We start from the raw sequence: 56,384 nt of genomic DNA, 5'->3' as shown, positions 1-56,384 counted from the left end.
TTTTTTGCTTACTTTTTTTGGCGTTTGAAAAAAAGTGAGTCGCCGTCAGGGCGAAACCCTAAGCCGCCGTTACCGCAGCAACGGATATTCACCCAATCAAAAAAAACACACCAAAGTCCGATAACCGCCCACAAAAAATGCCCCGATCTCTCAACCGGGGCATTCAGCACAACATTACAAAACCATCAAACCATCAGTGAGAAACTGCCCCACTCGCCCCCAACCCAGTCTGCGAACGCACAAACTGCGGGAAGAACAGCGCACGTTCTTTGTCCGCCGCCGCCGACTTATCCGTAATCGAGAAGAACCAAATACCCACAAAGGCAATGATCATCGAGAACAGCGCCGGATACTCGTAAGGGAAGATCGCCTTCTCATGATGCAGAATCTGCACCCAGATGGTTGGGCCAAGGATCATCAGGCCAACAGCACTGATCAACCCCAACCAGCCGCCAATCATCGCACCGCGTGTGGTCAGCTTCTTCCAGTACATCGAAAGCAACAGCACCGGGAAGTTACAGCTCGCCGCGATCGAGAACGCCAGGCCCACCATGAACGCAATGTTCTGGCTTTCGAACAAAATACCCAGGCCAATCGCCAACACCGCCAAAGCAATGGTGGTGATCTTCGACACACGAATCTCGTCCTTCTCGTTCGCCTTGCCCTTCTTGATCACACTGGCGTACAGGTCGTGAGACACCGCCGAAGCACCGGCCAGAGTCAGGCCAGCCACAACCGCCAGAATGGTCGCAAACGCTACCGCCGAGATAAAGCCGAGGAAAATACTGCCGCCGACCGCGTTGGCCAAGTGCACCGCCGCCATGTTGTTGCCGCCCAACAGCGCGCCAGCAGCATCTTTGAAGGCCGGATTGGTGCTGACCAGCAGGATCGCGCCGAAGCCGATGATGAAGGTCAGGATGTAGAAGTAGCCGATGAAGCCAGTCGCGTACAACACGCTCTTACGTGCTTCTTTTGCGTCACTCACGGTGAAGAAGCGCATCAGAATGTGTGGCAGGCCAGCGGTACCGAACATCAGCGCCAGACCCAGCGAGAAGGCCGAAATCGGATCCTTGACCAGACCGCCCGGGCTCATGATCGCTTCGCCTTTCGGGTGAACCTTGATCGCTTCCGAGAACAGCATGTTGAAGTCGAAGTTGACGTGCTTCATTACCATCAGCGCCATGAACGAGGCACCGGACAGCAGCAGCACAGCCTTGATGATCTGTACCCAGGTCGTCGCCAGCATGCCGCCGAACAGCACGTACATGCACATCAGGATACCGACCAGAATCACCGCAACGTGGTAATCGAGGCCGAACAACAGCTGGATCAGCTTGCCGGCACCGACCATTTGCGCGATCAGGTAGAACGCCACCACCACCAGCGAACCGCAGGCAGACAGGGTGCGAATCTGGGTTTGCCCGAGGCGGTAGGACGCCACGTCGGCAAAGGTGTATTTACCCAGGTTACGCAGACGCTCGGCGATCAGGAACAGAATGATCGGCCAGCCCACCAGGAAGCCGATCGAGTAGATCAGGCCGTCGTAGCCGGAGGTGAACACCAGCGCGGAAATCCCCAGGAAGGACGCCGCCGACATGTAGTCACCGGCAATCGCCAGACCGTTCTGGAAACCGGTGATCTTGCCGCCCGCCGCATAGTAGTCGGCGGCCGAGTTGTTTTTCTTCGAGGCCCAGTAGGTGATGTACAGCGTGGCACCGACGAACGCCACGAACATCAGGATCGCAGGAATATTCAGCGGCTGTTTGGCCACTTCACCCGTCAGCGCATCCGCCGCCCAGGCACCCGGTGCAAATGCTGCAACACTTAATAAAGCCAGTAGACGCCGGATCATTGCTGAGCCTCCTTGAGAATCGCATTGTTCAGGTCGTCAAACTCGCCATTGGCGCGGCGCACGTAGATACCGGTCAGGATGAAGGCAGACAGAATCAGGCCGACACCGATCGGGATACCCCAGGTAATGGATGATTCAGGACTGATCTTCGCGCCCAGAATATGCGGCCCGTAAGCAATCAGAAGGATGAATGCGGAGTAAAGCCCTAGCATGATTGCCGAGAGAATCCAGGCGAATCGTTCCCTTTTCTGTACCAGCTCCTTGAATCGGGGACTGTTTTGAATCGAGAGGTAAATGCTGTCGTTCATTGTTTTTATCCTCGCAGCACAAATTATTGTTGGAACATAGCTAATGTATGCGGCTGCGGGAGCGGGAACAGACGACCTTAGTAGTAGAACGCCATGACACTTTTGCCAATTTCCGGTACAGCACAAAACAACTGTGGGAGCGGGCTTGCTCGCGAAGGCGTCGGATCAGTCAACACATCAGTCGACTGACAGACCGCTTTCGCGAGCAAGCCCGCTCCCACAGGGTTAGGCGGTGAAGCTTTTATTTAGTCCAGTCAGCCACGCGCTCCGGGTGTTTGGCCACCCAATCTTTCGCTGCGGCTTCAGGCTTGGCGCCGTCTTGAATCGCGAGCATCACTTCGCCGATTTCGTCTTTCGAAGCCCACTGGAAGTTCTTCAGGAACTTGGCCACTTCCGGTGCCTTGGCTTCCAGCCCTTTGCTGCCGATGCTGTTCACGGTTTCAGCCGCGCCGTACACGCCTTTCGGGTCGTCGAGGAAGCGCAGTTTCCACTTGGCGAACATCCAGTGCGGCACCCAACCGGTGACGGCGATGGATTCGTTTTTCTTCTCGGCACGGGTCAGCTCGGCAATCATGCCGGCGCCGGAACTGGCTTTAAGGCTGTATTTGTCGAGGCCGTAATCCTTGATCGCTTGATCGGTCTTGAGCATCACGCCTGAACCGGCGTCGATGCCGACGATGCGGTTTTTGAAGGTGTCGTCGGTTTTCAGGTCTTCGATCGATTTGGCTTTGACGTACTCCGGCACGATCAGGCCGATTTTTGCATCCTTGAAGTTCGGGCCGTAATCGACGACCAGATCCTTGTTTTTCGTCCAGTATTCGCCGTGCGTTACTGGCAGCCAGGCCGAAAGCATGGCGTCGAGTTTGCCGGTGGCAACGCCCTGCCACATGATCCCGGTGGCGACGGCTTGCAGCTTCACGTCGTAGCCGAGTTTCTGTTTGATCACTTCGGCGGCTACGTGGGTGGTCGCCACGCTGTCGGACCAGCCGTCAACGTAACCGATGTTCAGGGTCTGCTTTTCTGCACTGGCGAAAGTGGAGCTCATCGCAAGCACCAGAGCAGCACTTGCGCCTAAAAGTCGTCGCATCTTCATCGTTACTTCCCCGAAATGCTGCGCCCGACGGATGACGGGCGGCGTCAACGTATTGTTATGGTGCACAGCGCCCCCATCACGCCCGACCGCAAACTCGCTGGAACATCAGTGGAGTGCTGATGCTTTGATCATCAACCTCACGCCCCTCGCGACCTGCTCTGTCAGCGACCTCAAGACAATAAGAAACGACATCAGAAGGCCATTAACTGCCTTCGAATAATTGGCGCCAGACAATCCGCCCGAACTTTGCATGTCAAAATCGTGCGGGCCACCAACCCCTCTATAAATGCAGGTAACATGCGTCGCTTTGCAGCCACTCGGCCCGACCATGTCCGCGACGTCCCGCTTCCCCTTCCCTGCTTATTTATTCGCCTGCCTGCTTGGGCTGTTTGCGCTCGGCGGCTTCTGGTATGGCCTCGGCCAACCGGTGATTCTGCCGGACGCCGCAACGCCAACGCACAAGCTGCAATGCGCGTCCTATACGCCGTTCGATAAGGATCAGTCGCCGTTCGACGTGCCGTTCAAATTGCGCCCGGAGCGCATGGATGCTGACCTCGCGCTGCTGGCGACACGTTTTGAATGCATTCGCACCTACTCGATGACAGGTCTGGAAGCGTTGCCGGATCTGGCGCGCAAACACGGTCTGAAATTGATGATCGGCGCGTGGGTCAACAGCAACCCGGTCGACACTGAAAAAGAAGTCGACCTGCTGATCAAATCGGCCAACGCCAACCCGGACGTGGTCAGCGCGGTGATCGTCGGCAACGAAGCGCTGCTGCGCAAAGAAGTCACCGGCGCGCAACTGGCCCGACTGATCAACAAGGTCAAAAGCCAGGTCAAGCAACCGGTCACGTACGCCGATGTCTGGGAGTTCTGGCTCAAACACCCGGAAGTCGCGCCGGCGGTGGATTTCCTGACCATTCATTTGCTGCCGTACTGGGAAGATGATCCGTCGAACATCGATGCCGCCCTGCAACACGTGGCGGATGTGCGCCGCGTGTTCGGCAACAAGTTCGCGCCGAAGGACGTGATGATTGGCGAAACCGGTTGGCCGAGCGAAGGCCGTCAGCGCGAGACTGCCCTGCCGAGCCGGGTCAACGAGGCCAAATTCATTCGTGGTTTTGTCGCGATGGCCGAAAAAGAAGGCTGGCATTACAACCTGATCGAAGCGTTTGACCAGCCGTGGAAACGTGGCAGTGAAGGCGCTGTCGGCGGGTATTGGGGTCTGTTTGATGCGGATCGTCAGGACAAAGGCGTGCTCGCCGGGCCGGTGACCAATGTGCCGTACTGGAAAGAATGGCTGGCGGTCGGTGGTTTGATTTTCCTCGGCACTTTGCTGCTGGGCGGACGCGTTCGCAGTACGCGCGCTGCACTGGTGTTGCCACTGCTGGGCGCCCTCGCCGCGTGTTCGATTGGCGCATGGGGCGATCTGGCGCGCGTGACCACGCGGTTTACCAGTGAATGGCTGTGGGTCGGCTTGCTGACGGTGTTGAATCTGTTGGTGCTGGCGCATGCGGCGCTGACGCTGAGTGCGCGGACGGGATGGCGTGAACGGGCATTCAATCTGCTGGAGCGTCGCGCGGGCTGGCTGGTCGCGGCGGCAGGGTTTGCCGCAGCGGTGATGATGCTGGAGATGGTCTTCGACGCGCGTTATCGCAGCTTTGCGAGCATGGCGTTTGTGCTGCCGGCGCTGGTTTACCTGAGCCGCCCGGTGAGCGTGCCGCGTCGGGAGATTGCCTTGCTGGCGTTTATCGTCGGCGCGGGGATTGCGCCGCAGTTGTATGTGGAAGGTTTGCAGAATCAGCAGGCGTGGGGCTGGGCGTTGGTGAGTGGGTTGATGGTGGCTGCTCTTTGGCGCTGCCTGCGGGTTCGCAAGGGCTGAAGATCAAAAGATCGCAGCCTTCGGCAGCTCCTACAGGGTGTACGTCACCCCAATGTAGGAGCTGCCGCAGGCTGCGATCTTTTTACGCTCTGACCAGGCGCAACCCGGCAATCACCGCCGCAAACACCGCCAACGTCGTGTTGTACAACGCCAGCGCCGGCAATCCGGCCACCAGCGCCAACACCGCCAGCCACCACCCTGCCCGCCCGGGCACGACAAAACCGATCAGCGCCGCACCCAGTGCCGTCCAGCCCAGCACCTTGAAATGAATCATCAGGCCAAGGTTCGAGCGCACCTGGCATTCCCAACGGCTGGCCTCATCCACACAGATGCCCACCCATTTGCCGTCTTCCATAAAGCCATAACGCGCGCCATAGCTGGCGGCCAGCCATAGCGGCAACAAAACAAGCAGCAAAATCCAGGGCAAGCGGCGGGACATGAAGCACTCCAATCTTCGGAAATCGGCGGCCAGCTTAATCTGCCTTCAATACTTCGCAAGCGATAACAACTGTTAACTGTTCATCAAGGGCGTGCAAAGTGTATCGTCCAGCTACTATTACTCCGAATTCTGCCTGTTTGGTGCCGTTGCATGGCACTTTGGCGCAAACCCGGTGGTCATAGCCTGCGAACTTTATTCGGCACCTTCCTCTAAGGGATCTAGTCATGCTCCGTTCCTTGCGCTTCGCCGCGCTGTTCAGCGGCCTTATTTTGAGTGCGTCCGCACTGGCGGTGGATATTGATGCCGCCAGCTATGGCTACCCCCTCACCAACCCGTTTGAGGCGACTATCGCCACCACCCCGCCGGATTTGCGTCCGGAGCTGCCGCTGGATGACGACATCGACCAGTCCGATCGCAGCCTGACGTTGCGCCCGGAGCGCGAATTCATTCTGCCGGACAACTTCTGGGCGGTGAAAAAGCTCACCTACCGCATCGCCACCCAGGACAAACCGGCCCCGCTGATCTTCCTGATCGCCGGCACCGGCGCGCGCTATGACAGCACGCTCAACGAATACCTGAAAAAGCTCTACTACAAGGCCGGCTACCACGTCGTGCAGTTGTCGTCGCCGACCAGTTTCGACTTCATCAGCGCCGCCTCGCGTTTTGCCACCCCCGGCATTACCAAGGACGATGCTGAAGACATGTACCGGGTCATGCAGGCCGTGCGGGCGCAGAATCCGAAATTGCCGGTGACCGAGTATTACCTCACCGGTTACAGCCTCGGTGCGCTGGACGCAGCCTTCGTCGCGCACCTGGACGAAACCCGCCGCAGCTTCAACTTCAAGAAAGTCCTGCTGCTCAACCCGCCGGTCAACCTCTACACCTCGATCAGCAACCTCGACAAGCTGGTACAGACCGAAGTGAAAGGCATCAACAACAGCACCACGTTCTATGAACTGGTGCTGAACAAGTTGACCCGCTACTTCCAGCAGAAAGGTTACATCGACCTCAACGATGCGCTGCTCTATGACTTCCAGCAGTCCAAGCAACATCTGACCAACGAACAGATGGCGATGTTGATCGGCACCTCGTTCCGCTTCTCGGCAGCCGACATCGCGTTCACCTCGGACTTGATCAATCGTCGTGGCCTGATCACCCCGCCGAAAACCGAAATCACCGAAGGCACCAGCCTCACGCCGTACCTCAAGCGTGCGCTGCAGTGCGACTTCGAATGCTATCTGACCGATCAAGTGATTCCGATGTGGCGCGCGCGTACTGACGGCGGCAGCCTGCTGCAACTGGTCGATCAGGCCAGCCTGTATGCGCTGAAGGATTACCTGCATGACAGCCCGAAAATCGCCGTGATGCACAACGCCGACGACGTGATCCTCGGCCCGGGCGACCTCGGTTTCCTGCGCAAGACCTTCGGCGACCGCCTGACCGTTTATCCATTGGGCGGCCATTGCGGCAACATTAACTACCGCGTCAACAGCGACGCCATGCTGGAGTTCTTCCGTGGCTAAATATCTCCTGCTGGCGACAGCGTTACTCTGTGCAGGCGTGGCTCAGGCCGACAACAGCAAAGCCAATGCACCGGTGGTGGTCGACAGTGACGGCTTCAAGGAGCCGCTGTCGAAACTGAAATTCAACCCGGGCCTGGATCAGCGCGAATTCGAGCGTTCGACGCTTAACGCGCTGAACGTCTACGACCCGCTGGAATCGTGGAACCGCCGCGTTTACCACTTCAACTACCGCTTCGACGAATGGGTGTTCCTGCCGGTGGTCGACGGTTATCGCTACGTGACGCCGAGCTTCGTGCGCACCGGCGTGAGCAACTTCTTCAACAACCTGGGTGACGTGCCGAACCTGATCAACAGCTTGCTGCAGTTCAAGGGCCAGCGTTCGATGGAAACCACCGCGCGCCTGCTGTTCAACACCACCATCGGCATCGGCGGTCTGTGGGATCCGGCGACCGCCATGGGCCTGCCGCGCCAGAGCGAAGACTTTGGTCAGACCCTCGGTTTCTACGGCGTACCGGGCGGCGCCTACTTCGTGCTGCCAATCCTCGGTCCGTCGAACATCCGCGACACCGCCGGCCTCGCCGTGGACTACACCGCCGAATCGGCGATCAACTTCCTCAACGTTTCGGAAGTCAGCTCCGACCACCCGGAAGTCTGGGCCCTGCGCGCGGTCGACAAGCGCTACCAGACCAGCTTCCGTTACGGCCAGATGAACTCGCCGTTCGAGTACGAGAAAGTGCGTTACGTATACACCGAAGCACGCAAGCTGCAGATCGCCGAATAGTTTTCGGCGGGTACAAAAAAGGCCATTCAATGAAAATTGAATGGCCTTTTTGCTGACACAACAAAGATCAAACTGTGGGAGCGGGCTTGCTCGCGAATGCGGTGTGTCAGCCAACATATTCTTTGACTGATACACCGCATTCGCGAGCAAGCCCGCTCCCACAGGGGCTATGTGGTTAGCCTTTAATGGCGCGCCAGATCTTGCCGACGACGGAAACCACCGCCAGCACCACTGCCCCGGCAATAATCCCCGCCACGCCATTCAGCAACATCGGCACCGCAAACCCGGCCCCACCCGCCGCCGCGCCCACACCTTCAATCCAGTGGTGCACCACCGGCACGCCGTGAGTAAGGATGCCGCCGCCAACCAAAAACATCGCCGCCGTACCGACCACCGACAAGGTTTTCATCATGTACGGCGCCGCGCTCAGAATGCCGCTGCCGATTTTCTTGGCTGCCTTCCCGGGCTTCTGCGTCAGCCACAAACCGAGGTCGTCGAGTTTGACGATGCCCGCCACCAACCCGTAAACGCCAACAGTCATGACGATGGCGATGCCCGACATCACGACCACCTGCTGAGTCAGCGACGCATCCGCCACGGTGCCGAGGGTGATCGCGATGATTTCTGCCGAGAGGATGAAGTCCGTGCGGATCGCACCTTTGATCTTGTCCTTCTCGTAGGCCACCAGATCAGTTGCCGGATCAGCCACTGCTTCCTTCAGTTGCGCATGCTCGGTGTCGTCTTCAGCCTTGCTGTGCAGAAATTTGTGCGCAAGTTTCTCGAAACCCTCGAAGCACAGGTACGCGCCGCCGACCATCAACAGCGGCGTCACCAGCCACGGCACGAACGCACTGATCGCCAGCGCCGACGGCACCAGGATCAGTTTGTTGACGAACGAACCCTTCGCCACCGCCCAGACCACGGGAATCTCCCGCTCGGCACGCACACCGGAGACTTGCTGGGCATTCAGCGCCAGATCATCGCCGAGCACGCCCGCGGTCTTCTTGGCGGCCATTTTGGTCATCAAGGCAACGTCGTCCAGAACGGTGGCGATGTCATCGATCAGCACCAGCAAACTGCTTCCTGCCATGAATCCTGTTTCCTTTTATGTATGAATGTTGCGAAGCATAACGCGACCATAGACCACGCGGTGCATTCTTGAGCGCTGCGCGAGGCCGGTGCTACCATGCGCAACCGCCAGAACAGGCAAGGAACCACCGGGTTTATGAGCACAATCCGCGAGCGCAACAAAGAACTGATCCTGCGTGCCGCCAGTGAGGAGTTTGCTGACAAGGGCTTCGCTGCGACCAAAACCAGCGACATCGCCGCCAAGGCGGGATTGCCCAAGCCCAACGTCTACTACTACTTCAAGTCCAAGGAAAACCTTTACCGCGAGGTACTGGAAAGCATCATCGTGCCGATTTTGCAGGCCTCGACCCCGTTCAATCCGGACGGCGTTCCGAGCGAAGTGCTGAGCGGCTACATCCGCTCGAAGATCCGCATCTCCCGCGATCTGCCCTTCGCCTCGAAAGTGTTCGCCAGCGAAATCATGCACGGCGCCCCGCACCTGAGCGCCGACCTGGTCGAGCAACTCAACGGCCAAGCCAAGCACAACATCGACTGCATCCAGAGCTGGATCGACCGCGGCCAGATCGCCCCGATCGACCCTAATCACCTGATGTTCAGCATCTGGGCCGCGACCCAGACTTACGCCGACTTCGACTGGCAGATTTCTGCGGTGACGGGGAAGGAGAAGCTGGATGAAGCGGATTACGAAGCGGCGGCGCAGACGATAATCCGGTTGGTGTTGAAGGGGTGTGAGCCGGATCAGTAAGACCGCGGTGATGCTATCGCTGGCAAGCCAGCTCCCACAGGATATGTGTTGTTTGCAAAACTTAAATCCAACACAGGACTGACTTGCCAGCTCCCACAGGGATTTGTGTTGTTTGCAAACTTTGCATCCAACACAGGACTGGCTTGCCAACTCTCACAATCACTCATGCAGAAATGCAAAATCTTTGTCCAGCACAAAAACCTGTGGGAGCTGGCTTGCCAGCGATGAAGGCAACTCGGTTTCAACTCAAACCCAAATGGCATCCCACAACGGATAATCACCCAGCTTTTCCACCAAGCCTGCCCGCAATGGGTTGGCCACTACATACCGCGCCATCTTCACCAAATCCTCCTCCCGCCGCAGTGCACGATCATGAAAGCCTTGCTGCCAAAGCGGCCCGCTTCGACCGCTGCACTCGTTCACGTCCCGAGCAATCAAAGATTTGGTTTCCCTCATCAGCCTTCTGAGCGAACAGTTTTCGAGCTCAATCAACCAATGAAAATGATCCGGCATGACTACCCATGCCAACGACTTTGCCAGTCCAACATTTTGCGCGCGACGAAATTGATGAACGACCAATCTGCCCAGAGAGAAATCGGCGAAGATGGGTTTTCGATCAAGTGTGTTCGTGGTCAGTAGATAGATGCGGTTGGGCTCGGCATAGCGACCGGCTCGCAGACGATGTGAAGCAGGAAGATCAGGCAATCCATTGCCCCTTCATGATGGGTTCATCAGAAGGCTAGACCTCCGTGGTCTATACGGCGGGCTGGTCTTTTTTCTTGATGTGTCAGTCAGGCCGCCATCGCTGGCAAGCCAGCTCCCACAGGTTTTTGTATTGGTTACAAAATCTGAACAAGACAAAAAACCTTGTGGGAGCTGGCTTGCCAGCGATGACAATCGATCAGACGCTAGCGATCAAACCGATACACCCGCATCTCAAACCTCCTCCCCCATCAACCAGCGCAACGCCTGCGGCAGCGAGGTGCTCCAGTCGTCCGGGAAGGTGTGCCCGGCCTCGTGGGTGCGAGATTTGACCTCGTTGCCGTCGCTGAACAATTGGCGGAAATCGGCGCTCATCTGTAGATTGCCCGGCCCTTCTTTTTTGCCATTGATGACAAACACACGCTTGCCGCGCGCCTTGCTTTCGGTGGGCGTCGGTTGATTGCCGCCGGGTGACAGCAGCAGTGCGCCGGCGTAATCGTCCGGGTGTTGCGCCAACAGCGCGCCGGCGTGTTGCGAACCTTGCGAGAAGCCCATCAAAAACACGCGTTTGCGGTCGATGCATTGCTGGGCTTCGAGGGCGTTGAGGCCTTTCTGCACGGTTTCATGGGTGCCTTCGAAACCGGGGCCGATCCAGCGAAAGCTGTCGACCGCGTTGATCATTTGCGTGCCGTTGATCCCCAGAATGATTGCGCCGGTGTCGGCCAGCGGCTGGTAGTCTGCATCCAGCTCGCCATTGACGCCGTAACCGTGCAGCCACACCACCACCGGGCGGCAGGCTTTGGGCGCAGGGATCTTCGCCGACGGATTGAGCACGGAAATCGCGCCAACCTTGCCCTCGGCGATTTTCTTGTAACGCTGCTGCGCGCTGGCCAGTACGGATTTGTAGGTGGCGGTGTCGCGGAGCTCGGAGAAGTCTTCGTCCCCTGCCAGCAGCGGGCCGAACCACAGGCCACGGTCATCGGCCGCCTGCAGATAGCGCAGCGCCAGTCGATCATCGCCACGGCGGGCAAACAGCGCCGCCACCTGATAAGGCGCCAGCAGTTGCTTGGGATCTTCACGGGAGGCTGCCAGGTAAACCGCAATTGCCTGCAACGTGTCGGTTTCTTCGAGCTTCTCGGCCCGCTCCATCAACCCCGGCACATCGTCGGCGTTGAGCAGTGCAGAAACCACCGGGCTCAGCGCGTTAAAGGCGATTTCGTCGGCGTCGGGGGCTTCCGTCGCATGCACGACGGGCGTGCAGAGGGTGATGGCGGCGGCCATCATCATGGCAAATAGCGTCTTCACGCAGATCTTCCTTGATACATAAACGAGAGGGGCGGCAGTCTATAGACCCCGCCCCGCTTCGTCATCAACACGCCATCAGACGTGCTGATTTATTTTCCGGTCAGGCCGCCACCCCCGCATCCGCCCGCAACTCCAGCGCCTCCACCGCTTTAATCGCCACTTGCTCATCAATATCCGACAGATCGCCGCTGATCCCGATCGCTCCCAGCACATTCCCCGCCTGATCACGAATCAACACACCGCCCGGTGCCGGCACGACGCTGCCCTGGCCCATGCTGTTGAGCGCGGCAATAAAGGCCGGGCGTTGTTGGGCGTCGAGGGCGAGCAGGCGCGAGCCTTTGCCGAGGGCGATGGCGCCCCAGGCTTTGCCGATGGCGATTTGTGGGCGCAGAAGGCTGGCGCCGTCTTCGCGTTGCAGGGTCACCAGGTGGCCGCCGGTGTCGAGCACTGCGATGGTCAGGGGTGCGGCATTGATGCCGCGCCCTGCGTTGATGGCCTCGTTGACCAGTTTGACTGCGACTTTCAAGGTTAAAGCGCTCATGGTGCCGTCCTCATTTTGTTATAGGGAAAGTCGTGGGCCTGCGGTTTTGTGCCGCAGTCCGATGCAACAAATAGAACACAATGAATTATTTTTTTGTATACAATAATTCTCGAAAAGCGCCACATGCGACGAAAAGCCACAGTCATAAAGGCTTCCGACGAATGAAACAGGCGCTTGAGAAAATGGATTGACCTGCGCCGTCCGCCGTGAATACACTCTGCGCAAAGCCACTTGTATACAATTACAAAACGTAAAGAGGCACAAAACCATGAGCAAAATGAGAGCAATCGAAGCCGCCGTTCTGGTGATGCGCCGTGAAGGGGTTGATACCGCTTTTGGCATCCCGGGCGCTGCCATCAACCCGCTGTACTCCGCCTTGCAGAAAGTCGGTGGCATCGATCACGTCCTTGCTCGCCACGTCGAAGGCGCCTCGCACATGGCCGAGGGCTACACCCGCACTAAAGCCGGCAACATCGGCGTGTGCATCGGCACTTCCGGCCCAGCCGGTACGGACATGGTCACCGGGCTCTACAGCGCCTCGGCCGACTCGATTCCAATCCTCTGCATTACCGGCCAGGCACCCCGCGCCCGTATGCACAAGGAAGACTTCCAGGCTGTCGACATCACCAGCATCGTCAAGCCAGTCACCAAGTGGGCGACCACTGTTCTGGAACCAGGCCAAGTGCCTTACGCGTTCCAGAAAGCGTTTTTTGAAATGCGCTCCGGCCGTCCAGGCCCAGTGCTGATCGACCTGCCGTTCGACGTGCAGATGGCCGAAATCGAATTCGACATCGACGCTTACCAGCCGCTGCCATTGGCCAAACCGACCGCTACCCGCATTCAGGTCGAGAAGGCTTTGGCGCTGCTCGATCAGGCTGAGCGTCCACTGTTGGTAGCAGGCGGCGGCATCATCAACGCCGACGCCAGCGATCTGCTGGTTGAATTCGCTGAGCTGACCGGCATCCCGGTAATCCCGACCCTGATGGGCTGGGGCACCATCCCGGACGATCACCCGTTGATGGTCGGCATGGTCGGTCTGCAGACTTCGCACCGTTACGGCAACGCGACCATGCTGAAATCCGACGTGGTGTTGGGGATCGGTAACCGTTGGGCTAACCGCCACACCGGTTCGGTTGACGTTTACACCGAAGGCCGCAAGTTCATTCACGTCGACATCGAAGGCACGCAGATCGGTCGTGTGTTCACGCCGGATCTGGGCATCGTTTCCGACGCTGCTGCAGCACTGACCGTGTTCATCGAAGTGGCGCGTGAATGGCAAGCCGCCGGCAAGCTGAAAAACCGCAGTGCCTGGCTGCAAGACTGCCAGCAGCGCAAAGCCAGCCTGCATCGCAAGACCCACTTCGACAACGTGCCGGTAAAACCACAACGCGTTTACGAAGAAATGAACCAGGTGTTCGGCAAGGACACCTGCTACGTCAGCACCATTGGTCTGTCGCAGATTGCCGGCGCGCAGTTCCTGCACGTCTACAAGCCGCGTCACTGGATCAACTGTGGCCAGGCAGGCCCGTTGGGCTGGACCATTCCGGCAGCGCTGGGCGTGGTGAAGGCCGATCCGAGCCGTAAAGTCGTGGCCCTGTCGGGGGACTATGACTTCCAGTTCATGATCGAAGAACTGGCGGTCGGCGCTCAGTTCAAACTGCCGTACATCCACGTCGTGGTGAACAACTCGTACCTGGGTCTGATCCGTCAGGCACAGCGCGGGTTCGAAATGGACTACTGCGTGCAGCTGTCCTTCGATAACCTGAACGCGCCGGAACTCAACGGTTACGGTGTTGACCACGTCGCAGTGGCTGAAGGCCTTGGCTGTAAAGCGCTGCGTGTGTTCGAGCCATCGGAAATCGCCCCTGCCCTGCGCAAGGCCGAACAGATGATCGAAGAGTTCAAGGTGCCGGTCATCGTCGAGATCATTCTGGAGCGTGTGACCAACATCTCCATGGGTACCGAGATCAACGCCGTCAACGAATTCGAAGACCTGGCGCTGGTCGGCAACGATGCGCCAACGGCGATTTCGCTGCTTGATTAACTGCTGACCGCTGATCGTTCCCACGCTCTGCGTGGGAACGCAGCCCGGGACGCTCTGCGTCCCATAGCGGACGCAGAGCGTCCATTGAGGCATTCCCACGCAGAGCGTGGGAACGAGAATCTAGAACGGGAGACCACCATGCCGCGTTTCGCAGCCAACCTGTCCATGCTGTTCACCGAACAGGATTTCCTTGCCCGTTTCGACGCCGCCGCCAAGGCTGGTTTCAGCGGTGTCGAGTACCTGTTCCCGTACGATTTCAGCTCTGCCGAAATCAAGGCCAAGCTCGACGCCAACGGTCTGACCCAAGTGCTGTTCAACCTGCCGGCCGGTGACTGGGCCAAGGGCGAGCGCGGTATCGCGTGCCTGCCGGATCGGGTTGAAGAGTTCCGCGCCGGTGTCGATCTGGCGATCGCTTACGCACAAGTGCTGGGCAACACCCAGATTAACTGCCTGGCCGGTATTCGTCCGCAAGGCGTTGATGACGTCACCGTGGAAAAAACCTTCGTTGCCAACCTGAAATACGCGGCTGACAAGCTGCAAGCGGCGGGCATCAAACTGGTGATGGAAGCAATCAACACCCGCGACATCCCGGGTTTCTACCTGAACAACACGGCGCAAGCCCTGTCGATTCGCGAACAGGTCGGCAGCGCCAATCTGTATCTGCAATACGACATCTATCACATGCAAATCATGGAAGGCGATCTGGCCCGCACCCTGCAATCGCACCTGGGCGAGATCAACCATGTGCAGCTCGCGGACAACCCGGGCCGCAACGAGCCAGGCACCGGTGAGATCAACTATCGGTTTCTGTTCGAACACCTCGACCGCATCGGTTATCAGGGTTGGGTGGGTTGCGAATACAAGCCGCTGACCACCACTGAAGCAGGCCTGGGCTGGCTGAAAACCCACAACGCAATCTGACAAACACATGACCCTGTAGGAGCTGCCGAAGGCTGCGATCTTTTGATCTTGTTATTTTGAAGATCAAGATCAAAAGATCGCAGCCTTCGGCAGCTCCTACAGGGGAAAGACAAAAACAAGAGGATTTTCTCATGGCTAAAATCGGATTTATCGGCACCGGCATCATGGGCCACCCAATGGCTTCGAACCTGCAGAAAGCCGGTCACAGCCTGTTCCTGTCGGCGCACCACGACGCCGCCCCTGCCGACCTGGTTGCCGCTGGCGCCGTCGCCCTGGCCAACCCGCGCGAAGTCGCGCAGGAAGCTGAATTCATCATCGTCATGGTGCCGGATACCCCGCAGGTAGACGACGTACTGTTCCGCGCTGACGGCGTTGCCGCTGGCCTGAGCAAAGGCAAAATCGTGATCGACATGAGCTCGATCTCGCCGACCGCCACCAAGGCCTTCGCGGCGAAGATCAACGAGAAAGGCGCGCAATACCTCGACGCACCGGTATCCGGTGGTGAAGTCGGCGCCAAAGCTGCGACCCTGAGCATCATGATCGGTGGCGACGCCGATGCCTTCGAACGCGCGCTGCCACTGTTCCAGGCCATGGGCAAAAACATCACCCTGGTCGGTGGCAATGGCGACGGTCAAACCGCCAAAGTCGCGAACCAGATCATCGTTGCCCTGAACATTCAGGCCGTCGCTGAAGCCCTGCTGTTCGCTTCGAAAAACGGTGCTGATCCAGCCAAGGTGCGTGAAGCACTGATGGGCGGTTTCGCGTCCTCGAAGATTCTTGAAGTGCACGGCGAGCGCATGATCAAAGGCACTTTCGATCCAGGCTTCCGCATCAGCCTGCACCAGAAAGACTTGAACCTGGCCCTGCAAGGCGCCAAAGAGCTGAACATCAACCTGCCAAACACCGCCAACGCCCAGCAAGTGTTCAGCACCTGCGCAGCGATCGGTGGCAGCAACTGGGATCACTCGGCGCTGATCAAAGGTCTCGAGCACATGGCCAACTTCTCGATTCGCGACAACAAATAAGCCCTGCCCCGTCGCTCGTTCCCACGCTCTGCGTGGGAATGCAGCCCGGGACGCTCCGCGTCCCTGCCGAAGCGGACGCAGAGCGTCCATTGAGGCATTCCCACGCAGAGCGTGGGAACGATCATCAGCATTAACCAAGAACAATAAGATTGGGAGCCCGCCATGTCGGTCGATCCGCAACAACTGCTGCGCGAGCTGTTTGCCACAGCCATCGACGCGGCCCATCCGAACCAAGTCCTTGAAGCCCATCTGCCTGCCGATCGTACCGGTCGGGTGATCGTCATCGGTGCCGGAAAAGCCGCCGCGGCCATGGCGCAAGTGGTCGAAAATTGCTGGGAAGGTGACGTGTCTGGCCTGGTGGTGACCCGTTACGGTCACGGCGCCCCGTGCGAAAAAATCGAAGTGGTCGAAGCCGCGCATCCGGTGCCGGACGCTGCCGGTCTGGCCGTGGCCAAACGCGTACTCGAACTGGTCAGCAACCTGACCGAGGACGACCGCGTAATCTTCCTGCTCTCCGGCGGTGGTTCTGCCCTGCTCGCATTGCCGGCCGAAGGCATCACCCTCGCCGACAAGCAGTCGATCAACAAAGCCCTGCTCAAATCCGGCGCGACCATCGGCGAGATGAACTGCGTGCGCAAGCACCTCTCGGCGATCAAGGGCGGCCGTCTCGGCAAGGCCTGCTGGCCTGCCACTGTTTATACCTACGCGATTTCCGATGTGCCGGGCGACCTCGCCACGGTCATCGCTTCCGGCCCGACCGTGGCCGATCCAAGCACCTCAGCCGAAGCGCTGGCGATCATCAAACGCTACGGCATCGAGATTCCGGTTTCGGTGCGCAACTGGTTGCAAAGCCCTGAGTCGGAAACCGTCAAACCCGGTGATCCGAGTCTTGCGCGCAGCCACTTCCAATTGATCGCCCGTCCTCAACAATCGCTGGACGCGGCGGCAGTGAAATGCCGTCAGGCCGGGTTCAGCACGCTGATCCTCGGCGACCTCGAAGGTGAGTCGCGCGAAGTGGCGAAAGTCCACGCCGGCATCGCCCGCCAGATCATCAACCATGGCCAGCCATTGGCAGCGCCGTGCGTGATTCTCTCCGGCGGCGAGACCACCGTGACCGTGCGCGGCAATGGCCGTGGCGGACGCAACGCCGAATTCCTTCTGAGCCTGACCGAAAATCTCAAAGGCCAGCCCGGCGTCTATGCCCTGGCCGGTGACACCGACGGCATCGACGGCTCGGAAGACAACGCCGGCGCGATCATGACCCCGGACAGCTACGCCCGCGCCGCCGCCCTCGGTTTGAGCGCCAGCGACGAGCTGGATAACAACAATGGCTACGGCTATTTCGAGGCGCTCAATGCGCTGATCGTCACCGAGCCGACCCGCACCAACATCAACGACTTCCGCGCCATTCTGATCCTTGAGAGCTGTAAATCATGACGCCTGATAAAAAGGTAAAAATCCTCGCCACCCTCGGGCCTGCTGTCGACGGCATCGAAGAGATCCGTGAACTGGTTGAGGCCGGGGTCAATATCTTCCGCCTGAACTTCAGCCATGGCGATCACGCCGACCACGCCAAACGCTATCAGTGGATCCGCGAAGTCGAGCGCCAGCTCAACTACCCGCTGGGCATTCTGATGGACTTGCAGGGGCCGAAACTGCGCGTCGGCAAGTTCGCTGACGGCAAAGTGCAACTGCATCGCGGTCAGGCCTTCCGTCTCGATCTGGACGCGACACCGGGCGATGAGCGCCGAGTGAATCTGCCGCATCCGGAAATCATCGAAGCGCTGGAAGCGGGCATGGATCTGCTGCTCGACGACGGCAAGCTGCGTCTGCGCGTAGTCAGCAAATACGCTGATGCGATCGATACCACCGTGCTCAATGGCGGCGAACTGTCGGATCGCAAAGGCGTCAACGTGCCGCAAGCGGTACTCGACCTCAGCCCGCTGACCGCCAAGGATCGCCGCGACCTGAGCTTCGGTCTGGAACTGGGTGTGGACTGGGTCGCGCTGTCGTTTGTGCAGCGTCCGCAAGACATCGTCGAAGCCCGCGCGTTGATCGGCGACAAAGCCTTTTTGATGGCGAAAATCGAGAAGCCTTCCGCCGTTGAACAACTGCGCGAAATCGCGGAATTGAGCGACGCGATCATGGTGGCCCGTGGCGACCTTGGCGTTGAAGTGCCCGCCGAAAGCGTGCCGCAGATTCAGAAAAACATCATCACCACCTGCCGTGAACTCGGCAAACCGGTGGTGGTGGCGACGCAGATGCTGGAGTCGATGCGCTTCTCCCCTGCCCCGACCCGCGCCGAGGTGACTGACGTCGCCAACGCCGTGGCCGAAGGTGCCGATGCGGTGATGCTGTCGGCGGAAACTGCGTCCGGCGAGTACCCGCTGGAAGCCGTGCAGATGATGAGCAAGATCATCCGCCAGGTGGAGAACGGCCCGGATTATCAGACTCAGCTCGACGTCAGCCGGCCGAAGGCTGAAGCGACCGTGTCCGATGCGATCAGTTGCGCGATCCGTCGCATCAGCAACGTGCTGCCGGTGGCGGTGCTGGTCAACTACAGCGAGTCGGGCACCTCAAGTTTGCGTGCCGCGCGGGAACGGCCGAAAGCGCCGATCCTCAACCTCACGCCGAACCTGCAAACCGCGCGTCGTTTGAGCGTGGCGTGGGGGATTCACTCGGTGGTCAACGATCGCCTGCGTCAGGTCGACGAAGTCTGCTCGACCGCACTGGAAATCGCCCAGGCCCAAGGCATGGCCGAGCGTGGCGACACGCTGCTGATTACTGCCGGTGTGCCGTTTGGTCAGCCTGGATCGACTAACTCGCTGCGGATCGAAACGTTGATTTAACCGCCCACCATGATCGTTCCCACGCTCCGCGTGGGAATGCGGCCCGGGACGCTCTGCGTCCCAAGAGCAGACGCAGAGCGTCCTTTGAGGCATTCCCACGCAGAGCGTGGGAACGATCAGTACCGAATGAACTGCCATGCCTGCCAATCATTTCAACACCCACTGCCCCGACTGGGCCGAGGCTTTGCTCAACGGTTTCAGTCAAATATTCCTCCAGCGCCATCCGCTGTGCGGCCTGCTGTGCCTGTTGGCGATCCTGCTGACCGCACCGGTGCTGTTCGCCGGGGCGCTGCTCGGTGCCGTCGCCGGATTGCTCACCGCGCAACGCCGCAATTACGCCAAGGCTGATCGCCAGGCTGGACTGTTCAGCTACAACGGCATCTTGCTCGGTCTGCTGCTGAGCCTGTATTTCCCGTGGTCGCCGATGCTTCCACCGCTGATTCTCGCTGCTGGTGGCTTAAGCGCGATGGTCACGCAGCAGTGGCTGAAACATGTCTACAGCAGCCGATCGATTCCGGCCTACACCTCGCCATTCGTGGCCATGAGTTGGGTTCTGCTGCTGTTCGCCGAACCGTCGGCGCCGATGGCACACGTCGAAATGAGCACGCTGAACCTGCTCGCCGCCGAACTGCGTGGCCTCGGCCAGGTGATGTTTCTCGGTCATCCACTGGCCGGCGCATTGATCGCCATCGGTTTGCTGGTCGCTGATCGCCGCGCGTTTTGCTGGGCGCTGCTGGCGTCGGCCATCGGCCTCGGTTCCAGTTTGCTGCACCACGAAACCAGCGTCGCGCTGCTCGGCATCGGCAGCTACAACGCCGTGCTCGCCGCCCTCGCCTTTTCGTCGCAACGCCAACAACCGTGGTTGCCGCTGCTTGCCATCGTCCTCGCGCTGCTGGTCACGCCGTTGTTTGCAGCGGTTGGCCTCGCCACTTTGACCGCGCCATTTATCCTCGCCGGCTGGCTGATCCGCGCCGGGATTCAGATGCTCGGCAAAGCGTCGGTCGAGCGTGCGCCTTGCGCTCACGGGGAGAATCAACCTAGGCTGCGCTGATCTTTGATTCAGGCGTTTTCCATGGACAGCAGCAACAATTGGCGCGAACGGCTCTACGTCATGATTTTCCAGAGCGACACCCTCGCCGGGCGTCGCTTCGACGGCATTTTGCTGTTGATCATCCTCGCCAGTCTGGTGATCGTGATGCTCGACAGCATCGACAGCATTCACCAGAACTACGCGAACGTGCTGGCCTACATCGAGTGGGGCTTCACGATCATCTTTCTCGGCGAGTACATCCTGCGTCTGTATTGCTCACCGAAGCCGCTGCGCTACGCCTTCAGTTTTTACGGGTTGGTGGATTTGCTGGCGATCGTGCCCGGCATCCTTGCGCTGTATTACAGCGATGCGCAGTACCTGCTGATCATCCGGATCATCCGCATGCTGCGGATTTTCCGCGTGCTCAAGCTCAGCCCGTACCTCAAACAAGCCAACTATTTGATGTCAGCCCTGCGTGGCAGCAAGCAGAAAATTGTCGTGTTTCTGGTCAGCGTCTGCACGCTGGTGACGGTGTTCGGCACGCTGATGTACGTGATCGAAGGCCCGGAGCATGGTTTCACCAGCATTCCCAAAGGCATCTATTGGGCGATCGTCACGCTGACCACCGTCGGCTTCGGCGACATCGTGCCGAAGACGCCGTTGGGTCAGGTGATTTCGTCGCTGGTGATGATCACCGGTTACTCGATCATCGCCGTGCCCACCGGTATTTTCACCGCCGAACTGGCCAACGCTATGCGCGGTGAACAGCTGCAACACGACTGCCCGGTGTGCAAGAAAAACAGCCACGAACACGGCGCGGCGTTCTGCTCGCGGTGCGGCAATCAGCTATTCAAGAAAGTGGAATAAGCAAAGAGCTTTTTAATCTTTAAGCGACTATGCACAGCCCGTTATAGTCGTGGCAATTAAACATCACCCCCCCAATGTAGGAGCTGCCGAAGGCTGCGATCTTTTGATCTTGGTTTTATGAGATCAAGATCAAAAGATCGCAGCCTTCGGCAGCTCCTACATAAATAGATAACAAGGAATGCGCAGTGAAAAAACTCTTTGGCGCCTCACTTCTCGCCGCCGGCCTGGCCTTGGCCAACATCGCTCAGGCAGCCCCGACGCTGCTCAACGTTTCCTACGACGTGATGCGTGATTTCTACAAGGACTACAACACTGCGTTCCAGAAACACTGGCAAGCCGAGCACAACGAAAACATCACCGTGCAGATGTCCTTCGGCGGTTCGAGCAAGCAAGCGCGCTCGATGATCGATGGCCTGCCGGCTGACGTCATCACCATGAACATGGCCACCGACATCAACGCCCTCGCCGACAACGGCAAACTGGTGCCGGAGAACTGGGTCACCCGTCTGCCGAACAACAGCGCGCCGTTCACCTCGGCCACCGTGTTCATCGTGCGTAAAGGCAACCCGAAAGCCCTGAAAGACTGGCCGGATCTGCTCAAGGATGGCGTGCAAGTGATCGTGCCAAACCCGAAAACCTCGGGTAACGGCCGCTACACCTACCTGTCGGCCTGGGGTTATGTACTGAAGAACGGCGGCGACGAGAACAAGGCCAAAGCGTTCGTCGGCAAACTGTTCAAGCAAGCGCCAGTGCTGGATACCGGTGGCCGTGCCGCGACCACCACGTTCATGACCAACCAGATCGGCGACGTGCTGGTGACCTTCGAAAACGAAGCGGAAATGATTGCTCGCGAGTTTGGTCGTGATCAGTTTGAAGTGATCTACCCAAGTGTTTCGGCTGAGGCTGAGCCACCGGTGTCGGTGGTGGATAAAGTCGTCGACAAGAAGGGTTCACGGGCGGCGGCGGATGAATATCTGAAGTACCTGTGGTCGCCGGAAGGTCAGGAAATTGCGGCAGCGAACTACCTGCGTCCGCGTGATCCGGCGGTGCTGGCGAAGTACACCGATCGCTTCCCGAAAGTTGATTTCCTTTCGGTTGAGAAGACCTTCGGTGACTGGCGCACCGTGCAAAAGACTCACTTCAATGACGGCGGTGTGTTCGATCAGATCTACACCGGCCAGTAACACCTGATTACCCTTGTAGGAGCTGCCGAAGGCTGCGATCTTTTGCCTTTGATGTTTAGAAGCAAGATCAAAAGATCGCAGCCTTCGGCAGCTCCTACAGGGGGATTGTGTTTAGGCTTCTACATCGGTGGGGTCAGGCCATCCTTGCCGGCGGAGATGGATTGCGCCGTCAGCGTGCCATCCGCGCTCTGCGTCACGAACGTGACAATCTTCACCCCAACTTTCAGCAAGCTCCGATCGCCCGGCAGCAGATTCACAATCGGCACATCCTCCGGCACCAGAATCTTCTGCTGCCCACCCTTGTAGTTCACCGTCAGCACCCGCCCATTGCTCACCACCAGATCGCCGACACTGCCATTGGTCATGCTGCTGCCCTTGGCCAGATCAAACGGCCGATGACCATCGCCACTCCCCGCCAGCTCCGGTGGAAACACATGCACTTCCAGCGCCTTGAGTGTGCCGTCCTCCTGAGGCATCGCCGCCGAGCCGATGTAGCTGCCGGGTTTGATGTCTTCGATGTTGGCCAGGGTAACGGCGCGAACCTTGGTGTCGCCGGTTAACTGAATCACCACGTTCTCGCCGCTGTTGACGTGGACTTTCAAGCTGTCCGGGCTGAACCCGGTGATCTCGCCGCGCACGCCGAGGCGCATGCCCGGTGCGTCGGCGGCCTGCACGCTGGCGGCGCCGAGCAGGCTGATCAGGACAATCGTTGCGGTGTGGCGAAGCGTCTGACGAAACATTGCATTCCTCCGGTTATCTACGTGGAACAGCCGATGCAAACATAAGCACGCTATCGAAGAAGATGTAAGTGAATGTATCATCAGCCCTCAACGGTCGGACGCAAGGTTCGCCCCGAATGGCCACGGCCGTCATTACCCGACGTAATAACTGATATCAACCGAAGGCTGCTTCTGCCCGTTCGGTTTGTCCCTTAGCCTCACCGCATTCCTTTCGCTGGATCGAGTAACCCCTATGACCGCCACGACTCACGCAATGACCCGAGGCATGGTGCTGCTGTTCGCCTTCTGCTGCGGCGCCATCGTTGCCAACATCTACTACGCGCAGCCAATCATCGGCCTGATCGCGCCGGACATTGGCCTGAGCGACACCATGGCCAGTTTCATCGTCTCGCTGACGCAGATCGGTTACGCGCTGGGCCTGTTCTTTCTGGTGCCGCTGGCGGATCTCCTGGAAAACCGCCGGTTGATGATCATCACTACCGTAGTGGCGATTGCCAGCCTGTTGGCGGCGGCGTTTACCGATCAGCCCAATGTGTTTCTGCTGATCTCGTTGCTGGTGGGTTTCAGTTCGGTGTCGGTGCAGATTCTGATTCCTCTGGCGGCGCACCTTGCTCCGGAAGAATCCCGTGGCCGTGTGGTCGGCGGGATCATGGGCGGTTTGTTGCTGGGTATTCTGTTAGCACGACCGGTATCGAGCGTGGTTGCAGATCACCTCGGCTGGCGGGCGATGTTCATGATTGCTGCGGCACTGATGGCGGCGATCAGCGTGGTGTTGGCGCTGACCGTGCCCAAGCGCCAGCCGGATCACAGCGCCACGTATGGCCAACTGCTTGGCTCGTTGTGGACGCTGCTGCGCCAACAACCGGTGCTGCGTCAACGTGCGTTTTATCAGGGCTGCATGTTCGCCACGTTCAGCCTGTTCTGGACGGCCGTGCCGCTGGAACTGGCGCGCAACCATGGTCTGTCGCAAAGCGAGATCGCGATTTTCGCGCTGGTTGGCGCCATCGGCGCTATCGCCGCCCCCATCAGCGGACGCCTGGCCGACGCCGGCCACACCCGCATCGCCTCGCTGCTGGCCATGATCTTCGCCAGCCTGAGCTTCCTGCCCGCCTTCATCCACCCCGCCTACAGCGTCATCGGCCTGGCCGTAACCGGCGTGGTACTCGACTTCTGCGTGCAGATGAACATGGTGCTCGGCCAACGCGCGGTCTACTCGCTGGATGCAAAAAGCCGTGGCCGCCTCAACGCCCTGTACATGACCAGCATCTTCATCGGCGGCGCGTTCGGCTCGTCGGTGGCCAGTGCGGTGTATGAACATGGCGGCTGGTTGTGGATCGTGATTGTGGGGAGTGTGTTTCCGTTGTTGGCGTTGCTGCGGTTTTTGAGTGCTTCGCAAGGGCGATCGTTGGCCACGGCGTAGCTGCAAAAGCTTCGCGAGCAGGCTCGCTCCCACAGGTCACTCACCGGGCCTGAGGGAGCGAGGACGGTTAATACCGCACCAGCTTCTCCATTGCCGCATCCGCCAGAAAGGAGGAGCGGCTTTTGACGTTGTGTTCGCGCACATAACGATCAATGCGCTGAATCACGTAACCGGGGAGCGTCACGTTGACCTTCTCGGTCTTGCCCAGATACGGCGAGATATCCAGCTCGAGCATGCCCCAGCCCATCTCGGCGAACTCCGGGTTATTACGGTGCGCCGAGGCAGAGGTCGGCATGGGAATAGCGTCGCCATCTGCTGCAATCTCCTGCAGCATGATGTGCGCTATTTCGACGGCCGCATTGTAGGCATCTTCAAAGCTATCCCCGGCCGTCACGGCGCCAGGAATATCGGGGATCTGAATACCGATGGCAGTGTTCTCGTCGCCCCATTCGATGCAGATTGGGTATTGCATTACGGATCTCCTTTGCTTTTGCCAACTTGCCCCGGCCTTTTATAAATAACCCTAGAGTTATTTTTACTTAAACACATAAACGATAAGAGCGACGCCCGGTTGTTTTACAACATGTGATTGATCGCATTAAAAGCATCTCCGATCAGAACTCCCCTGTGGGAGCGGGCTTGCTCGCGAAGGCGTCGTGTCAGTCGACCTTTACTAACCTGACACACCGCTTTCGCGAGCAAGCCCGCTCCCACAGGATTTCTCGAGCCGCTTCAAGATTTGCGCATGACGCAGACAAAAAAACGGCGATCCGAGGATCGCCGTTTTCATTTATTCACCGAACTGCTTGCCCAGTCCCGGTGGCACGCCGTGGATGTTGGTGTCTTCCCACGGGCCGTTGGGGCTGATCGAGCGGCTCCAGCCGTTGTTCCAGCGGTAGTAGGTGCGCTGGCGGTAGAAGGTGTTGGTCTGGTCGTCGAGGACGTAGACGCCGAGTTTCTGATCCCAGTGGCTGTTGCCGCCCGGCGGTGGGGCGAAGCTGGCTGAGGTGCGCGGGACGGGTTTTGCCGGTTTCGCCGGGATGCTTTTGCCCGGTGTTGGCGAGGTCGACGGGGTCGGGCTCGGTTGTGACGGCGGGATCGGCGGCAGGTTGGTCGTCGGTTCCGGGCGTTGCACCGCACATGCACTCAAGCCCAGGGCCAGTGTGAGGACTGTGATTCGGGCGATGGTGTGCATGGCGGTGCTTTCCTTGTTTGCCCGATTATTTGTCCGGGCTGTCGATGGTCAGTGTTTGTAGCGCGGTGGTGCTGCTGGCCAGAGGGCCGCTGCGACCGACCCATTCCCCGGCAGTCGGTTGGCCGCCACGGGACACGCGCGCAACCAGTTGGACTTCAGGGAAGTTCGACAGTTTCAACTGCGGCATCATTGCGTCGGCATCGCCCAGTTCGACGGTCACCGGCAGATCCGCCACGGTCAGGCGCTTGGCGGCCAACGGTGCCGGTGGGCCGGAGGTGGCGCGGGCGAAGATGAACACGCTGTCGCCCGGTTGCACTTTGCTTTTGAGCTCGCTGGCCAGATCGACGCTGACTTTCAACAGCGCAGCTTTCGCCGGTGCGGGCGCCGCAGCGACCTTGCCGCCGCTGGCTTCCAGACGTTCGGCAGCGCGCTTGATTCCGCCTTCCAGCGCGGCACGGGAATTGTCGTCCGGCGGCAATTGCGCAAGCAAACGGTTCCAGTAATCGATGGCTTGCTGATAGCGCTCGCCTTCGAACGCGGCGATGCCGAGCAGACCGAGGCTGGTGACTTCTTTCGGGTCAGCCTTGAGTGCTTCGTCGGTCAGTGCCTGAATTTTGTCCGACCACTTTTTGCCATCGGCAAAATACTGCGCCTGCGCCCACTGGCCGAGCAGTTCCGGCTGGCGACCGGCGAGATTGGCGGCGCGCTCGAACATCTTCGCTGCGTCCGCCGGACGATCCTGAGCCATGTAGGTACGGCCGAGGAAGTACACGCCCTCAGCGGAATCCGGTTGCGCGGCAACGGCGCGCTCCAGACGCTGGGTCATCTCTTCCATCGACTTCGGTGCTTCGGCGAATTCGCGGGTCAGTTCGACTTTTTCCACGGCACCGAAATGCATGTACAAGCCCAGCCCCAGCACCGGAACCAGCACGGCGGCCAGCAGCGGCAACGGTTTGCCCAATCGGGAGACCCGTGGCGCCGCAACCCCTTCGGTATCGGCCAGCAACTCACGCGCCGCTTCCGCGCGACCGCTGTCCATTTGCGCCGCGTCGAGCACGCCTTCGGCCTGTTGCGATTGCAACTCGGCAACGCGCTCCTCGTACAACGCGACGTTCAGGGCAGTACGATCCTCTTCACGCTGGGCGCGACGTTCACGCAGAACCGGGATCAGCAGGAAACTCAGGGCGACCAGAAGCAACAGCCCTGCGGCAAGCCAGAAATCAATCATTCTTGGTTTTTATCCAACAGTTGGTCGAGGCGCTGACGCTCTTCGGTGGACAGCGATTGCGGGGTGTCGGCGCGTTGACCGCGACGACGGCGGACGATCACCGCGATCACCACGAAGCCACCGAGCAGCAGACCGGCCGGGCCGAACCACAGCAGCGCGGTCTTGGCGTTGAGTGCCGGTTTGTAGCGGACGAAATCACCGTAGCGATCGACCATGAAGTCGATGATCTGCTGGTTGTCCTTGCCCTCGCCGAGCATGCGGAAAATCTCTTTGCGCAGGTCAGCGGCAATCGGTGCGTTGGAGTCAGCGATGTCCTGGTTCTGGCACTTGGGGCAGCGCAGTTCCTTGGTCAGTTCGCGGAAGCGCTCGCGATCGCCTTCTTTGGCGAATTCGTAGGTGTCGATGGCGGCATGAGCCACGCCAACCAGACTCAAACCCAATACCACGGCAGCTAGAAAACGCTTCATGGCTTTGCCTCATCGACCAGCGCCTGATATTTGGCCGCGAGTTTTTCGCGCCAGACTTGCTCGTCGATCACGCCGACGTATTTGTCGCGGATGATGCCTTTGGCGTCGATGAAAAAGGTCTCCGGCGCGCCGTACACACCGAGATTCAGGCCCAGCGAACCTTCGTCGTCACGGATGTCCAGCACGTACGGGTTGTGAAATTCGCTCAACCACTTCAAGGCATCGGCGTTGGTGTCTTTGTAGTTGATGCCATAGATCACCACGCCACGCTCGGCGAGTTTGTTCAGCACCGGATGCTCGACCCGGCAGGAAATGCACCAGGTGCCCCACACATTGACCAGCGCCGGTTTGCCAAGAATGTCAGCCTTGGTCAGGGTCTTGTCGCCCTGCACGCTCGGCAGGGAAAACTCCGGGAATGGCTTGTTGATCATCGCCGACGGCAGCTCCGACGGATCAAGGTACAAACCGCGATACAGAAACACCGCCACCAGCAGAAAAATCGCCAATGGCACCAGCATCAACCAACGTCTCATGCAGCCGCTCCCGTCATGCCCAGTGCTTCACGCACCTTGGATTTCACCTTGACCCGATAACGTCGATCGAGCGCCGCCAGCAAGCCACCGAGCCCGGTCAGCAAACCGCCGAACCAGATCCAGCGCACGAACGGTTTGACGTGCACGCGCACGGCCCACGCGCCGTTATCCAGCGGCTCGCCGAGGGCGACATACAAGTCACGGGTGAAACCGGCGTCGATCCCGGCTTCGGTCATCACCGAGTTCTGCACGGTGTACAGACGTTTTTCCGGGTGCAGCACGCTGATTTCCTTGCCATTGCGAATGACGCGGATGGTGCCTTTGTCAGACGTGAAGTTCGGCCCTTCGAAGTGCTTGGCGCCTTCGAAGACGAAGTGATAACCGGCCAGATCCATCGACTCGCCCGGCGCCAGACGCAGGTCACGCTCGGCACTGTTCTGACTCGACAACACCACGCCCAACGCGCACACGGCGATGCCGAGGTGAGCGATCTGCATGCCCCAATAGCTGCGGGTCAGGGTCGGCAAGCCTTTGATCAGGCCTTTGTGACGAGTCTTGTCGAAAATATCGCGCACACCGGCGAGCAATACCCACGCGGCGAGCAGGAAGGTCGCGATCACCGCCCAGTTGAAATCGCCGTAAGCGATACCGGCAACCACAGCCAGCGCCACGCTACCCAGCAACACCGGGGTCAGCATGTTCACCAGCCATTTCACCGGGGTGTCTTTCCAGCGCACGACCATGCCGATTGCCATCACCACCATCAACAGCGCCATCAAAGGAATGAACAGCGCGTTGAAGTACGGCGGGCCGACCGACAGCTTGGCGCCGCTGATCGCATCGAGAATCAGCGGATAGAGGGTGCCAAGCAGGATCATCGACGCGGCCACGACCAGCACCAGGTTGTTGCCCAGCAGCAGGGTTTCCCGCGACCACAGGTTGAAGCCGACCTGACTCTTCACCACTGGTGCGCGCAACGCAAACAGCGTCAACGAACCACCGACCACAAACAGCAGGAAGATCAGAATAAACACGCCGCGTTCAGGATCGGAGGCGAACGCGTGTACCGAGGTCAGTACGCCGGAACGCACAAGGAAGGTGCCGAGCAGGCTCAGCGAGAATGCCGCAATCGCCAGCAACACCGTCCAGCTCTTGAACACGCCACGTTTTTCCGTGACCGCCAGCGAGTGAATCAATGCGGTACCGACCAGCCAAGGCATGAAAGAGGCGTTTTCTACCGGATCCCAGAACCACCAGCCACCCCAGCCGAGTTCGTAGTAAGCCCACCACGAACCGAGGGTGATGCCGATGCCGAGGAAGGCCCAGGCGACGATCGTCCACGGACGCGACCAGCGCGCCCACGCCGCATCCAGTCGACCACCCATCAACGCGGCGATGGCGAAAGCGAAGGCCACCGAAAAACCGACATAACCCATGTACAGCATCGGCGGGTGAACGATCAGGCCGATGTCTTGCAGCAATGGGTTGAGGTCAGCGCCGTTGCTCGGCATTTGCGGCAGGATGCGTTTGAACGGGTTGGACGTGAGGATCAGGAACAACAGGAAACCGGTGCTGATCATGCCCATCACCGCCAGCACGCGGGCGAGCATGACTTGCGGCAACTGGCGGGAGAACACCGACACCGCGAACGTCCAGCCGCCAAGAATCAGTGCCCACAGCAGCAACGAACCTTCGTGGGCACCCCACACGGCGCTGAATTTGTAATACCACGGCAACGCGGTATTCGAGTTGTTCGCCACGTAGGCGACGGAGAAGTCGTCGACCATGAACGCGTAGGTCAAGGCGCCGAAGGCGAACAGCAAAAACGCAAACTGCCCCCACGCGGCCGGCTGGGCCAGACTCATCCAGAAACGGTCGCCGCGCCAGGCGCCAATCAATGGCACCACGGCCTGCACCAGCGCAAAACACAGCGCCAGAATCATCGCCAGATGGCCCAACTCAGGAATAAAAATCGCCGACGTCATGGATCAACCCTCCTTCGCAGGTGTTGGGGCGGATTGACCGCTGTCTTTCAAGGCTTTGGTCACTTCCGGCGGCATGTACTTCTCGTCGTGTTTGGCCAGCACTTCGTCGGCGACGACCACGCCATCAGCGTTGATCTTGCCCAGCGCCACGATGCCCTGCCCTTCGCGGAACAAGTCCGGGAGGATGCCGCGATAGGTGATGGTCACGGATTTGTTGAAATCGGTGACGACGAATTTGACGTCCAGCGAGTCCGGTGAACGTTGCAGCGAGCCCTTCTCAACCATGCCACCGGCACGGATGCGCGTGTCTTGCGGTGCTTCGCCGTTGGCGATCTGCGTCGGCGTATAGAACAAGTTGATGTTCTGCTGCAGGGCGCTAAGGGCCAGGCCGACGGCAGCGCCGACCCCGACCAGAATGGCCAGAATGATGATCAGACGTTTCTTGCGCAGCGGATTCACTTGCCGTTCTCCCGGCGCAGACGACGCGCCTCTTGTTGCAGATACCGCTTGCGGGCCAGGATCGGCGCCGCCACGTTCAGCGCCAGTACCGCCAGACAGATGCCGTAGGCCGACCAGACATAAAGGCCATGATGGCCCATGGCGAGAAAATCGCCGAATGAAGCAAAACTCATCGAGCGGCCTCCAGACTGTTCTGTACTTCTTCTTTCACCCAACTGGCGCGGGCTTCGCGCTTGAGCACTTCAAGGCGCATGCGCAGCAACAGCACGGCGCCGAAGAAACAGTAGAAACCCAGTACCGTCAGCAACAGCGGCAGCCACATCTCCGCCGGCATCGCCGGTTTTTCGGTGAGGGTAAAGGTCGCGCCCTGATGCAGGGTGTTCCACCACTCCACCGAGTATTTGATGATCGGGATGTTGATCACCCCGACGATGGCCAGCACCGCGCAGGCCTTGGCGGCGCTGTCGCGATTGCTGATGGCATTGCCCAGCGCAATCACGCCGAAATACAGGAACAGCAGAATCAGCATCGAGGTCAGCCGCGCATCCCAGACCCACCACGAACCCCAGGTCGGTTTGCCCCAGATCGCCCCGGTGACCAGCGCCACGGCGGTCATCCAGGCACCGATCGGCGCTGCGCATTGCAGGGCGACGTCAGCCAGTTTCATCTTCCACACCAGACCGACAATGCCGCACACCGCCAGCATCACGTAGATCGACTGCGCGAGCATCGCGGCAGGCACGTGGATATAGATGATGCGAAAGCTGTTGCCTTGCTGGTAGTCCGGCGGCGCGAAGGCCAGGCCCCAGACGACGCCGACGCCAATCAACAGCAACGCTGCGATGCTCAGCCACGGCAAGAACTTGCTGCTGATGCCGTAGAACCACTTCGGTGAGCCGAGCTTGTGAAACCAGGTCCAGTTCATACTGTTTCCATCACGGGTGCCGCTCATCGATGTGAGCTGGCATTTGGGTCTTTGCTGATCAAATTTTGATCAGACCTCATTATTCGCCGACGCTGATCTTCAGGCCAGCAGCTATTGCAAAAGGTGTCAGGGTGATCGCCAGGGCGGTCAGGCTACCAAGCCACAGCAGATACCCGGTCGCCGGCATGCCTTGGAGGGCGGCCTGCAAGGCGCCACTGCCAAGGATCAACACCGGGATGTACAACGGCAGAATCAGCAGCGCCAACAACAGGCCGCCGCGTTTCAAACCGACCGTCAGTGCCGCGCCCACCGCGCCGAGCAAGCTCAGCACCGGTGTACCCAGCAACAACGACAGCAACAAAACCGGCAGACACGCGGCAGGCAAACCGAGCATCAACGCCAGCAGAGGTGAGAGCAAAACCAGTGCCAGACCGGAGAAAAGCCAGTGTGCCAGCACCTTGGCCAATACCAGTAGTGGCAGGGGGTGCGACGAAAGGACCCACTGTTCCAGGGATCCGTCTTCGAAATCACTGCGGAAAAGCCCGTCCAGCGAGAGCAGGACCGACAAAAGCGCCGCCACCCAGACTAACCCCGGGGACAGGTTTTGCAACACTTGAGTTTCCGGGCCGACGGCCAGCGGGAACAAAGCGATGACGATGGCGAAGAAAATCAGCGGATTGGCCAGCTCCGCCGGGCGGCGAAACAGCAGTCGCGATTCACGGGCAACCAGCAGGCCGAAGACACTCATACTGCCCAGTTCCCCAAATCGATATCGCGATAACCGGCCGGCATCCGGCTCAGCGTGTGGTGCGTGGTCAACACCACCAGACCGCCACGTTCACAATGGTTGGCCAGATGTTCTTCAAGTTGCGCCACGCCTTGTTTATCGAGGGCGGTGAACGGCTCGTCGAGAATCCACAGCGGCGGGCTGTCGAGATACAACCGCGCCAGCGCCACGCGGCGTTGCTGGCCGGCGGACAAGCTGTGGCAGGGAACATCTTCGAAACCGCGCAATCCTACGGCTGCCAGCGCTTGCCAGATCGCCTCGCGTTCGGCGGGATGATGCAGGGCGCAGAGCCACGAGAGATTCTCTTCCGGGGTCAGCAAATCCTTGATCCCGGCAGCATGGCCGATCCACAACAGGTTGCGCGCCAGTTCGCTGCGCTGTTCAGTCAGCGGCAAACCGTTGAGCAGGACTTGACCGTCGGTCGGCTGCATCAATCCGGCCAACAGGCGTAATAAACTGGTTTTACCGCTGCCGTTGGGACCGCTGATTTGCACCATATCGCCACTGGCCAGTCTCAATTCGAGATTCTCGAAGAGCAGCCGCAGGTCACGTTCACACGCGAGGGCAACAGTTTGCAGGACAGGACTGGTCAAGGTATCACGGGCCTTATACGGTTCAAGTCGGCTCTGGCGCGGCCGTTAAAGAGATGCAGCATAAATGCAATGACGGCTCGATCTAGAGAGCTGCGTCAAACAATTGCTATGTTTTTTTGAACGAATCGCAAGACGGGCGGCATTATACATGGCGTGCCCGACTCCCCAGAGTGCATTTTCTAAAGGTTGTTTCACTGTATGACAGGCGAAATGAACATCCTTCCGCTCCCGCAGGCCACACCGGCGACTGCTCGCCCGCAGGTCGGTGAGCTGCTCAAGCTGCTGACACCGGTCGAAGGCTTGATCGGCGCCGGCCAGAGTGCCAAGGCCGAGGTGTTGTCGCTGAAGCAGGCGGATCAGACCTTTCAATTGTTGCTCAAAGTGACGCTGGACAGCGGCCGCCAGACCACCGTGCAAGCGACCAGCAATCTGCCATTGCTGCAAGGCACCAGCATTGCGATCACCCAACCCTCGGCCGGCAACCTGGCGATCACCGTGCAACAGGCCATCGCCAGCAGCGTCGCCGCCCTCACCCGCATTGATACGTCGCAATTGCCCGTGGGCACGTTGCTGCAAGGCAAGGTCCTGACTTCGCAGGTACTGCCGCAAACGCCGGGGCAAGCGACGGTGTTCCGCTCGCTGGTCAGTTTGCTCAACACCGCGCAGAGCGGCAGCACGCTGACCATCGACAGCCCGCAACCGCTGCGCATCGGCACGTTGCTCTCGGCGTTGGTAGAAGATGCGCAAACCCTGAAATTCCTGCCCCTGAGCAGCCGGCAGGCACAACTGGCCGTCAGTCAGCAACTGGTCGGCCAGCAAAGTCGCCAAGCGTCTCTGAGCGGTCTGCTGAATGCACTGCAAAATCTGCCGGCGGATAACGATCAAACTTCAGCGGACTTGCGTGCGGCGGTCGACAAACTGCTCGCCAGCCTCCCCGATCTGCAGCAAATGACCACTTCCAAAGGCGTGGCGCTGGCCTTGGCCAACAGCGGCGCCTTCCTCGAAGCCAAATTGCTCACCGGGCAGAACCCAACCCTGACCCCGGACATCAAAGCCGATCTGCTCAAACTGATCGCGCAACTGTCGCCGGAGCGCCGGGCAACGCCAGTTTCAACGCAATCATCGCGGCCAACACTTTGGCGCAAGCGCTGCCGAGTTTCGTCCGCAATGCCCTCGGCACCCTCGGCCAGGTCAGCGCGAAACCGGTACCGAGCAGCTTCCCCCTGCCCGACCGCCTGCTGCAAAGCCTGGATGGCGAAGGCGATCTGGAGCATCTGCTGCGCCTCGCCGCCGCTGCTGTGTCGCGCCTGCAAAGCCATCAACTGTCGAGTCTTGAACAGACCGGCGTCACCGATGACGGCCGTCTGCTGAGCACCTGGCAGTTGGAAATCCCCATGCGAAATATGCAAGACATCGTGCCGTTGCAGGTCAAATTCCAGCGTGAAGAGGCACCGGAACGGCAGCCGCAACCGAACGAACGCCGTGACGAACGCGAGCCCAAGCAGCAACTGTGGCGCGTCGATCTGGCGTTCGACATGGAACCGCTCGGGCCAATGCAGATTCAGGCGCAACTGGTCGCCGGCAGTCTGTCCGGCCAACTCTGGGCCGAACGGGCGTACACCGCCGGCCTGATCGAAAATAACTTGTTCGCCCTGCGCCAGCGCCTGCTCGATCGCGGACTCAACGTCGGCGATATCGACTGCCACCAAGGCACGCCGCCGCAAGGCAACCAAACCCGTCTCGAACACCGCTGGGTCGACGAAACCGCATGAACGATTCCACCGCCCCACGCCAGGCCATCGCCCTCAAATACGACGGTAACCACGCCCCGACCCTCACCGCCAAAGGTGACGACGAACTGGCCGAAGAAATCCTGCGCATCGCCCGCGACTGCGAAGTGCCGATCTACGAGAACGCCGAGCTGGTGCGCTTGTTGGCGCGGATGGAATTGGGCGACAGCATCCCCGAGGAGCTGTACCGCACGATCGCCGAGATCATCGCGTTTGCGTGGAATCTGAAGGGAAAATTCCCCGAAGGGCAGGATCCGGAGGCGCCGATGGTGGAGAAGGACATCACCGAGCGCGGGGATGATTATTGATCGTTCCCACGCTCTGCGTGGGAACGCCGCCCGTGACGCTCTGCGTCACATTTCACAGGCGGAACGCGGAGCGTCCCAAGATGCATTCCCACGCAGAGCGTGGGAACGATCCCGGTACGACAATCAGTTTTTGTGAAGTTTGCGCATCAACTCCGCCTCAGCCTGGGTCAACCCGCACGACTGAGTCAGTTCATCAACGCTCGCGCCCATCCCCACCAGTTTCGCCGCTTGGGCGAATGACAGGCTCGAGGGGTCGCGTTGTTCCAATGCAACAAGCTTGTCCGGCAACGGCGCGACGACCGAGCGCAGCTCGTGCAGGGCTTCGCCCATGCGCACGTTGCCGTTCTGGTAGTCGTCGACGCGTTTGGCCAGGTCTTTGATGCGCTGATCACGCAGCGCATCGCCCTGGGCCTGTTGCGCAGCGATTAGCTTCTGCGCCTTGATGTACGCCAGAAACATTGCCAGCGTGCCTGCCCAGAAGAGGAACAGGACAATGACCGCGACTTCAAGAATCAATCAGATGTTCTCCAGATCCGACCATTCTTCTTCGCTCATCATCTTGTCCAGTTCGACCAGAATCAGCAGCTCGCCGTTCTTGTTGCACACGCCCTGGATAAACTTGGCCGACTCTTCGTTGCCGACGTTCGGCGCGGTCTCGATTTCCGACTGACGCAGGTAAACCACTTCGGCCACGCTGTCGACCATGATGCCAACGACTTGCTTGTCGGCTTCGATGATGACGATGCGGGTGTTGTCGCTGATCTCGGCATTCATCAGGCCGAAGCGCTGGCGAGTGTCGATCACGGTGACGACGTTACCGCGCAGGTTGATGATGCCCAGCACGTAGCTCGGCGCGCCCGGCACCGGAGCGATCTCGGTGTAGCGCAGCACTTCCTGAACGCGCATCACGTTGATGCCGTAGGTTTCGTTGTCCAGCTTGAAGGTTACCCATTGCAGGATCGGATCTTCAGAACCCTTTGCCGCCGTCGCCTTGTCGTTCATACCCTAGCCCCTCGAAGTACCGCGTGTGGCGGTTTATGTTTCGTCGCCGGCATTTGTACGCCGGTACTGTCTGTTATGTCGGTTTGTGGTTCGGCTTACTGCCGGACATGTGCTTCGCCCCGCCGCTGGCGATCAACTCGGCCAGTGCAGCGACATCGAGCAAGGCGCACATGTGTTCAATCACGGTGCCGGCGAGCCATGGCCGCTGACCCCGGTGACTTCTCCATTTGATTTCATTCGGATCCAGACGCAACGAGCGGCTGACCTGGTGCACCGCCAGCCCCCACTCGTAACCTTGTACCGAAATCACGTACTGCAAGCCCTGACGGAAGTCATCGCGATAGCGATCCGGCATGACCCAGCGCGCGGTGTCCAGGACTTTCAAATTACCGGCCTGACTCGGCAGAATGCCGAGGAACCACTCCGGCTGACCGAACAGCGGCGTCAGCTCTTGCCCGGCCAGCGAATAGATCGAACCGAGGCACACCAGCGGCACCGCCAGGGTCAGCCCGGCAACGTCGAACAGCAGGCATTCGAACGCATCCGCGGCCCACGCCGGGCGGCCATCGGTTTCCACTGGTGGCGGAGTATTGCTTGGCGGCAGATGCACTTCCACCACGGGCGGAATCAGTGTCTGTGGCGCCGGCGCTTCAATTTCAGGCTCAGGCTCAGGCGCCGTGGGTTCCGGCACTGTCAGCAGTTGTGTTTGCAGCAACGGCGCCAACGTAGAAACCGACGCGCGCGTTTCTTCAATCAACGCCACAGGGGCCTTGGCAACAGGCGCTGCGGCAGGTGCGGCAACCGGTGCGGCAGCCTTTTGCGCATCACGCGCCTGCTCTTCCAGCACGGCTGCCTGAAACTCATCCAGCGCCTCAGGCTGCGCTTCGACTACCGCCGGCAATTCTTCCGGAAGATCATTGAGTAAATCCTCCAGATAAGACTGCAACGCCAACTGCGGACGCGAAGTCAGCTTCACCGGCCGATTCATGCGCAGCCCTCTGTAGGAGCTGCCGCAGGTTGCGATCTTTTGCTCTTTTCAAGGAGGCCACACAGCGAGATCAAAAGATCGCAGCCTGCGGCAGCTCCTACACAAGTCAAAGTCATTCAGGCCACCTGCGCGACAAGTTGCTGCGCCAGCAGATGCTTGAGCAGCGCGCGGTAAGCGAGAACGCCACGGCTCTTGCCGTCGAATTGCGAAGGCGTTACTCCGGCACGGCTGGCGTCACGCAGGCGCGTATCGACCGGGATGTAACCTTGCCAGATCTCTTCCGGAAATTTGTCGCGCAGCACGCGCAAAGTACCCAGCGACGCCTGCGTACGGCGATCAAACAGCGTCGGCACAATACTGAACGGCAGCGCCTGTTTGCGTGAACGGTTGATCATCGCCAGCGTGTTGACCATGCGCTCCAGGCCTTTGACGGCGAGGTGTTCGGTCTGCACCGGGATCACCAGTTGCTGACTCGCGGCCAGCGCGTTGACCATCAGCACACCGAGCAACGGCGGGCTGTCGATGATCGCGTAATCGAAGTCCTGCCACAGTTGCGCCAGACTCTTGGCGATCACCAGACCGAGGCCACTCTGCCCCGGCGACTGCCGCTCAAGGGTCGCCAGTGCGGTGCTCGACGGCAACAGTGAAATACGTTCGTCACTGGTCGACAACAGCAACTGCCCCGGCAGGCCTTGCGGCACGCTGCCCTTGTGCAGAAACAGGTCGTAGTTGCTGTGTTCCAGGCTGTCGGGGTCGTAGCCGAAATAGCTGGTCATCGAGCCGTGCGGGTCGAGATCGACCACAACCACGCGCTTGCCCGCCTCGGCCAGCAACCCGGCTAAAGCGATGGAAGATGTGGTTTTACCGACACCACCCTTTTGATTGGCGACTGCCCAGACTCTCATTCGGTTCGTTCCTCCCGGCCGATATGCTCGACCGAGACATAGCTCAGCGTGTTAATGCGGGTGACGGAGAATTGACGGCACTCTCGCGTCCCGGCGTCTTGACCGGGGTCGGTGCAGTTTGTGTGCCAGCGCGCTTCAACGCGGCGTCCGGTTGCGCATTGGCCGTCCCGGTGCCCGTCAGGCTGCGGCGGACATCGAGATTGCGCGACACCACCAACACCACCCGACGATTCTTCGCGCGGCCCTCAACGGTGGCGTTGTTCGCCACCGGTTGAAACTCACCGTAACCCACCGACGCCAACCGGCCAGGGTTCACACCCTGCATCGCCAGCATGCGCACGATGCTCGCCGAACGCGCCGAGGACAGCTCCCAGTTGGTCGGGTACTGCGCGGTGCGGATCGGTTGATCATCGGTGAAGCCTTCGACGTGAATCGGGTTATCGAACGGTTTCAGAATCGCCGCGACCTTGTCGATGATGTTGAACGCGATATCGCTCGGCATGGCGTCGCCGCTGCCGAACAACAGGCTGGAATTGAGTTCGATCTCGACCCACAACTCGTTGCCGCGCACGGTCATCTGGTTGGACGCGATCAAGTCGCCGAACGCGGCGCTGATGTCATCGGAGATGCTTTTCAGCGGATCGCTGGCCCCGGCGATACCGGCATCAATCTGCTCGGCATCCTTGACCAGCGGCTTGGCCGGAGTGGTGGTTTTCGGTCGCTCATCACCGATCGGAATCGGTTTGAGCGCACGGTCGGAGTCTTTGAAAACACCGACCAGCGCTTCGGAAATTTCTTTGTACTTGCCTTCGTTGATCGACGAAATCGAGTACATCACCACGAAGAACGCGAACAGCAAGGTGATGAAATCCGCGTAGGACACCAGCCAGCGCTCGTGGTTGACGTGTTCTTCCTGGTGGCGACGACGAGCCATGAGGTTATTCCCTTAATCCATGAAGCCTTGCAGCTTCAACTCAATGGAGCGAGGGTTTTCACCTTCGGCGATCGACAGGATCCCTTCCAACAACATTTCGCGATAACGCGACTGCCGCAACGCGATTGCCTTCAGCTTGGCCGCCACCGGCAACAACACCAGGTTGGCACTGGCGACACCGTAAATGGTGGCGACGAATGCCACGGCGATACCGCTGCCCAGTTGCGTCGGATCGGCCAGATTGCCCATCACGTGGATCAGGCCCATCACCGCACCGATGATGCCGATGGTGGGCGCGTAACCGCCCATGCTTTCGAAGACTTTCGCGGCTTCGATATCGCGCGCTTCCTGGGTGTAGAAATCCACTTCGAGGATGCTGCGAATCGCTTCCGGCTCGGCGCCATCGACCAGCAGTTGCAGGCCTTTGCGCGAGTAATTATCCGGTTCGGCATCGGCCACGCCTTCCAGACCCAGCAGGCCTTCCTTGCGCGCGGTGAGGCTCCAGTTGACGACACGGTCGATGCCGCCGGCCAGATCAACCCGGGGCGGAAACAGAATCCACGCCAGAATCTGCATGGCGCGTTTGAACGCGCTCATCGGCGATTGCAGCAGCGCCGCGCCGACGGTGCCGCCGAGGACGATCAACGCGGCAGGACCGTTGGCCAGCGCACCGATGTGGCCGCCCTCAAGGTAGTTGCCGCCGATGATGGCGACGAACGCCATGATGATCCCGATAAGGCTTAAAACATCCATCAGATACACGCCTCGACGATGTGCTTGCCGATCTCGTCCAGGCTGTACACCGCGTCGGCGAGGTCAGCTTTGACGATGGCCATCGGCATGCCGTAGATCACGCAACTGGCTTCGTCCTGCGCCCAGATCGAGCTGCCGCCCTGCTTGAGCAAACGCGCGCCTTCACGGCCGTCAGCGCCCATGCCGGTGAGCACCACCGCCAGAACTTTGTCACCGTAGGACTTGGCCGCAGAGCCGAACGTGATGTCCACGCACGGCTTGTAATTCAGACGCTCGTCGCCCGGCAGAATCTTCACCGCGCCACGGCCGTCGATCATCATTTGCTTGCCACCCGGCGCCAGCAACGCCAGCCCCGGACGCAGGATGTCGCCATCCTCGGCTTCCTTGACGGTGATGCGGCAGAGCTTGTCGAGACGCTCGGCAAACGCTTTGGTGAACGCCGCCGGCATGTGCTGGATCAACACGATCGGTGCCGGGAAGTTCGCTGGCAACTGAGTCAACACCCGTTGCAGCGCAACCGGGCCGCCCGTCGAGGTGCCGATGGCAACCAGTTTGTAAGCCTTGCGTTTCGGTGCCGGCGACGAAGCGCTGGCGGCCGGTGCACGGGTTGCAACCGGAGCATGCACAGGCGCTGGCGCTGGACGCACCGCAGCGCTGCTGCTGTGGCTGCTGCTGTGGCTACTGAAACTTGATGCAGTCGGAGCAGGCGTCGGCGCAGGTGCAGGCGCAGCCACTGGAGCCGGCGCACTGTAAGCACTGAAACGACGATTACTGCGCGAGATGCTGTGCACCTTTTCGCACAGCAGTTGTTTGACCTTCTCGGGATTGCGCGAGATGTCTTCGAAATTCTTCGGCAGGAAATCCACCGCGCCGGCGTCCAGCGCATCGAGGGTGACCCGAGCGCCTTCGTGGGTCAGCGAGGAGAACATCAACACCGGAGTCGGGCAGCGCTGCATGATGTGCCGCACCGCCGTGATGCCGTCCATCATGGGCATCTCGTAGTCCATGGTGATCACGTCCGGCTTGAGCGCCAGTGCCTGATCGATGGCCTCTTTACCGTTGGTGGCGGTGCCGACCACCTGGATGCTCGGATCCGCTGAAAGAATTTCCGAGACGCGGCGGCGGAAAAAACCCGAATCGTCCACCACCAGGACTTTGACTGCCATAAACACTCCATTAGGTGCAGCGGAGCGTGATCGCCCCGCCGCCCCGGATTCAAATACGCCGTGCGGCGTAACGCTTGAGCATGCTTGGAACATCGAGAATCAGCGCGATGCGGCCGTCACCGGTGATGGTGGCGCCGGACATGCCCGGAGTGCCCTGCAGCATTTTGCCCAATGGCTTGATGACCACTTCTTCCTGGCCGACCAGTTGATCGACGACGAAGCCGATCCGCTGAGTGCCCACCGAAAGGATCACCACATGGCCTTCGCGCTGCTCTTCGTGAGCGGCGGAGCTGACCAGCCAGCGCTTGAGGTAGAACAATGGCAGCGCCTTGTCCCGCACGATCACCACTTCCTGGCCGTCGACGACGTTGGTGGTCGACAGGTCGAGGTGGAAAATTTCGTTGACGTTGACCAGCGGGAACGCGAACGCCTGATTGCCGAGCATGACCATCAACGTCGGCATGATCGCCAGCGTCAGCGGCACCTTGATGACAATCTTCGAGCCCTGGCCCTTGGTCGAGTAGATGTTGATCGAACCGTTGAGCTGGGAAATCTTGGTCTTCACCACGTCCATGCCGACACCGCGGCCGGAGACGTCGGAGATCTCGGTCTTGGTCGAGAAACCCGGAGCGAAGATCAGGTTGTAGCACTCGGTATCGCTGAGGCGATCGGCCGCGTCTTTGTCCATCACCCCGCGTTTTACCGCGATGGCGCGCAGCACGTTCGGATCCATGCCTTTGCCGTCATCGGAAATCGACAGCAGGATGTGATCGCCTTCTTGCTCGGCGGCCAGCACCACACGACCGCCACGGGCCTTGCCCGACGCTTCGCGTTCTTCCGGCGACTCGATGCCGTGGTCGACAGCGTTACGCACCAAGTGGACCAGCGGATCGGCCAGGGCCTCGACGAGGTTTTTGTCGAGGTCGGTTTCTTCGCCGACCAGCTCCAGATTGATCTCTTTTTTCAGCTGACGGGCCAGGTCGCGAACCAGACGCGGGAAGCGCCCGAAGACTTTCTTGATCGGCTGCATCCGCGTTTTCATCACTGCGGTTTGCAGGTCAGCGGTGACCACATCGAGGTTCGACACAGCCTTTTGCATGGCTTCGTCGCCGCTGTTCAAGCCCAGGCGCACCAGACGGTTACGCACCAGTACCAGCTCGCCGACCATGTTCATGATTTCGTCGAGACGTGCGGTATCGACGCGCACGGTGGTCTCGGCTTCGCTCGCCGGTTTTTCCGGTGGCGGTGTTGTCGGTGCACGGGCCGGAGCCGGTGCAGCAGCTTTGGGTGCTTCGGCTTTTGGCTCAGGCTTGGCGACGGGTTTCGGCGCCGCAGCGGCTGGAGCCTTGGCGACTGGCGTGGCCACCGTCGAAGCGCTGCCCGCTGAGGCGGCGCCGACATCGGTGAATTTGCCTTTGCCGTGCAATTCGTCGAGCAGCGATTCGAATTCATGATCGCTGATCAAATCGCTGCCGGCAGCCGCGGCCGCTGGAGCAGCAGGCGCAGGTGCCGAGGCAATCGCCGACTCCAGCGCTTCGACGGCGAAGTTGCCTTTGCCGTGCAACTGATCGAGCAACGCTTCAAATTCGTCGTCGGTGATGTCCGAGCTGTCGCCCGCTGCCGGAGCAACCGGAGCCGCTGGCGTCGCCGCTACGGCGTCCGGCGCGAACTGGCCTTTGCCGTGCAGTTGATCCAGCAACGACTCGAATTCGGCGTCGGTGATTTCATCGCTGGCCGAGCTATCGGCCACCGGCGCTGGCGGGGCTTCGGCTTGTGCCTTGACGGCATTCAGCGAGTCCAGCAGTTGTTCAAATTCGTTGTCGGTGATGTCGCCCGAATCGCTTTCCGCGACCGGGGCTTCAACGACTTCTTCGACCGCGACGGCATCCGCCGATTGCGGCTCGGCCAGACGTGCCAGCGCTGCCAGCAGCTCAGGCGTTGCAGCGGTGATCGGTGCGCGTTCACGCACCTCAGTGAACATGCTGTTCACCGCGTCCAGTGCTTCCAGCACCACGTCCATCAGTTCTGCATCAACGCGACGCTCACCCTTGCGCAGGATGTCGAACACGTTTTCGGCGATGTGACAGCACTCCACCAGCTCATTGAGCTGAAGGAAGCCGGCGCCCCCTTTTACAGTGTGGAAACCGCGAAAAATTGCATTGAGCAGATCCGCGTCATCCGGTCGGCTTTCCAGCTCGACCAGTTGCTCGGACAGTTGCTCAAGAATCTCGCCGGCCTCAACCAGGAAATCCTGAAGGATCTCTTCATCGGCGCCGAAGCTCATTAATGGGGTGCTCCTAACAGGTCTAAAAACCTAAACTCAAAATCCAAGGCTGGATAACAAATCGTCCACATCGTCCTGACCGGACACAACGTCTTCTCGTTTATCGGCATGAATCTGCGGACCTTCACCCTGCGAGAGATGTTTTTGTGGATCTTTTTCTGCAAGCATCGCGGCGCGGTCATGTTCGATGCCCGCAAAGCGGTCCACCTGACTGGCCATGAGTACGAGTTTGAGCAAATTGCTTTCGACTTCGGTGACCAGTTGGGTCACGCGTTTGATCACCTGACCGGTGAGGTCCTGGTAATCCTGGGCCAGCAGAATGTCGTTGAGATTGCTCGACACCGCACGGTTGCCCGTGTGGCTGCGCGACAGAAAACCGTCGACCCGGCGCGCCAGTTCGCGGAACTCTTCAGCCCCGACTTCGCGGCGCATGAACCGGCCCCAATCCGTGCTCAGAGCCTGGGCTTCTTCAGCCAGACCATTGACCACCGGCGTGGCGCTTTCCACCAGATCCATGGTGCGGTTGGCCGCAGCTTCCGTCAGCTTGACCACATAGCCCAGACGTTCGGTGGCGTCGGTGATTTGCGACACTTCCTCGGCCTGCGGCATGTGCGGATCGATCTGGAAATTGACGATCGCACTGTGCAGTTCGCGTGTGAGCTTGCCCACTTCCTGATACAGGCCGCGGTCTCGGGTCTGATTGAGCTCATGGATCAGTTGCACAGCGTCGCCGAACTTGCCTTTTTCAAGGCTCTCGACTAGTTCGACCGCGTGTTTTTTCAGGGTCGACTCGAAATCGCCCTGTGAAAATTCTTTATGCTCCATAGCTCCCCCGCGCGTTCATCAGCCGATGCGTTCGAAAATCTTCTCGATTTTGTCTTTCAGCGCCTGAGCCGTGAAAGGTTTGACGACGTAGCCGTTCACACCGGCCTGAGCGGCTTCGATGATCTGCTCGCGCTTGGCTTCAGCAGTCACCATCAATACCGGCAGGTGCTTGAGTTTTTCGTCGGCACGCACGTGACGCAGCAGGTCGATACCGGTCATGCCCGGCATGTTCCAGTCCGTTACCAGAAAGTCGATGCTTCCGCTGTTGAGCACTGGAATGGCAGTGGTGCCATCGTCAGCCTCGACGGTGTTGGTGAACCCAAGATCACGCAGCAGGTTCTTGATGATCCGCCGCATCGTTGAGAAGTCATCAACGATGAGGATTTTCATGTCTTTGTTCAATTCGACCTCCAAGCAGTCTTAAACGCGCCCAGCACCTGGACGCGCCACTTCAATCAATCGGCGCAGCACTCGAAGACTGTCTGGAGCACAACAGAGCAAGACCGGTGCCGTTCATCACCGCACCAGCCTCGTTCGCAGTGTCCCCACACTGCCTTCAGCGCGCTCGCCACTCCCCCAAACGCCCCCGCAAACGGGCCGCGCACTGGCTGTGTAACTGGCTGACCCGCGATTCACTGACGCCAAGGACTTCACCGATTTCCTTGAGGTTCAGCTCTTCGTCGTAGTACAGCGCCAACACCAGTCGCTCACGCTCCGGCAAATTGGCAATCGCGTCCGCCAGCGCCGCCTGGAAGCGTTCATCTTCCAGATCGCGTGACGGCTCAAGATGAGCACTCGCGCCATCCTCGTGCAGCCCTTCGTGTTCGCCGTCCTGCAACAGATCGTCGAAACTGAACAGGCGACTGCCCAAGGTGTCATTCAAAATCCCGTAGTAATCGTCGAGACTCAATTGGAGTTCGGCCGCAACTTCGTGATCTTTAGCATCACGGCCGGTTTTAGCTTCAATTGAGCGAATTGCGTCGCTGACCATCCGGGTATTGCGGTGAACCGAGCGTGGCGCCCAATCCCCTTTGCGCACTTCGTCGAGCATCGCGCCGCGGATTCGAATGCCCGCGTACGTTTCGAAACTGGCGCCTTTGCTGGCGTCGTATTTGGTCGAGACTTCAAGCAGGCCGATCATCCCGGCCTGGATCAGGTCTTCAACCTGCACACTCGCCGGCAACCGCGCCAGCAAGTGATAGGCAATGCGTTTGACCAGCGGCGCGTAACGCTCGATCAGCTCGTACTGAGCGTCGCGTGCCGACTTCTTGTAGTAATTCATACCGCTAGCGGTCATAGCACGGGCCCTGCCGTTTGCTGCACGAGGCGCTCGACAAAAAACTCAAGGTGGCCGCGCGGGTTGGCGGGAAGCGGCCAGGTGTCGACCTTTTGCGCGATGGCCTTGAACGCCAGCGCGCACTTGGAACGCGGGAAGGCTTCATAGACAGCGCGCTGCTTCTGCACCGCTTTGCGCACGCTTTCGTCGTAAGGCACGGCGCCGACGTATTGTAAGGCGACGTCGAGGAAGCGATCCGTGACCTTGGTCAACTTGGCGAACAGGTTGCGACCTTCTTGCGGGCTCTGCGCCATGTTGGCGAGGACGCGGAAGCGGTTCATGCCGTAATCGCGGTTGAGCAGTTTGATCAGTGCGTAAGCGTCAGTGATCGAGGTTGGCTCATCGCAGACCACCAGCAACACTTCCTGCGCTGCGCGAACGAAACTGACTACCGAGTCACCAATACCTGCAGCGGTGTCGATCACCAGAACGTCGAGATTGTCGCCGATGTCACTGAAGGCCTGAATCAGGCCGGCGTGTTGCGCCGGGCTCAGATGAACCATGCTCTGCGTGCCGGACGCGGCCGGTACGATGCGGATCCCGCCGGGACCCTGCAACAGCACGTCGCGCAGCTCACAGCGGCCTTCGATGACATCGGCCAGAGTGCGTTTGGGTGTCAGGCCCAGCAGAACGTCGACGTTCGCCAGTCCCAGATCGGCGTCCAGCAGCATGACCCGACGGCCAAGCTCTGCCAGCGCCAGAGACAAGTTCACTGACACGTTAGTTTTGCCGACGCCACCTTTGCCGCCGGTCACCGCGATCACCTGTACGGGATGCATGCTGCCCATGTTATTTCTTTACCTTGTCTTGCATAGACGGAGGCCACATTACTGGCTGCGCGTTCACAAACGGAACAATGCATGGCAGACCATCGATGTAGGTACAAAAACTGTTCATGAATACCTCAGCCTACCTGCTTGGTGGGGCTGTGGTAGATATCAGCGAACATGTCAGCCATGGCTTCTTCGCTGGGTTCTTCCTGCATTTGCACGCTGACGGCGCGGCTGACCAGTTGATGACGGCGCGGCAGATGCAAATCATCCGGAATCCGTGGGCCATCGGTCAGGTACGCGACCGGCAATTCATGACTGATCGCCAGGCTTAACACTTCGCCAAGGCTGGCCGTTTCATCCAGTTTAGTCAGGATGCACCCGGCGAGCCCGCAACGCTTGTAACTGTGATAAGCGGCGGTTAGAACCTGTTTCTGGCTGGTGGTTGCCAAGACCAGATAATTTTTTGAACGGATGCCACGCCCGGCGAGGCTTTCGAGCTGCATGCGCAGGGCCGGATCGCTGGCTTGCAGGCCGGCGGTATCGATCAGCACCACGCGTTTGCGCAGCAATGGATCCAGCGCCTGCACCAGCGACTGGCCCGGATCAACGTGGGTCACCGGCACATTGAGAATGCGGCCCAGGGTCTTCAGTTGTTCCTGCGCGCCGATGCGGAAGCTGTCCATGCTCACCAGCGCGACATTCTGCGCGCCGTATTTCAGCACATAACGTGCGGCCAGTTTCGCCAGCGTGGTGGTCTTGCCCATGCCGGCAGGGCCGACCATGGCGATCACACCGCCCTCTTCCAGCGGCTCGACTTCCGGCACGGCAATCATTCGCGCCAGATGCGCGAGCAGCATGCGCCAGGCCTGACGCGGCTCTTCGATGTCGCTGATCATCGACAGCAGATCACGCGACAGCGGGCCAGACAGACCGATACGTTGCAGACGGCGATACAGATTGGCCTGCGCCGGACGGCTGCCCTGCAGTTGATTCCAGGCCAGTGTGCCGAGCTGCACTTCCATCAGCTCGCGCAGGCTGTTCAATTCAAAACGCATCGAATCCAGTGCACGTGGATCGACGCCGCCAGAGGACTGAGCCGGTGCCGGGGCTGGACGCGCTGGCGCGGCGTAGGTCGGCTCGGTCAGCGGTTCAGCGGCGGTCAACGGCAGGCCAGCGGTGAGTGGCAGGCCGGCAAAGATCTGGCGATTGCTATTGCCATCGGCTTCGCCACGCAGGCTCAGCTCGGCCTGGGCGGTGACGATGCGCGACTGGGTCTTGCGCAGCTCGTCTTCGAGCTCCATGTTCGGAACCCGTGGCGCCAGCGCCGACAATTTGTAATCGAGCGCAGCCGTCAGCTCGACACCGCCGGCAATGCGGCGGTTGCCAATGATGGCGGCATCAGCGCCCAGCTCATCACGAACCAGCTTCATGGCCTGACGCATATCGGCGGCGAAAAAACGCTTAACTTGCATGAACCACTACCTCAGCCGTTGGGCCCTACTGTCGCAACAATTGTCACTTGCTTGTTGTCCGGTATTTCCTGGTAGGCCAGCACGTGCAATCCAGGGACTGCGAGGCGGCCAAAACGCGAGAGCATCGCGCGTACCGGGCCTGCTACCAACAGGATCACCGGCTGACCTTGCATCTCCTGACGCTGCGCCGCTTCGATGAGCGAACGTTGCAGCTTCTCGGCCATGCTTGGCTCCAGCAGAACGCCCTCTTCCGAGCCTTGTCCTGCCTTCTGCAGACTATTGAGCAATATCTGTTCCAACCTTGGTTCCAGGGTGATCACAGGCAGCTCGGACTCAGTGCCTACAATGCTTTGGACGATGGCGCGCGATACGCCAACCCGCACCGCAGCCACCAGCGCGGCGGTATCTTGACTCTTGGCAGCGTTGTTGGCGATGGCTTCGGCAATACTGCGGATGTCACGCACCGGCACGTGTTCGGCCAACAGCGCTTGCAATACTTTAAGCAGTTGCGACAACGAGACCACGCCCGGCACCAGCTCTTCAGCCAGTTTCGGCGAGCTTTTGGCCAGCAATTGCATGAGTTGCTGCACTTCCTCGTGGCCGATCAGCTCACTGGAGTGTTTGTACAGAATCTGGTTCAAGTGCGTCGCAACCACGGTGCTGGCGTCGACCACGGTGTATCCGAGCGACTGTGCCTGCGCACGCTGGCTGATTTCGATCCACACCGCTTCCAGCCCGAAAGCCGGATCTTTGGCGTTTATGCCGTTAAGCGTGCCGTATACCTGCCCCGGGTTGATCGCCAGTTCGCGATCCGGGTAGATCTCGGCTTCGGCGAGGATCACGCCCATCAGGGTCAAACGGTAGGCGCTTGGCGCCAGGTCGAGGTTGTCGCGGATGTGCACGGTCGGCATCAGGAAGCCCAGATCCTGCGAGAGCTTCTTGCGCACGCCCTTGATCCGCGCCAGCAATTGCCCGCCCTGATTGCGATCCACCAGCGGGATCAACCGGTAGCCGACTTCCAGACCAATCATGTCGATCGGTGTCACGTCATCCCAGCCCAGCTCTTTGGTTTCCATGGCGCGGGCTGGCGACGGCAGCAGCTCCTGCTGGCGTTTGACCTCTTGCAGCGCTTCAACCTTGGCGACGTTCTGCTTCTTCCAGAACAGGTACGCGCCGCCAGCGGCCAGTGCCGCCATGCTGAGGAACGAGAAGTGCGGCATGCCCGGCACCAGGCCCATCACCGCCATCAAACCGGCCGCCACCGCCAGCGCTTTTGGCGAGGCGAACATCTGGCGATTGATCTGTTTGCCCATGTCTTCCGAACCGGAAGCACGGGTCACCATGATCGCCGCAGCTGTAGATAACAACAGTGATGGCAATTGCGCCACTAAACCGTCACCGATGGTCAGCAAGGCGTAAACCCGGCCGGCATCGCCGAAGCTCATGTTGTGCTGGAAGATACCGACGGCCATGCCGCCGATGAGGTTGATGAACAGAATGAGGAGGCCGGCGATGGCGTCACCGCGCACGAACTTGCTGGCACCGTCCATTGAACCGTAGAACTCAGCCTCCTGGGCGACTTCCTGACGGCGCATCTTCGCCTGGTTCTGGTCGATCAGACCGGCGTTGAGGTCGGCGTCGATCGCCATTTGTTTGCCGGGCATCGCGTCGAGGGTGAAGCGCGCGCTCACCTCGGAAATCCGCCCGGCACCCTTGGTCACCACGACGAAGTTGATGATCATCAGGATCGCAAACACCACGATACCGACCACGTAGTTACCGCCGATCACCACCTCACCGAAGGCCTGAATCACCTTACCGGCCGCGGCGTGGCCGTCCTGACCGTGGAGCATCACCACCCGTGTCGAGGCGACGTTCAACGCCAGCCGCATCAACGTCGCGACCAGCAGAATCGTCGGGAACACCGCGAAATCCAGCGGCCGCAGCGCGTACACGCAGACCAGCAGCACGACAATCGACAACGCAATGTTGAACGTGAAAAACACGTCGAGCAGGAACGGCGGAATCGGCAACATCATCATTGCCAACATGACCAGCAGCAACAACGGCACGCCCAGATTGCCTCGCGAGAGGTCATTCAGGTTTGTGCGGGCACTGTTGAGTAACTGAGAGCGATCCACCGGTATTCCCCGTTCCTTTAAAGCAAACTTTTGACGCCCAGAGCAGGCGCACGGCGGCTATTGCAAGAAGCCTTCCAACTTTTGCGCAGACAAAAAAGATCGCAGCCCCAACGCGCTTCCCTGTAGGAGCTGCCGAAGGCTGCGATCTTTTGATCTGGCTTTTTGAAAGTCAAAAGATCGCAGCCTTCGGCAGCTCCTACAGGAAGGCATTCAATTTCAGGCACAAAAAAACCGCCACCCCGTTAAATCGGGGCGGCGGTTTTTTATTTCGTCACGGTGCCAGCTTAAGGAAATGCCGGATTCAACCAGCCTCGTGAATCAGCTCCGCGCCAATATCACCAAACGCTAACTCGCGCCCAATCACATACTGCGTGCCGGTATACATCGGTTTCCCCTCCACCGACACCAACGGCTCCTTGCCATACATCAGCACGACTTTGGTCTCGGGTGACTTGAGCCCTGACAAAATCGGCTCACCTAACAGCAAATTCAGTTGCCACTGAAAAGGGATGACCGGCAGATCGCGGATCTGAATCTGTCGACCACCGTCCAATCGATAGTCTACCCGTGCAGTGACGTGCAACTGCCCGTCAACCACTTCGAACACCGGCACGCCGTAACGAATCTCCAAGCCTCCCGTCGACCACTCCGACATGTAGTACTCCGTGCGAGTGAAAACCTCGAACAGCGCCTCATTCGTGGAGATCTTGCCCGCCGCACCCAATAAATAGTTGTACGCGTAGTGATAGGCCAAGCCGTCCAGCTCGGGCCGGATCGCATTGAGCGGGTTATTCAGAAAGTTGGGAATGTGCTGATTGGCGGCAACTTTGAAGTTAAGAAAATCGAGACTCAGTTTGAATTTGGCCGAGTAGCCAATCGCTCTTTCGCTGACGTTTTCCTCCAGCCGAGCGGAGACGAACTCCAGCTTCATCCCCGGAAGATGTTTGTATACGCGCTCTACCATCATGACTCTCCCTGAACAGATCCGAGCATCTCGAACGCTGTCAGGCCCCTGCCCAAGCGCATCCACGGCGAGACCTCCAACGGGAACATTCCCGGCGCTATGAGTGCGCCTGAAATTCAACGGCGTCTACTGTCAGAACTGTCAGGTATCACAGGTTTTCAGACGGAAGGTTCGCTCCACCCTCTGTAGGAGCAAAGCTTGCTCGCGAAAGCGGTGTGTCAACCGATGAAAGCGTTGAATATGCCGATGCCTTCGCGAGCAAGCTTTGCTCCTACAAATTGGGGCAAGCCACAAAATATGTGATCACCACAAAACCGTAGGAGCAGAGCTTGCTCGCGAAGGGGCCGTCATTGCCTGCAGAAACCGCACGATGTACGCCGTGACCGCCGATTTCAAAAACGAAGAACTATTGGCCAACGCCTGCGAAACCCTCGCCTCCGCCAGAACCATCGCCAATGACTTCGCCAACCTCATACCCGCCTCGGAGCGGAAGACGCTGCTGGGCATCGCGCAACTGATCATGCTCGGCGAGTTGGCGGTGAATCGGGCGCTGGATAATCTGGTGTTGCCGCAGTGGCAGGCCCCCTCCCCCGATGATCGTTCCCACGCTCTGCGTGGGAACGCCTCAACGGACGCTCCGCGTTCGGTTGTGGAAGGGACGCGGAGCGTCCCGGGATGCATTCCCACGCGGAGCGTGGGAACGATCAATTGGGGCAAGCCACAAAATATGTGATCACCACAAAACCGTAGGAGCAGAGCTTCCTCGCGAAGGGGCCGTCATTGCCTGTGCCCGATTTCTGTTTTTAAACGGCTATGTTTAAAAGACACCTCCAGACACGCCTCAAAGGCTACACATCCTTGCGCCTTTGCCTACAGCTAAGCCAGAATCGGCCGGCTTGTGCGCCTTGGGGACGGGTTCTATCGTGGGTCGGTCGCTGATTGTTCAGTGATCGGGTTTAGCAGCTCGGCAAATCTCAAGACACGCGAGTCCCGCCATTACGTTATGGCGGCTTTGCGTGGGGCACTTCGGTGCGCCGGGATTCTTGAGCCTGGTCTGCTAACCCGCGTACAGCCGCCACCCACTTCGTTTAGCAGCGACGGTTGACGGCTCCATTTCTCAAGGAGCTTCACCAATGATCAAACCAACACCAAACCCACCCGAAACCGATCCCACCTCCCCCTACGAATCCCTCGATTCAACAAAGCTCCACGAAGCCGCCGACCGCGCCCTCGATCACTACCTCTTCCCGGGCGCCACGCCACCGCCACGCCGAAACCGCACGATGTACGCCGTCACCGCCGACTTCAAAAACGAAGAATTATTGGCCAACGCCTGCGAAACCCTCGCCTCGGCAAGAACCATTGCCAATGACTTCGCCAACCTCATACCCGCATCACAACGCAGAACGCTGCAGGGTATTGCGCAACTGATCATGCTCGGCGAACTGGCGGTGAATCGGGCGCTGGATAATCTGGAGTTGCCGCAGTAACAGCACCCCGATGATCGTTCCCACGCTCTGCGCGGGAACGCCTCAACGGACGCTCCGCGTTCGGTTCTGGAAGGGACGCGGAGCGTCCCGGGCTGCATTCCCACGCGGAGCGTGGGAACGATCAAGAAGTCAGGCAAGAACCTGTGGCGAGGGGATTCAGCGAAACGTCGCACCGCCCCGCTCGGCTGCGCAGCAGTCGTAAATCCTGAGCACGCGGTAATCCTGAAAGATTGAAGTCACAGGTTATGGGGGCTGCTGCGCAGCCCAGCGGGGCGGTGCGACGTTTCGCTAAATCCCCTCGCCACAATGATCTCTGTAAGGCCTAGAGTTTCATCGCAGTAACGTCAAGAATCGCGGCGCAGATCCGGCGGAATCGGCAGGTCATCCTTAAGCGGATCCGGCCGTTTGCCTTTGCCCGCGCGGTATTGGCGGATCTGGTAGACGTACGCCAACACCTGCGCCACCGCCAGATACAACCCGCCAGGGATTTCCTCGTCGAGCTCAGTCGAGTAGTAAATCGAACGCGCCAACCCCGGCGATTCCAGCAGCATCACATTATTCGCCACGGCAATCTCACGAATCTTCAACGCCAGGAAGTCGCTACCCTTGGCCAGCAGCAACGGCGCGCCACCCTTTTCCGAGTCGTATTTGAGCGCGACGGCGTAGTGCGTCGGGTTGGTGATGACCACGTCGGCGTCGGGAATCGCCGCCATCATCCGTCGCTGGGACATTTCGCGCTGGGTCTGGCGGATGCGCTGTTTGACCTCCGGCCGGCCTTCCTGATCCTTGTGCTCGTCGCGCACTTCCTGCTTGGTCATCAGCAGTTTTTTGTGCGCTTCCCAGAGCTGCACCGGCACATCGACGGCGGCGATGATGATCAACCCGCAGGCCAGCCACAAGGTGCTCCAGCCGACCAGCGTCACGCTGTGAATAATCGCTGACTCAAGCGGTTCGTGAGCGATGCGCAGCAGGTCGTCGACGTCGGACATCAACACCATCAGCGCCACGAACAGGGTGATCACAAACTTGGCGAGTGCCTTGAGCAACTCCACCACAGCCTTGAAGGAAAACATGCGTTTGAGGCCGGCGCCCGGGTTCATCCGGCTGAACTTCGGCGCCATGGAGCTGGCCGCGAACAGCCAGCCGCCGAGGGAAATCGGCCCGACCAGCGCGGCAATCAACAGGGTGATCATGATCGGCTGAATCGCCACCAGCGCCATTTTGCCCGACTGCATCATAAAGGCGCCCATGGAGCCCTGATCCATGATCACCTCGCGCGTCAGCGTGAAGTTCAGGCGCATCAGTTCCATCAGGTCTTCGGCCAACATGCCGCCAAACACCAGCAACGCGCCGGCGCCGGCCATCATCACGGCGAGGGTGTTGAGCTCTTTGGAACGGGCAATCTCACCCTTCTCACGGGAGTCCTTTTTCCGTTTCTCCGTGGGGTCTTCTGTTTTGTCCTGACCGCTTTCGCTCTCAGCCATGACTCAGCGCGCCCGTGCCAGTTCGCGTAGCAACTGCAAGGCCTCGGTGGCCAGCGGCTGATACTGATTGAGAATATCCGCCAACCCGACCCAGACAATAAACAGACCGAGCACAAGGGTCAGCGGGAAACCGATGGAGAAAATGTTCAGTTGCGGCGCCGCGCGGGTCATCACGCCGAACGCGATGTTGACCACCAGCAACGCGGTCACCGCCGGCAACACCAGCAGCAACGCGGCGCCAAGTACCCAGCCGAGTTTGCCGGCCAGTTCCCAGTAATGCGCGGTCATCAAACCACTGCCGACCGGCAGCGTGGTGAAGCTTTCGGTGAGGACTTCAAACACCACCAGATGGCCGTTCATCGACAGGAACAGCAAGGTCACCAGCATGGTGAAGAACTGCCCGATCACCGCCACCGAGACGCCGTTGGCCGGGTCGATCATCGAGGCGAAGCCCATGCCCATCTGGATCGCGACGATCTGCCCGGCCACCGCAAACGCCTGAAAGAACAGCTGCAAGGAAAACCCGAGCACAGCGCCGACCAGGATCTGCTCGGCGATCAGCATCAGCCCACTCAGATCCAGCGGACTCACCGCCGGCATCGGCGGCAGCCCCGGCGTGATCACCACGGTGATCGCCACGGCAAAATACAGGCGCACACGGCGCGGTATCAGCGTGGTGCCGAACACCGGCATGACCATCAACATCGAGGCGACGCGAAACAGCGGCAACATGAACGATGCCACCCAGGAACTGATCTGGGTGTCGGTCAGCTGAAGCAGCGATTGCATGGCTTAGCCGATGACCATCGGAATGTTTTTGTACAACTGGATGATGTATTCCATGAACGTCTGCACGATCCATGGGCCGGCGACGATCAACGTCACCAGCATCACCAGCAGACGCGGCAGGAAGCTCAGGGTCTGTTCGTTGATCTGCGTCGCGGCCTGGAACATCGCCACCAGCAAGCCGACCAACAGGCTCGGGATCACCAGAATCGCGACCATCAGCGTGGTCAGCCACAGCGCTTCACGAAAGATATCGACCGCGACTTCCGGCGTCATGGCGAGACACCTCCAAAACTGCTGGCCAGGGTGCCGATGATCAGCGCCCAGCCATCCACCAGCACAAACAGCATGATTTTGAACGGCAAGGAAATGATCAGCGGCGACAGCATCATCATACCCATCGCCATCAGCACACTGGCGACGACGAGGTCGATGATCAGGAACGGAATGAAGATCATGAAGCCGATCTGGAACGCGGTCTTCAGCTCGGAGGTGACGAACGCCGGCACCAGAATGGTCAGCGGCGCAGCGTCCGGCGTCGGGATGTCGGTGCGTTTGGACAGGCGCATGAACAGCTCAAGATCGCTGCTGCGGGTTTGCGCGAGCATGAAGTCTTTGATCGGCACTTGAGCTTTTTCCACCGCTTGCTGCGCGGTGAGTGTCTCCGCCAGATACGGCTGCAAGGCATCTTTGTTCACGCGATCGAACACCGGCGCCATGATGAACATGGTCAGGAACAGCGCCATGCCGGTGAGGATCTGGTTCGACGGCGTCTGTTGCAGGCCGAGGGCCTGACGCAGGATCGAGAAGACGATGATGATCCGGGTGAAACTGGTCATCAGAATGACCGCCGCCGGAATAAAGCTCAGCGCGGTCATGATCAGCAGAATCTGCAGGCTGACCGAATATTCCTGCGCGCCATCGGCGTTGGTGCCCAGCGTGATCGCCGGGATCGACAACGGATCGGCGGCGAACGCCAGCGGCGCCGCCAGCATCAGGGCCAGCGTCAAGACGATGCGTAGCGCACCCATTACTTCGTATCCTTCTGATCCTTGCCGAGTATCTTCAGCAACTGCTGGGCAAAATCCGGAGTGGCTTTTTCACTGGTGCTCGGCACCGGCACCGGCTCTTTGAGCACGTGCAGCGCGGTGATGGTGCCGGGGCTCAAGCCAAGCAAAATCTGCTCGTTGCCGACCTGCACCAGCATCAAACGGTCACGTGGGCCGAGGGCGCGCGAACCGATCAACTCGATCACCTGGCCCTTGCCTGCCGGCCCTGCCTGCTGCACCCGGCGCAGCAGCCAGGCGAGGAAAAAGATAATCCCCAGCACCAGCAGCAAACCGAATACCAGTTGCGTCAATTGCCCGGCAATGCCGCTGTTGACCACCGGCGCGGCGACGGCGGCCGTGGTTGCCACCGGCTCGGCGGCCATTACGCTGATTGGCAGCGCCAGCAGCGCCCAGAGAACCCTTTTCACTCAGCGCAGCTTCTTGATGCGTTCGCTTGGGCTGATCACGTCGGTCAGGCGGATGCCGAACTTCTCGTTGACCACCACCACTTCACCGTGCGCAATCAGCGTGCCGTTGACCAGCACGTCGAGCGGCTCACCGGCCAGACGATCGAGCTCGATCACCGAACCCTGGTTGAGTTGCAGCAGGTTGCGGATGTTGATGTCGGTGCTGCCGACTTCCATCGAAATCGACACCGGAATATCGAGGATCACGTCCAGGTTCGGACCGTCCAGCGTCACCGGATCGTTGTTCTTCGGCACGCTGCCGAACTCTTCCATCGGCAGACGGTTGGAGCTCGCGGCGCCAGCGTCGGCGGCCAGCAGGGCGTCGATGTCAGCCTGGCCGGCATCACCGGTTTCTTCGAGGGCGGCGGCCCATTCATCAGCCAGTGCCTGATCGTCCTGGGCGTTCATATCGTCGTTCATCATGTGTCCTCGGCGGGCAACAATTCAGTTAGTGCAAAAAAGGGGGTGTGGCGCCGTTTCAGCGGCGCTCGATCGGCTCGATCACCTGCAACGCGAGGTTGCCTTTGTGCGAGCCCATCTTGACCTTGAAGGCCGGCACGCCATTGGCGCGCATGATCATTTCGTCCGGCATCTCGACCGGGATCACATCGCCGGGCTGCATGTGCAAAATGTCGCGCAGTTTCAACTGACGGCGAGCCACGGTGGCACCGATCGGCACATCGACATCGAGCACGTCCTGACGCAGGGCGTTGACCCAGCGCTCGTCCTGATCGTCGAGATCCGACTGGAAACCGGCGTCGAGCATTTCGCGCACCGGCTCGATCATCGAGTACGGCATGGTCACGTGCAGATCGCCGCCACCGCCGTCCAGTTCGATGTGGAACGTGGAGACCACGATCGCTTCGCTCGGGCCGACGATGTTGGCCATGGCCGGGTTCACTTCCGAGTTGATGTACTCGAAATTGACTTCCATGATCGCCTGCCAGGCTTCCTT

General features: G+C 59.7%; 57 protein-coding genes and 2 pseudogenes (1 of these 59 only partly in view). 17 read left to right on the top strand and 42 right to left on the bottom strand.

Going from position 1 to position 56,384, the window contains the following annotated elements; all coding sequences use genetic code 11:
• Positions 1-193: 193 nt before the first annotated feature.
• From KFS80_RS06155 to KFS80_RS06145, 3 genes are all read right to left on the bottom strand, one after another.
• Complete coding sequence (locus KFS80_RS06155; RefSeq protein WP_212544252.1) at positions 194-1,852, bottom strand: cation acetate symporter; 1,659 nt, start codon at positions 1,850-1,852, stop codon at positions 194-196.
• Positions 1,849-2,160, bottom strand: coding sequence for a DUF485 domain-containing protein (locus KFS80_RS06150; RefSeq protein ID WP_016987516.1), 312 nt, complete (start codon positions 2,158-2,160; stop codon positions 1,849-1,851). Before KFS80_RS06150 ends, KFS80_RS06155 begins: the two co-directional genes overlap by 4 nt.
• Before the next feature lie 241 nt (positions 2,161-2,401).
• A complete protein-coding gene (locus KFS80_RS06145) occupies positions 2,402-3,253 on the bottom strand; it encodes a glycine betaine ABC transporter substrate-binding protein (RefSeq protein ID WP_212544251.1) in 852 nt (283 codons plus the stop codon).
• 286 nt (positions 3,254-3,539) lie between these two features.
• On the opposite strand from KFS80_RS06145, the gene KFS80_RS06140 reads away from it, so the two are divergent.
• Complete coding sequence (locus KFS80_RS06140; protein WP_212544250.1) at positions 3,540-5,135, top strand: glycoside hydrolase family 17 protein; 1,596 nt, start codon at positions 3,540-3,542, stop codon at positions 5,133-5,135.
• Positions 5,136-5,217: 82 nt separating this feature from the next.
• Here KFS80_RS06140 and KFS80_RS06135 read toward each other — a convergent pair whose 3' ends face one another.
• On the bottom strand, positions 5,218-5,574 hold the full coding sequence (locus KFS80_RS06135; protein ID WP_159815065.1) for a hypothetical protein: 357 nt from the start codon (positions 5,572-5,574) through the stop codon (positions 5,218-5,220).
• A 224-nt stretch (positions 5,575-5,798) separates the two neighbouring features.
• On the opposite strand from KFS80_RS06135, the gene KFS80_RS06130 reads away from it, so the two are divergent.
• Together KFS80_RS06130 and KFS80_RS06125 are read left to right on the top strand one after the other, a co-directional pair.
• Positions 5,799-7,097 (top strand): alpha/beta fold hydrolase, encoded by a 1,299-nt coding sequence (locus tag KFS80_RS06130; RefSeq protein ID WP_212544249.1) that lies wholly within the window; start codon positions 5,799-5,801, stop codon positions 7,095-7,097.
• Positions 7,090-7,878, top strand: coding sequence for an MlaA family lipoprotein (locus tag KFS80_RS06125; RefSeq protein WP_053118473.1), 789 nt, complete (start codon positions 7,090-7,092; stop codon positions 7,876-7,878). The genes KFS80_RS06130 and KFS80_RS06125 overlap by 8 nt, the downstream gene beginning before the upstream one ends.
• A gap of 175 nt (positions 7,879-8,053) precedes the next feature.
• On the opposite strand, the gene KFS80_RS06120 is transcribed toward KFS80_RS06125, so the two are convergent.
• Positions 8,054-8,968, bottom strand: coding sequence for a DUF808 domain-containing protein (locus tag KFS80_RS06120; protein WP_212544248.1), 915 nt, complete (start codon positions 8,966-8,968; stop codon positions 8,054-8,056).
• 135 nt (positions 8,969-9,103) lie between these two features.
• Here KFS80_RS06120 and KFS80_RS06115 point away from each other — a divergent pair, with 135 nt between their 5' ends.
• Positions 9,104-9,712: a TetR/AcrR family transcriptional regulator gene (locus KFS80_RS06115; protein ID WP_053118469.1), complete on the top strand. Its 609-nt coding sequence runs from the start codon at positions 9,104-9,106 to the stop codon at positions 9,710-9,712.
• Between the two features lie 246 nt (positions 9,713-9,958).
• On the opposite strand, the gene KFS80_RS06110 is transcribed toward KFS80_RS06115, so the two are convergent.
• The 3 genes from KFS80_RS06110 to KFS80_RS06100 all read right to left on the bottom strand — a co-directional run bounded on the left by KFS80_RS06110 (position 9,959) and on the right by KFS80_RS06100 (position 12,260).
• Positions 9,959-10,417 carry an REP-associated tyrosine transposase gene (locus tag KFS80_RS06110; protein ID WP_159815067.1) on the bottom strand — a complete coding sequence of 153 codons (459 nt, stop codon included), beginning with the start codon at positions 10,415-10,417 and terminating at the stop codon, positions 9,959-9,961.
• 231 nt (positions 10,418-10,648) lie between these two features.
• Positions 10,649-11,719 (bottom strand): alpha/beta hydrolase, encoded by a 1,071-nt coding sequence (locus KFS80_RS06105; protein ID WP_212544247.1) that lies wholly within the window; start codon positions 11,717-11,719, stop codon positions 10,649-10,651.
• A 100-nt stretch (positions 11,720-11,819) separates the two neighbouring features.
• A complete protein-coding gene (locus KFS80_RS06100) occupies positions 11,820-12,260 on the bottom strand; it encodes a GlcG/HbpS family heme-binding protein (RefSeq protein WP_053118462.1) in 441 nt (146 codons plus the stop codon).
• Between the two features lie 268 nt (positions 12,261-12,528).
• Between KFS80_RS06100 and gcl the strand changes: the two genes are divergently transcribed.
• From gcl to KFS80_RS06060, 8 genes are all read left to right on the top strand, one after another.
• Entirely contained in the window at positions 12,529-14,304 is a 1,776-nt protein-coding gene (gene gcl / locus KFS80_RS06095; RefSeq protein WP_105709417.1) for a glyoxylate carboligase, read from the top strand.
• Positions 14,305-14,442: 138 nt separating this feature from the next.
• Positions 14,443-15,225 carry a hydroxypyruvate isomerase gene (hyi, locus tag KFS80_RS06090; RefSeq protein ID WP_159812681.1) on the top strand — a complete coding sequence of 261 codons (783 nt, stop codon included), beginning with the start codon at positions 14,443-14,445 and terminating at the stop codon, positions 15,223-15,225.
• Between the two features lie 131 nt (positions 15,226-15,356).
• On the top strand, positions 15,357-16,250 hold the full coding sequence (locus tag KFS80_RS06085) for a 2-hydroxy-3-oxopropionate reductase (protein WP_007919937.1): 894 nt from the start codon (positions 15,357-15,359) through the stop codon (positions 16,248-16,250).
• A gap of 162 nt (positions 16,251-16,412) precedes the next feature.
• Positions 16,413-17,687: a glycerate kinase type-2 family protein gene (locus KFS80_RS06080; RefSeq protein ID WP_212544246.1), complete on the top strand. Its 1,275-nt coding sequence runs from the start codon at positions 16,413-16,415 to the stop codon at positions 17,685-17,687.
• A complete protein-coding gene (gene pyk / locus KFS80_RS06075) occupies positions 17,684-19,099 on the top strand; it encodes a pyruvate kinase (protein ID WP_212544245.1) in 1,416 nt (471 codons plus the stop codon). Before KFS80_RS06080 ends, pyk begins: the two co-directional genes overlap by 4 nt.
• 136 nt (positions 19,100-19,235) lie before the next feature.
• The gene (locus KFS80_RS06070; protein WP_212544244.1) at positions 19,236-20,150 is read left to right on the top strand and encodes an urea transporter; all 915 of its coding nucleotides are present in this window, start codon (positions 19,236-19,238) and stop codon (positions 20,148-20,150) included.
• A 21-nt stretch (positions 20,151-20,171) separates the two neighbouring features.
• The gene (locus KFS80_RS06065; RefSeq protein WP_159812675.1) at positions 20,172-20,996 is read left to right on the top strand and encodes an ion transporter; all 825 of its coding nucleotides are present in this window, start codon (positions 20,172-20,174) and stop codon (positions 20,994-20,996) included.
• Between the two features lie 185 nt (positions 20,997-21,181).
• A complete protein-coding gene (locus KFS80_RS06060; protein WP_212544243.1) occupies positions 21,182-22,180 on the top strand; it encodes a sulfate ABC transporter substrate-binding protein in 999 nt (332 codons plus the stop codon).
• Between the two features lie 119 nt (positions 22,181-22,299).
• Here KFS80_RS06060 and KFS80_RS06055 read toward each other — a convergent pair whose 3' ends face one another.
• Positions 22,300-22,920, bottom strand: coding sequence for a DUF5666 domain-containing protein (locus KFS80_RS06055; RefSeq protein ID WP_212544242.1), 621 nt, complete (start codon positions 22,918-22,920; stop codon positions 22,300-22,302).
• 232 nt (positions 22,921-23,152) lie between these two features.
• Between KFS80_RS06055 and KFS80_RS06050 the strand changes: the two genes are divergently transcribed.
• Entirely contained in the window at positions 23,153-24,340 is a 1,188-nt protein-coding gene (locus KFS80_RS06050) for an MFS transporter (protein WP_053118445.1), read from the top strand.
• Positions 24,341-24,407: 67 nt separating this feature from the next.
• On the opposite strand, the gene KFS80_RS06045 is transcribed toward KFS80_RS06050, so the two are convergent.
• The 11 genes from KFS80_RS06045 to ccmA form a co-directional block, all read right to left on the bottom strand.
• Positions 24,408-24,812, bottom strand: a complete 405-nt coding sequence (locus KFS80_RS06045; protein WP_053118443.1) for a type II toxin-antitoxin system HicB family antitoxin — start codon at positions 24,810-24,812, stop codon at positions 24,408-24,410.
• Between the two features lie 318 nt (positions 24,813-25,130).
• Complete coding sequence (locus KFS80_RS06040; RefSeq protein WP_053118435.1) at positions 25,131-25,535, bottom strand: hypothetical protein; 405 nt, start codon at positions 25,533-25,535, stop codon at positions 25,131-25,133.
• A gap of 25 nt (positions 25,536-25,560) precedes the next feature.
• Positions 25,561-26,763, bottom strand: a complete 1,203-nt coding sequence (gene ccmI, locus KFS80_RS06035; protein WP_212544241.1) for a c-type cytochrome biogenesis protein CcmI — start codon at positions 26,761-26,763, stop codon at positions 25,561-25,563.
• The gene (locus KFS80_RS06030) at positions 26,760-27,230 is read right to left on the bottom strand and encodes a cytochrome c-type biogenesis protein (protein ID WP_212544240.1); all 471 of its coding nucleotides are present in this window, start codon (positions 27,228-27,230) and stop codon (positions 26,760-26,762) included. Before KFS80_RS06030 ends, ccmI begins: the two co-directional genes overlap by 4 nt.
• Entirely contained in the window at positions 27,227-27,763 is a 537-nt protein-coding gene (locus KFS80_RS06025; RefSeq protein ID WP_212544239.1) for a DsbE family thiol:disulfide interchange protein, read from the bottom strand. Before KFS80_RS06025 ends, KFS80_RS06030 begins: the two co-directional genes overlap by 4 nt.
• Positions 27,760-29,748 carry a heme lyase CcmF/NrfE family subunit gene (locus tag KFS80_RS06020; protein WP_212544238.1) on the bottom strand — a complete coding sequence of 663 codons (1,989 nt, stop codon included), beginning with the start codon at positions 29,746-29,748 and terminating at the stop codon, positions 27,760-27,762. The genes KFS80_RS06025 and KFS80_RS06020 overlap by 4 nt, the downstream gene beginning before the upstream one ends.
• A 3-nt stretch (positions 29,749-29,751) precedes the next feature.
• Positions 29,752-30,207: a cytochrome c maturation protein CcmE gene (gene ccmE / locus KFS80_RS06015; protein ID WP_053118425.1), complete on the bottom strand. Its 456-nt coding sequence runs from the start codon at positions 30,205-30,207 to the stop codon at positions 29,752-29,754.
• Positions 30,204-30,380, bottom strand: coding sequence for a heme exporter protein CcmD (ccmD, locus tag KFS80_RS06010; protein ID WP_008055370.1), 177 nt, complete (start codon positions 30,378-30,380; stop codon positions 30,204-30,206). The genes ccmE and ccmD overlap by 4 nt, the downstream gene beginning before the upstream one ends.
• Positions 30,377-31,132, bottom strand: a complete 756-nt coding sequence (locus KFS80_RS06005) for a heme ABC transporter permease (RefSeq protein WP_053118423.1) — start codon at positions 31,130-31,132, stop codon at positions 30,377-30,379. The genes ccmD and KFS80_RS06005 overlap by 4 nt, the downstream gene beginning before the upstream one ends.
• 79 nt (positions 31,133-31,211) lie before the next feature.
• A complete protein-coding gene (gene ccmB, locus KFS80_RS06000; protein WP_007919970.1) occupies positions 31,212-31,880 on the bottom strand; it encodes a heme exporter protein CcmB in 669 nt (222 codons plus the stop codon).
• Complete coding sequence (ccmA, locus tag KFS80_RS05995) at positions 31,877-32,512, bottom strand: cytochrome c biogenesis heme-transporting ATPase CcmA (protein WP_212544237.1); 636 nt, start codon at positions 32,510-32,512, stop codon at positions 31,877-31,879. Before ccmA ends, ccmB begins: the two co-directional genes overlap by 4 nt.
• Positions 32,513-32,710: 198 nt before the next feature.
• Here ccmA and fliK point away from each other — a divergent pair.
• A pseudogene (gene fliK, locus KFS80_RS05990) lies at positions 32,711-34,284 on the top strand (flagellar hook-length control protein FliK).
• Positions 34,281-34,610, top strand: coding sequence for an EscU/YscU/HrcU family type III secretion system export apparatus switch protein (locus KFS80_RS05985; protein ID WP_212544236.1), 330 nt, complete (start codon positions 34,281-34,283; stop codon positions 34,608-34,610). The pseudogene fliK and the gene KFS80_RS05985 overlap by 4 nt, the downstream one beginning before the upstream one ends.
• A 123-nt stretch (positions 34,611-34,733) precedes the next feature.
• Here the strand turns inward: KFS80_RS05985 and KFS80_RS05980 are convergent, their stop codons facing one another.
• The 15 genes from KFS80_RS05980 to KFS80_RS05910 all read right to left on the bottom strand — a co-directional run bounded on the left by KFS80_RS05980 (position 34,734) and on the right by KFS80_RS05910 (position 50,156).
• On the bottom strand, positions 34,734-35,126 hold the full coding sequence (locus KFS80_RS05980) for a DUF2802 domain-containing protein (protein WP_159812664.1): 393 nt from the start codon (positions 35,124-35,126) through the stop codon (positions 34,734-34,736).
• Positions 35,127-35,612, bottom strand: a complete 486-nt coding sequence (locus tag KFS80_RS05975; protein ID WP_053118413.1) for a chemotaxis protein CheW — start codon at positions 35,610-35,612, stop codon at positions 35,127-35,129. It abuts the gene before it with no gap.
• A gap of 73 nt (positions 35,613-35,685) precedes the next feature.
• Complete coding sequence (locus tag KFS80_RS05970; protein ID WP_212544235.1) at positions 35,686-36,600, bottom strand: CheW domain-containing protein; 915 nt, start codon at positions 36,598-36,600, stop codon at positions 35,686-35,688.
• A gap of 116 nt (positions 36,601-36,716) precedes the next feature.
• Positions 36,717-37,505 carry a ParA family protein gene (locus tag KFS80_RS05965; RefSeq protein WP_053118409.1) on the bottom strand — a complete coding sequence of 263 codons (789 nt, stop codon included), beginning with the start codon at positions 37,503-37,505 and terminating at the stop codon, positions 36,717-36,719.
• 43 nt (positions 37,506-37,548) lie between these two features.
• A complete protein-coding gene (gene motD / locus KFS80_RS05960; RefSeq protein ID WP_053118407.1) occupies positions 37,549-38,439 on the bottom strand; it encodes a flagellar motor protein MotD in 891 nt (296 codons plus the stop codon).
• A 12-nt stretch (positions 38,440-38,451) separates the two neighbouring features.
• The gene (locus tag KFS80_RS05955; protein WP_159812660.1) at positions 38,452-39,192 is read right to left on the bottom strand and encodes a flagellar motor protein; all 741 of its coding nucleotides are present in this window, start codon (positions 39,190-39,192) and stop codon (positions 38,452-38,454) included.
• Entirely contained in the window at positions 39,192-40,358 is a 1,167-nt protein-coding gene (locus KFS80_RS05950) for a protein-glutamate methylesterase/protein-glutamine glutaminase (protein WP_212544234.1), read from the bottom strand. The genes KFS80_RS05955 and KFS80_RS05950 overlap by 1 nt, the downstream gene beginning before the upstream one ends.
• Before the next feature lie 49 nt (positions 40,359-40,407).
• Positions 40,408-42,642: a chemotaxis protein CheA gene (locus tag KFS80_RS05945; RefSeq protein ID WP_212544233.1), complete on the bottom strand. Its 2,235-nt coding sequence runs from the start codon at positions 42,640-42,642 to the stop codon at positions 40,408-40,410.
• A 36-nt stretch (positions 42,643-42,678) separates the two neighbouring features.
• Positions 42,679-43,467, bottom strand: a complete 789-nt coding sequence (locus KFS80_RS05940) for a protein phosphatase CheZ (RefSeq protein ID WP_053118398.1) — start codon at positions 43,465-43,467, stop codon at positions 42,679-42,681.
• Positions 43,468-43,485: 18 nt separating this feature from the next.
• Positions 43,486-43,857, bottom strand: a complete 372-nt coding sequence (locus tag KFS80_RS05935; RefSeq protein WP_024012118.1) for a chemotaxis response regulator CheY — start codon at positions 43,855-43,857, stop codon at positions 43,486-43,488.
• A 166-nt stretch (positions 43,858-44,023) separates the two neighbouring features.
• Positions 44,024-44,764, bottom strand: coding sequence for an RNA polymerase sigma factor FliA (fliA, locus tag KFS80_RS05930; protein WP_007920004.1), 741 nt, complete (start codon positions 44,762-44,764; stop codon positions 44,024-44,026).
• Positions 44,761-45,591: a flagellar synthesis regulator FleN gene (fleN, locus tag KFS80_RS05925; RefSeq protein ID WP_003222917.1), complete on the bottom strand. Its 831-nt coding sequence runs from the start codon at positions 45,589-45,591 to the stop codon at positions 44,761-44,763. The genes fliA and fleN overlap by 4 nt, the downstream gene beginning before the upstream one ends.
• Before the next feature lie 116 nt (positions 45,592-45,707).
• Positions 45,708-47,048 carry a flagellar biosynthesis GTPase FlhF gene (gene flhF / locus KFS80_RS05920; RefSeq protein WP_053118396.1) on the bottom strand — a complete coding sequence of 447 codons (1,341 nt, stop codon included), beginning with the start codon at positions 47,046-47,048 and terminating at the stop codon, positions 45,708-45,710.
• Between the two features lie 11 nt (positions 47,049-47,059).
• Positions 47,060-49,189, bottom strand: a complete 2,130-nt coding sequence (flhA, locus tag KFS80_RS05915) for a flagellar biosynthesis protein FlhA (protein ID WP_053118395.1) — start codon at positions 49,187-49,189, stop codon at positions 47,060-47,062.
• Between the two features lie 301 nt (positions 49,190-49,490).
• Positions 49,491-50,156 carry a hypothetical protein gene (locus KFS80_RS05910; RefSeq protein WP_246541699.1) on the bottom strand — a complete coding sequence of 222 codons (666 nt, stop codon included), beginning with the start codon at positions 50,154-50,156 and terminating at the stop codon, positions 49,491-49,493.
• Positions 50,157-50,517: 361 nt separating this feature from the next.
• Here KFS80_RS05910 and KFS80_RS05905 point away from each other — a divergent pair.
• Both KFS80_RS05905 and KFS80_RS05900 read left to right on the top strand, forming a co-directional pair.
• Positions 50,518-50,727, top strand: a pseudogene (locus tag KFS80_RS05905) (DUF6124 family protein); the annotation flags it as partial.
• 559 nt (positions 50,728-51,286) lie between these two features.
• A complete protein-coding gene (locus KFS80_RS05900) occupies positions 51,287-51,643 on the top strand; it encodes a DUF6124 family protein (protein WP_159812655.1) in 357 nt (118 codons plus the stop codon).
• Positions 51,644-51,987: 344 nt separating this feature from the next.
• On the opposite strand, the gene flhB is transcribed toward KFS80_RS05900, so the two are convergent.
• The 7 genes in view from flhB to fliM are tightly spaced (at most 58 nt apart) and all read right to left on the bottom strand, a layout consistent with a single transcriptional unit that may run on beyond the window.
• On the bottom strand, positions 51,988-53,127 hold the full coding sequence (gene flhB / locus KFS80_RS05895; protein WP_159812654.1) for a flagellar biosynthesis protein FlhB: 1,140 nt from the start codon (positions 53,125-53,127) through the stop codon (positions 51,988-51,990).
• A gap of 3 nt (positions 53,128-53,130) precedes the next feature.
• Complete coding sequence (gene fliR / locus KFS80_RS05890; protein WP_053118386.1) at positions 53,131-53,916, bottom strand: flagellar biosynthetic protein FliR; 786 nt, start codon at positions 53,914-53,916, stop codon at positions 53,131-53,133.
• A gap of 3 nt (positions 53,917-53,919) precedes the next feature.
• The gene (gene fliQ / locus KFS80_RS05885; RefSeq protein WP_053118383.1) at positions 53,920-54,189 is read right to left on the bottom strand and encodes a flagellar biosynthesis protein FliQ; all 270 of its coding nucleotides are present in this window, start codon (positions 54,187-54,189) and stop codon (positions 53,920-53,922) included.
• On the bottom strand, positions 54,186-54,944 hold the full coding sequence (gene fliP, locus KFS80_RS05880; protein WP_053118381.1) for a flagellar type III secretion system pore protein FliP: 759 nt from the start codon (positions 54,942-54,944) through the stop codon (positions 54,186-54,188). Before fliP ends, fliQ begins: the two co-directional genes overlap by 4 nt.
• On the bottom strand, positions 54,944-55,390 hold the full coding sequence (gene fliO / locus KFS80_RS05875; RefSeq protein WP_212544232.1) for a flagellar biosynthetic protein FliO: 447 nt from the start codon (positions 55,388-55,390) through the stop codon (positions 54,944-54,946). The genes fliP and fliO overlap by 1 nt, the downstream gene beginning before the upstream one ends.
• Positions 55,391-55,849, bottom strand: coding sequence for a flagellar motor switch protein FliN (gene fliN, locus KFS80_RS05870; protein ID WP_053118377.1), 459 nt, complete (start codon positions 55,847-55,849; stop codon positions 55,391-55,393).
• A 58-nt stretch (positions 55,850-55,907) separates the two neighbouring features.
• Positions 55,908-56,384, bottom strand: the 3' portion of a protein-coding gene (fliM, locus tag KFS80_RS05865) for a flagellar motor switch protein FliM (RefSeq protein WP_053118375.1). Its footprint extends 492 nt past the window's final position; 477 of the gene's 969 nt are visible here — the last part of the coding sequence; its start codon lies off the right edge, out of view; it ends in the stop codon at positions 55,908-55,910.

Origin of the sequence: Pseudomonas rustica, assembly GCF_018336155.1 — a bacterium.
Classification (GTDB): domain Bacteria; phylum Pseudomonadota; class Gammaproteobacteria; order Pseudomonadales; family Pseudomonadaceae; genus Aquipseudomonas; species Aquipseudomonas rustica.
The sequence above is the reverse complement of the archived record's forward strand: the minus strand, read 5'-3'. Positions and strand labels throughout refer to the sequence as shown.

What these genes read in the sequence shown, in the direction of transcription:
- gcl (WP_105709417.1), top strand. Translation starts at nt 12,529, where the DNA reads ATGAGCAAAATGAGAGCAATCGAAGCCGCCGTTCTGGTGATGCGCCGT.
- fliR (WP_053118386.1), bottom strand. Translation starts at nt 53,916, where the DNA reads ATGCAATCGCTGCTTCAGCTGACCGACACCCAGATCAGTTCCTGGGTG.
- motD (WP_053118407.1), bottom strand. Translation starts at nt 38,439, where the DNA reads ATGGCTCGTCGTCGCCACCAGGAAGAACACGTCAACCACGAGCGCTGG.
- KFS80_RS06020 (WP_212544238.1), bottom strand. Translation starts at nt 29,748, where the DNA reads ATGACGTCGGCGATTTTTATTCCTGAGTTGGGCCATCTGGCGATGATT.
- KFS80_RS05940 (WP_053118398.1), bottom strand. Translation starts at nt 43,467, where the DNA reads ATGGAGCATAAAGAATTTTCACAGGGCGATTTCGAGTCGACCCTGAAA.
- KFS80_RS05900 (WP_159812655.1), top strand. Translation starts at nt 51,287, where the DNA reads ATGATCAAACCAACACCAAACCCACCCGAAACCGATCCCACCTCCCCC.
- KFS80_RS06135 (WP_159815065.1), bottom strand. Translation starts at nt 5,574, where the DNA reads ATGTCCCGCCGCTTGCCCTGGATTTTGCTGCTTGTTTTGTTGCCGCTA.
- KFS80_RS06005 (WP_053118423.1), bottom strand. Translation starts at nt 31,132, where the DNA reads ATGAACTGGACCTGGTTTCACAAGCTCGGCTCACCGAAGTGGTTCTAC.
- fleN (WP_003222917.1), bottom strand. Translation starts at nt 45,591, where the DNA reads ATGGGCAGCATGCATCCCGTACAGGTGATCGCGGTGACCGGCGGCAAA.
- KFS80_RS06120 (WP_212544248.1), bottom strand. Translation starts at nt 8,968, where the DNA reads ATGGCAGGAAGCAGTTTGCTGGTGCTGATCGATGACATCGCCACCGTT.
- KFS80_RS06085 (WP_007919937.1), top strand. Translation starts at nt 15,357, where the DNA reads ATGGCTAAAATCGGATTTATCGGCACCGGCATCATGGGCCACCCAATG.
- KFS80_RS05950 (WP_212544234.1), bottom strand. Translation starts at nt 40,358, where the DNA reads ATGGCAGTCAAAGTCCTGGTGGTGGACGATTCGGGTTTTTTCCGCCGC.
- KFS80_RS06130 (WP_212544249.1), top strand. Translation starts at nt 5,799, where the DNA reads ATGCTCCGTTCCTTGCGCTTCGCCGCGCTGTTCAGCGGCCTTATTTTG.
- ccmD (WP_008055370.1), bottom strand. Translation starts at nt 30,380, where the DNA reads ATGAGTTTTGCTTCATTCGGCGATTTTCTCGCCATGGGCCATCATGGC.
- KFS80_RS05965 (WP_053118409.1), bottom strand. Translation starts at nt 37,505, where the DNA reads ATGAGAGTCTGGGCAGTCGCCAATCAAAAGGGTGGTGTCGGTAAAACC.
- KFS80_RS06070 (WP_212544244.1), top strand. Translation starts at nt 19,236, where the DNA reads ATGCCTGCCAATCATTTCAACACCCACTGCCCCGACTGGGCCGAGGCT.
- KFS80_RS06115 (WP_053118469.1), top strand. Translation starts at nt 9,104, where the DNA reads ATGAGCACAATCCGCGAGCGCAACAAAGAACTGATCCTGCGTGCCGCC.
- fliP (WP_053118381.1), bottom strand. Translation starts at nt 54,944, where the DNA reads ATGGGTGCGCTACGCATCGTCTTGACGCTGGCCCTGATGCTGGCGGCG.
- hyi (WP_159812681.1), top strand. Translation starts at nt 14,443, where the DNA reads ATGCCGCGTTTCGCAGCCAACCTGTCCATGCTGTTCACCGAACAGGAT.
- KFS80_RS05955 (WP_159812660.1), bottom strand. Translation starts at nt 39,192, where the DNA reads ATGGATGTTTTAAGCCTTATCGGGATCATCATGGCGTTCGTCGCCATC.
- KFS80_RS06030 (WP_212544240.1), bottom strand. Translation starts at nt 27,230, where the DNA reads ATGAAGCGTTTTCTAGCTGCCGTGGTATTGGGTTTGAGTCTGGTTGGC.
- flhB (WP_159812654.1), bottom strand. Translation starts at nt 53,127, where the DNA reads ATGGCTGAGAGCGAAAGCGGTCAGGACAAAACAGAAGACCCCACGGAG.
- pyk (WP_212544245.1), top strand. Translation starts at nt 17,684, where the DNA reads ATGACGCCTGATAAAAAGGTAAAAATCCTCGCCACCCTCGGGCCTGCT.
- ccmI (WP_212544241.1), bottom strand. Translation starts at nt 26,763, where the DNA reads ATGATTGATTTCTGGCTTGCCGCAGGGCTGTTGCTTCTGGTCGCCCTG.
- KFS80_RS06055 (WP_212544242.1), bottom strand. Translation starts at nt 22,920, where the DNA reads ATGTTTCGTCAGACGCTTCGCCACACCGCAACGATTGTCCTGATCAGC.
- KFS80_RS05985 (WP_212544236.1), top strand. Translation starts at nt 34,281, where the DNA reads ATGAACGATTCCACCGCCCCACGCCAGGCCATCGCCCTCAAATACGAC.
- ccmB (WP_007919970.1), bottom strand. Translation starts at nt 31,880, where the DNA reads ATGAGTGTCTTCGGCCTGCTGGTTGCCCGTGAATCGCGACTGCTGTTT.
- KFS80_RS05945 (WP_212544233.1), bottom strand. Translation starts at nt 42,642, where the DNA reads ATGAGCTTCGGCGCCGATGAAGAGATCCTTCAGGATTTCCTGGTTGAG.
- fliN (WP_053118377.1), bottom strand. Translation starts at nt 55,849, where the DNA reads ATGAACGACGATATGAACGCCCAGGACGATCAGGCACTGGCTGATGAA.
- KFS80_RS05975 (WP_053118413.1), bottom strand. Translation starts at nt 35,612, where the DNA reads ATGAACGACAAGGCGACGGCGGCAAAGGGTTCTGAAGATCCGATCCTG.
- KFS80_RS06080 (WP_212544246.1), top strand. Translation starts at nt 16,413, where the DNA reads ATGTCGGTCGATCCGCAACAACTGCTGCGCGAGCTGTTTGCCACAGCC.
- KFS80_RS06065 (WP_159812675.1), top strand. Translation starts at nt 20,172, where the DNA reads ATGGACAGCAGCAACAATTGGCGCGAACGGCTCTACGTCATGATTTTC.
- fliQ (WP_053118383.1), bottom strand. Translation starts at nt 54,189, where the DNA reads ATGACGCCGGAAGTCGCGGTCGATATCTTTCGTGAAGCGCTGTGGCTG.
- KFS80_RS05910 (WP_246541699.1), bottom strand. Translation starts at nt 50,156, where the DNA reads ATGATGGTAGAGCGCGTATACAAACATCTTCCGGGGATGAAGCTGGAG.
- KFS80_RS06045 (WP_053118443.1), bottom strand. Translation starts at nt 24,812, where the DNA reads ATGCAATACCCAATCTGCATCGAATGGGGCGACGAGAACACTGCCATC.
- KFS80_RS06145 (WP_212544251.1), bottom strand. Translation starts at nt 3,253, where the DNA reads ATGAAGATGCGACGACTTTTAGGCGCAAGTGCTGCTCTGGTGCTTGCG.
- KFS80_RS06100 (WP_053118462.1), bottom strand. Translation starts at nt 12,260, where the DNA reads ATGAGCGCTTTAACCTTGAAAGTCGCAGTCAAACTGGTCAACGAGGCC.
- KFS80_RS05970 (WP_212544235.1), bottom strand. Translation starts at nt 36,600, where the DNA reads ATGAATCGGCCGGTGAAGCTGACTTCGCGTCCGCAGTTGGCGTTGCAG.
- KFS80_RS05935 (WP_024012118.1), bottom strand. Translation starts at nt 43,857, where the DNA reads ATGAAAATCCTCATCGTTGATGACTTCTCAACGATGCGGCGGATCATC.
- fliA (WP_007920004.1), bottom strand. Translation starts at nt 44,764, where the DNA reads ATGACCGCTAGCGGTATGAATTACTACAAGAAGTCGGCACGCGACGCT.
- KFS80_RS06140 (WP_212544250.1), top strand. Translation starts at nt 3,540, where the DNA reads ATGCAGGTAACATGCGTCGCTTTGCAGCCACTCGGCCCGACCATGTCC.
- KFS80_RS06155 (WP_212544252.1), bottom strand. Translation starts at nt 1,852, where the DNA reads ATGATCCGGCGTCTACTGGCTTTATTAAGTGTTGCAGCATTTGCACCG.
- KFS80_RS06050 (WP_053118445.1), top strand. Translation starts at nt 23,153, where the DNA reads ATGACCGCCACGACTCACGCAATGACCCGAGGCATGGTGCTGCTGTTC.
- KFS80_RS06150 (WP_016987516.1), bottom strand. Translation starts at nt 2,160, where the DNA reads ATGAACGACAGCATTTACCTCTCGATTCAAAACAGTCCCCGATTCAAG.
- KFS80_RS06040 (WP_053118435.1), bottom strand. Translation starts at nt 25,535, where the DNA reads ATGCACACCATCGCCCGAATCACAGTCCTCACACTGGCCCTGGGCTTG.
- flhF (WP_053118396.1), bottom strand. Translation starts at nt 47,048, where the DNA reads ATGCAAGTTAAGCGTTTTTTCGCCGCCGATATGCGTCAGGCCATGAAG.
- KFS80_RS06025 (WP_212544239.1), bottom strand. Translation starts at nt 27,763, where the DNA reads ATGAGACGTTGGTTGATGCTGGTGCCATTGGCGATTTTTCTGCTGGTG.